At 70.6% G+C, this 55587-nt stretch carries 56 protein-coding genes and 1 tRNA gene (2 of these 57 running past the window's edge); 39 read left to right on the forward strand and 18 right to left on the reverse strand.

The features are described from left to right. Positions 1-301: the end of a TetR/AcrR family transcriptional regulator gene (locus tag AXK60_RS03445; RefSeq protein ID WP_068569549.1), read on the forward strand. Its footprint begins 314 nt before the window's first position; only the last 301 of its 615 coding nucleotides appear in the window; its start codon lies beyond the left edge, outside the window; it ends in the stop codon at positions 299-301. A gap of 3 nt (positions 302-304) precedes the next feature. Here AXK60_RS03445 and AXK60_RS03450 read toward each other — a convergent pair whose 3' ends face one another. Further along, complete coding sequence (locus AXK60_RS03450; protein ID WP_244881004.1) at positions 305-1294, reverse strand: DUF4185 domain-containing protein; 990 nt, start codon at positions 1292-1294, stop codon at positions 305-307. A gap of 136 nt (positions 1295-1430) precedes the next feature. On the opposite strand from AXK60_RS03450, the gene AXK60_RS03455 reads away from it, so the two are divergent. Both AXK60_RS03455 and AXK60_RS03460 read left to right on the forward strand, forming a co-directional pair. Continuing rightward, positions 1431-1676, forward strand: a complete 246-nt coding sequence (locus tag AXK60_RS03455; protein ID WP_068569551.1) for a hypothetical protein — start codon at positions 1431-1433, stop codon at positions 1674-1676. 59 nt (positions 1677-1735) lie between these two features. Next, entirely contained in the window at positions 1736-2350 is a 615-nt protein-coding gene (locus AXK60_RS03460; protein WP_068982472.1) for a helix-turn-helix transcriptional regulator, read from the forward strand. 49 nt (positions 2351-2399) lie between these two features. On the opposite strand, the gene AXK60_RS03465 is transcribed toward AXK60_RS03460, so the two are convergent. Further along, positions 2400-2485, reverse strand: a tRNA-Leu gene (locus AXK60_RS03465). A gap of 107 nt (positions 2486-2592) precedes the next feature. Between AXK60_RS03465 and AXK60_RS03470 the strand changes: the two genes are divergently transcribed. Together AXK60_RS03470 and AXK60_RS03475 are read left to right on the forward strand one after the other, a co-directional pair. Then, positions 2593-3930: a M20/M25/M40 family metallo-hydrolase gene (locus AXK60_RS03470; protein ID WP_175399917.1), complete on the forward strand. Its 1338-nt coding sequence runs from the start codon at positions 2593-2595 to the stop codon at positions 3928-3930. A 43-nt stretch (positions 3931-3973) separates the two neighbouring features. After that, the gene (locus AXK60_RS03475; RefSeq protein WP_068569939.1) at positions 3974-4510 is read left to right on the forward strand and encodes a YbhB/YbcL family Raf kinase inhibitor-like protein; all 537 of its coding nucleotides are present in this window, start codon (positions 3974-3976) and stop codon (positions 4508-4510) included. 77 nt (positions 4511-4587) lie between these two features. On the opposite strand, the gene AXK60_RS03480 is transcribed toward AXK60_RS03475, so the two are convergent. Genes AXK60_RS03480 through AXK60_RS03490 form a run of 3 tightly spaced genes read right to left on the reverse strand, consistent with a single transcriptional unit; the run spans position 4588 to position 6945 of the window. Further along, the gene (locus AXK60_RS03480) at positions 4588-5661 is read right to left on the reverse strand and encodes a quinone-dependent dihydroorotate dehydrogenase (protein ID WP_068569940.1); all 1074 of its coding nucleotides are present in this window, start codon (positions 5659-5661) and stop codon (positions 4588-4590) included. Between the two features lie 14 nt (positions 5662-5675). Next, positions 5676-5915 carry a DUF5703 family protein gene (locus AXK60_RS03485; protein WP_068569553.1) on the reverse strand — a complete coding sequence of 80 codons (240 nt, stop codon included), beginning with the start codon at positions 5913-5915 and terminating at the stop codon, positions 5676-5678. A 10-nt stretch (positions 5916-5925) separates the two neighbouring features. Further along, positions 5926-6945, reverse strand: coding sequence for a YncE family protein (locus AXK60_RS03490; protein ID WP_068569554.1), 1020 nt, complete (start codon positions 6943-6945; stop codon positions 5926-5928). Positions 6946-7008: 63 nt separating this feature from the next. Here AXK60_RS03490 and AXK60_RS03495 point away from each other — a divergent pair, with 63 nt between their 5' ends. After that, positions 7009-7854: an undecaprenyl-diphosphate phosphatase gene (locus tag AXK60_RS03495; RefSeq protein WP_068569555.1), complete on the forward strand. Its 846-nt coding sequence runs from the start codon at positions 7009-7011 to the stop codon at positions 7852-7854. On the opposite strand, the gene AXK60_RS03500 is transcribed toward AXK60_RS03495, so the two are convergent. Next, on the reverse strand, positions 7841-8704 hold the full coding sequence (locus AXK60_RS03500; RefSeq protein WP_068569556.1) for a LysR family transcriptional regulator: 864 nt from the start codon (positions 8702-8704) through the stop codon (positions 7841-7843). The genes AXK60_RS03495 and AXK60_RS03500 overlap by 14 nt on opposite strands. A 71-nt stretch (positions 8705-8775) precedes the next feature. Here AXK60_RS03500 and dapA point away from each other — a divergent pair, with 71 nt between their 5' ends. Then, positions 8776-9672 carry a 4-hydroxy-tetrahydrodipicolinate synthase gene (dapA, locus tag AXK60_RS03505; RefSeq protein WP_068569557.1) on the forward strand — a complete coding sequence of 299 codons (897 nt, stop codon included), beginning with the start codon at positions 8776-8778 and terminating at the stop codon, positions 9670-9672. 66 nt (positions 9673-9738) lie between these two features. Beyond that, a complete protein-coding gene (locus tag AXK60_RS03510; RefSeq protein WP_231855352.1) occupies positions 9739-10806 on the forward strand; it encodes an alpha/beta hydrolase in 1068 nt (355 codons plus the stop codon). Between the two features lie 21 nt (positions 10807-10827). On the opposite strand, the gene AXK60_RS03515 is transcribed toward AXK60_RS03510, so the two are convergent. Further along, complete coding sequence (locus tag AXK60_RS03515) at positions 10828-12435, reverse strand: DUF4153 domain-containing protein (RefSeq protein ID WP_175399918.1); 1608 nt, start codon at positions 12433-12435, stop codon at positions 10828-10830. A 97-nt stretch (positions 12436-12532) separates the two neighbouring features. Here AXK60_RS03515 and AXK60_RS03520 point away from each other — a divergent pair, with 97 nt between their 5' ends. The 3 genes from AXK60_RS03520 to AXK60_RS03530 are packed head-to-tail and all read left to right on the forward strand — an operon-like array spanning position 12533 to position 14565. After that, entirely contained in the window at positions 12533-13192 is a 660-nt protein-coding gene (locus AXK60_RS03520) for an MSMEG_4193 family putative phosphomutase (RefSeq protein WP_068569559.1), read from the forward strand. Continuing rightward, positions 13189-13782 (forward strand): DUF3090 domain-containing protein, encoded by a 594-nt coding sequence (locus tag AXK60_RS03525; protein ID WP_068569560.1) that lies wholly within the window; start codon positions 13189-13191, stop codon positions 13780-13782. Before AXK60_RS03520 ends, AXK60_RS03525 begins: the two co-directional genes overlap by 4 nt. Beyond that, positions 13783-14565, forward strand: coding sequence for an SCO1664 family protein (locus AXK60_RS03530; RefSeq protein WP_231855350.1), 783 nt, complete (start codon positions 13783-13785; stop codon positions 14563-14565). A gap of 10 nt (positions 14566-14575) precedes the next feature. On the opposite strand, the gene AXK60_RS03535 is transcribed toward AXK60_RS03530, so the two are convergent. The 3 genes from AXK60_RS03535 to AXK60_RS03545 are packed head-to-tail and all read right to left on the reverse strand — an operon-like array spanning position 14576 to position 16565. After that, positions 14576-14761 carry an SCO6045 C-terminal-like domain-containing protein gene (locus AXK60_RS03535; RefSeq protein ID WP_068569943.1) on the reverse strand — a complete coding sequence of 62 codons (186 nt, stop codon included), beginning with the start codon at positions 14759-14761 and terminating at the stop codon, positions 14576-14578. Next, the gene (locus tag AXK60_RS03540) at positions 14758-15624 is read right to left on the reverse strand and encodes an MbnB/TglH/ChrH family RiPP precursor modification enzyme (RefSeq protein WP_068569561.1); all 867 of its coding nucleotides are present in this window, start codon (positions 15622-15624) and stop codon (positions 14758-14760) included. The genes AXK60_RS03535 and AXK60_RS03540 overlap by 4 nt, the downstream gene beginning before the upstream one ends. Then, positions 15621-16565 carry a TIGR04222 domain-containing membrane protein gene (locus tag AXK60_RS03545; protein ID WP_139057721.1) on the reverse strand — a complete coding sequence of 315 codons (945 nt, stop codon included), beginning with the start codon at positions 16563-16565 and terminating at the stop codon, positions 15621-15623. The genes AXK60_RS03540 and AXK60_RS03545 overlap by 4 nt, the downstream gene beginning before the upstream one ends. A 418-nt stretch (positions 16566-16983) precedes the next feature. On the opposite strand from AXK60_RS03545, the gene mshC reads away from it, so the two are divergent. Further along, positions 16984-18228: a cysteine--1-D-myo-inosityl 2-amino-2-deoxy-alpha-D-glucopyranoside ligase gene (mshC, locus tag AXK60_RS03550; RefSeq protein ID WP_068569563.1), complete on the forward strand. Its 1245-nt coding sequence runs from the start codon at positions 16984-16986 to the stop codon at positions 18226-18228. A gap of 25 nt (positions 18229-18253) precedes the next feature. Then, positions 18254-18565 carry a hypothetical protein gene (locus AXK60_RS03555; protein ID WP_068569564.1) on the forward strand — a complete coding sequence of 104 codons (312 nt, stop codon included), beginning with the start codon at positions 18254-18256 and terminating at the stop codon, positions 18563-18565. A 25-nt stretch (positions 18566-18590) separates the two neighbouring features. On the opposite strand, the gene AXK60_RS03560 is transcribed toward AXK60_RS03555, so the two are convergent. Next, the gene (locus tag AXK60_RS03560; protein WP_231855342.1) at positions 18591-19445 is read right to left on the reverse strand and encodes a PAC2 family protein; all 855 of its coding nucleotides are present in this window, start codon (positions 19443-19445) and stop codon (positions 18591-18593) included. A 61-nt stretch (positions 19446-19506) separates the two neighbouring features. On the opposite strand from AXK60_RS03560, the gene metH reads away from it, so the two are divergent. Continuing rightward, positions 19507-23112 (forward strand): methionine synthase, encoded by a 3606-nt coding sequence (gene metH, locus AXK60_RS03565; protein ID WP_068569567.1) that lies wholly within the window; start codon positions 19507-19509, stop codon positions 23110-23112. Positions 23113-23123: 11 nt separating this feature from the next. Continuing rightward, the gene (locus AXK60_RS26760) at positions 23124-23300 is read left to right on the forward strand and encodes a hypothetical protein (RefSeq protein ID WP_156485512.1); all 177 of its coding nucleotides are present in this window, start codon (positions 23124-23126) and stop codon (positions 23298-23300) included. On the opposite strand, the gene AXK60_RS03570 is transcribed toward AXK60_RS26760, so the two are convergent. Together AXK60_RS03570 and AXK60_RS03575 are read right to left on the reverse strand one after the other, a co-directional pair. Continuing rightward, the gene (locus AXK60_RS03570) at positions 23294-23833 is read right to left on the reverse strand and encodes a Uma2 family endonuclease (protein ID WP_068743277.1); all 540 of its coding nucleotides are present in this window, start codon (positions 23831-23833) and stop codon (positions 23294-23296) included. The two genes, AXK60_RS26760 and AXK60_RS03570, sit on opposite strands and share 7 nt — an antisense overlap. A gap of 33 nt (positions 23834-23866) precedes the next feature. Then, complete coding sequence (locus tag AXK60_RS03575) at positions 23867-25579, reverse strand: bifunctional metallophosphatase/5'-nucleotidase (RefSeq protein WP_068569571.1); 1713 nt, start codon at positions 25577-25579, stop codon at positions 23867-23869. 84 nt (positions 25580-25663) lie between these two features. Between AXK60_RS03575 and AXK60_RS03580 the strand changes: the two genes are divergently transcribed. Then, positions 25664-26314 (forward strand): HAD family hydrolase, encoded by a 651-nt coding sequence (locus AXK60_RS03580; protein ID WP_068569573.1) that lies wholly within the window; start codon positions 25664-25666, stop codon positions 26312-26314. Positions 26315-26357: 43 nt separating this feature from the next. Further along, positions 26358-27269 (forward strand): glycoside hydrolase family 27 protein, encoded by a 912-nt coding sequence (locus tag AXK60_RS03585; RefSeq protein WP_068569575.1) that lies wholly within the window; start codon positions 26358-26360, stop codon positions 27267-27269. Positions 27270-27271: 2 nt separating this feature from the next. On the opposite strand, the gene AXK60_RS03590 is transcribed toward AXK60_RS03585, so the two are convergent. Beyond that, positions 27272-29056, reverse strand: coding sequence for an alpha/beta hydrolase (locus AXK60_RS03590; protein WP_414929975.1), 1785 nt, complete (start codon positions 29054-29056; stop codon positions 27272-27274). A 138-nt stretch (positions 29057-29194) separates the two neighbouring features. Here AXK60_RS03590 and AXK60_RS03595 point away from each other — a divergent pair, with 138 nt between their 5' ends. Beyond that, the gene (locus AXK60_RS03595) at positions 29195-29458 is read left to right on the forward strand and encodes a phosphoribosyl-ATP diphosphatase (RefSeq protein ID WP_068569578.1); all 264 of its coding nucleotides are present in this window, start codon (positions 29195-29197) and stop codon (positions 29456-29458) included. A gap of 37 nt (positions 29459-29495) precedes the next feature. Further along, a complete protein-coding gene (gene hisG / locus AXK60_RS03600; RefSeq protein WP_068569581.1) occupies positions 29496-30341 on the forward strand; it encodes an ATP phosphoribosyltransferase in 846 nt (281 codons plus the stop codon). A 46-nt stretch (positions 30342-30387) separates the two neighbouring features. Here the strand turns inward: hisG and AXK60_RS03605 are convergent, their stop codons facing one another. Continuing rightward, on the reverse strand, positions 30388-31218 hold the full coding sequence (locus AXK60_RS03605; protein WP_068569582.1) for a thioesterase family protein: 831 nt from the start codon (positions 31216-31218) through the stop codon (positions 30388-30390). Between the two features lie 64 nt (positions 31219-31282). On the opposite strand from AXK60_RS03605, the gene AXK60_RS03610 reads away from it, so the two are divergent. The 8 genes from AXK60_RS03610 (at position 31283) to AXK60_RS03645 (ending at position 41182) form a co-directional block, all read left to right on the forward strand. Further along, positions 31283-32110: a tRNA (adenine-N1)-methyltransferase gene (locus AXK60_RS03610; RefSeq protein WP_068569584.1), complete on the forward strand. Its 828-nt coding sequence runs from the start codon at positions 31283-31285 to the stop codon at positions 32108-32110. A 100-nt stretch (positions 32111-32210) separates the two neighbouring features. Next, positions 32211-33863, forward strand: a complete 1653-nt coding sequence (gene arc, locus AXK60_RS03615; RefSeq protein WP_414929974.1) for a proteasome ATPase — start codon at positions 32211-32213, stop codon at positions 33861-33863. 70 nt (positions 33864-33933) lie between these two features. Further along, positions 33934-36561: an ATP-binding cassette domain-containing protein gene (locus tag AXK60_RS03620; protein WP_175399919.1), complete on the forward strand. Its 2628-nt coding sequence runs from the start codon at positions 33934-33936 to the stop codon at positions 36559-36561. A 33-nt stretch (positions 36562-36594) separates the two neighbouring features. Continuing rightward, on the forward strand, positions 36595-38085 hold the full coding sequence (gene dop, locus AXK60_RS03625) for a depupylase/deamidase Dop (RefSeq protein WP_068569591.1): 1491 nt from the start codon (positions 36595-36597) through the stop codon (positions 38083-38085). A gap of 4 nt (positions 38086-38089) precedes the next feature. Next, the gene (locus tag AXK60_RS03630; protein WP_068569593.1) at positions 38090-38548 is read left to right on the forward strand and encodes a nitroreductase/quinone reductase family protein; all 459 of its coding nucleotides are present in this window, start codon (positions 38090-38092) and stop codon (positions 38546-38548) included. 43 nt (positions 38549-38591) lie between these two features. Then, positions 38592-39284 (forward strand): hypothetical protein, encoded by a 693-nt coding sequence (locus tag AXK60_RS03635; protein ID WP_068569595.1) that lies wholly within the window; start codon positions 38592-38594, stop codon positions 39282-39284. Positions 39285-39956: 672 nt separating this feature from the next. Continuing rightward, positions 39957-40436 (forward strand): hypothetical protein, encoded by a 480-nt coding sequence (locus AXK60_RS03640; protein WP_068569596.1) that lies wholly within the window; start codon positions 39957-39959, stop codon positions 40434-40436. Next, the gene (locus AXK60_RS03645) at positions 40433-41182 is read left to right on the forward strand and encodes a hypothetical protein (RefSeq protein ID WP_139057722.1); all 750 of its coding nucleotides are present in this window, start codon (positions 40433-40435) and stop codon (positions 41180-41182) included. The genes AXK60_RS03640 and AXK60_RS03645 overlap by 4 nt, the downstream gene beginning before the upstream one ends. Before the next feature lie 27 nt (positions 41183-41209). Here the strand turns inward: AXK60_RS03645 and AXK60_RS03650 are convergent, their stop codons facing one another. Then, positions 41210-41596 (reverse strand): hypothetical protein, encoded by a 387-nt coding sequence (locus AXK60_RS03650; protein WP_139057723.1) that lies wholly within the window; start codon positions 41594-41596, stop codon positions 41210-41212. 73 nt (positions 41597-41669) lie between these two features. On the opposite strand from AXK60_RS03650, the gene AXK60_RS03655 reads away from it, so the two are divergent. From AXK60_RS03655 to pafA, 5 genes are all read left to right on the forward strand, one after another. Continuing rightward, a complete protein-coding gene (locus tag AXK60_RS03655) occupies positions 41670-41864 on the forward strand; it encodes a ubiquitin-like protein Pup (protein ID WP_068569600.1) in 195 nt (64 codons plus the stop codon). Beyond that, a complete protein-coding gene (gene prcB / locus AXK60_RS03660) occupies positions 41861-42634 on the forward strand; it encodes a proteasome subunit beta (RefSeq protein ID WP_068569602.1) in 774 nt (257 codons plus the stop codon). Before AXK60_RS03655 ends, prcB begins: the two co-directional genes overlap by 4 nt. Next, positions 42631-43347, forward strand: coding sequence for a proteasome subunit alpha (gene prcA / locus AXK60_RS03665; RefSeq protein WP_068569604.1), 717 nt, complete (start codon positions 42631-42633; stop codon positions 43345-43347). The genes prcB and prcA overlap by 4 nt, the downstream gene beginning before the upstream one ends. 70 nt (positions 43348-43417) lie before the next feature. Continuing rightward, positions 43418-44359 (forward strand): CPBP family glutamic-type intramembrane protease, encoded by a 942-nt coding sequence (locus AXK60_RS03670; RefSeq protein ID WP_068569606.1) that lies wholly within the window; start codon positions 43418-43420, stop codon positions 44357-44359. Further along, on the forward strand, positions 44287-45645 hold the full coding sequence (pafA, locus tag AXK60_RS03675; RefSeq protein WP_197466711.1) for a Pup--protein ligase: 1359 nt from the start codon (positions 44287-44289) through the stop codon (positions 45643-45645). The genes AXK60_RS03670 and pafA overlap by 73 nt, the downstream gene beginning before the upstream one ends. A gap of 24 nt (positions 45646-45669) precedes the next feature. Here pafA and AXK60_RS26130 read toward each other — a convergent pair whose 3' ends face one another. Beyond that, entirely contained in the window at positions 45670-47139 is a 1470-nt protein-coding gene (locus AXK60_RS26130; protein ID WP_068569610.1) for an RCC1 domain-containing protein, read from the reverse strand. A gap of 115 nt (positions 47140-47254) precedes the next feature. Between AXK60_RS26130 and AXK60_RS03685 the strand changes: the two genes are divergently transcribed. The 6 genes from AXK60_RS03685 (at position 47255) to AXK60_RS03710 (ending at position 54047) form a co-directional block, all read left to right on the forward strand. Next, entirely contained in the window at positions 47255-48229 is a 975-nt protein-coding gene (locus tag AXK60_RS03685; RefSeq protein ID WP_068569612.1) for a helix-turn-helix transcriptional regulator, read from the forward strand. After that, on the forward strand, positions 48226-49200 hold the full coding sequence (locus AXK60_RS03690; RefSeq protein ID WP_068569614.1) for a helix-turn-helix transcriptional regulator: 975 nt from the start codon (positions 48226-48228) through the stop codon (positions 49198-49200). The genes AXK60_RS03685 and AXK60_RS03690 overlap by 4 nt, the downstream gene beginning before the upstream one ends. A 96-nt stretch (positions 49201-49296) precedes the next feature. Continuing rightward, positions 49297-49548, forward strand: coding sequence for a Sec-independent protein translocase subunit TatA (gene tatA / locus AXK60_RS03695; RefSeq protein ID WP_068569616.1), 252 nt, complete (start codon positions 49297-49299; stop codon positions 49546-49548). A gap of 6 nt (positions 49549-49554) precedes the next feature. Then, positions 49555-50562 carry a twin-arginine translocase subunit TatC gene (gene tatC / locus AXK60_RS03700; RefSeq protein WP_068569619.1) on the forward strand — a complete coding sequence of 336 codons (1008 nt, stop codon included), beginning with the start codon at positions 49555-49557 and terminating at the stop codon, positions 50560-50562. Further along, entirely contained in the window at positions 50549-53308 is a 2760-nt protein-coding gene (locus AXK60_RS03705) for a DEAD/DEAH box helicase (RefSeq protein ID WP_068569621.1), read from the forward strand. The genes tatC and AXK60_RS03705 overlap by 14 nt, the downstream gene beginning before the upstream one ends. A 70-nt stretch (positions 53309-53378) precedes the next feature. Continuing rightward, positions 53379-54047, forward strand: a complete 669-nt coding sequence (locus tag AXK60_RS03710; RefSeq protein WP_068569623.1) for a DUF4333 domain-containing protein — start codon at positions 53379-53381, stop codon at positions 54045-54047. Positions 54048-54089: 42 nt separating this feature from the next. Here AXK60_RS03710 and AXK60_RS03715 read toward each other — a convergent pair whose 3' ends face one another. After that, positions 54090-55043: a 5'-3' exonuclease gene (locus AXK60_RS03715; RefSeq protein WP_068569624.1), complete on the reverse strand. Its 954-nt coding sequence runs from the start codon at positions 55041-55043 to the stop codon at positions 54090-54092. A gap of 17 nt (positions 55044-55060) precedes the next feature. Between AXK60_RS03715 and AXK60_RS03720 the strand changes: the two genes are divergently transcribed. Further along, positions 55061-55587: the start of a M24 family metallopeptidase gene (locus AXK60_RS03720; RefSeq protein ID WP_068569626.1), read on the forward strand. 598 nt of this gene lie beyond the right edge of the window; the window shows 527 of its 1125 coding nt (coding positions 1-527); the start codon lies at positions 55061-55063; its stop codon lies beyond the right edge, outside the window.

Consider the following 55587-nt stretch of genomic DNA (forward strand, 5'->3'; position numbering starts at 1 on the left):
GGAATCGCTGCACTACGACGCCGACGAGGGCGAGACCCCGCCGTTCAGCGATGCCCGCCGGGAGTTCTACCGGCGCAAGGTCGAACGTCTGCGGGCCGTCACCGGCGGTACGGACGACCTGCGCGCGGCGATCGCGCTCTACGTCGCGATCGGACTGCAGGCCGCGCCCTTCATGATCCCGCAGCTCGGCGCCGTCATCCTCGGTCGTCCGCTCTCCGACGACGACGTGCAGGGGCTGCTCCGGCCTCTCATCGAGCAGACGGTCCGGTTCATCGAGGAGCGCCTCACCGACGAGGGCTGAGCGTCAGGGCCGCCGCAGCGCGCCGGTGAACATCATCGACTTGTAGGGGTGGCCGACGGCGGTGTTCCACTGCGAGACGACGAGGTGCGCGGAACGCAGCGTCGACCCCGGAACCAGGTATCCGCCGTACAGCTGTGCGACGCGGCCCGCGGCGTGGTCCTCGTCCTGCCACGAGCTGCCGTGCAGCACCGTGACCGGATCGGACCACACGCCGTCGATCCGGTCCGCGAACCTGGCTGCGATCCGGTAGCCGGCGGCGTCGAAGTACGTGAGCACCCACACGCCCTCGACCAGGGATAGGGAGAGCTCCCCGTAACCCCGCCCCAGGCTCAGGTCGGTGGGCGGGTTGCCCCACGCCCACCCCGTATCGGCGCGCCAGCCCCACGGCTCCCACTCGACATCGATGCCGTCCCGCAGCGTTCCCAGTGTCTCGGTGCGCATCCGGTGCAGGCGCAGCCCCTTGTCGCGGCTGAGGCCGCCGGTCGAGACGGTGTAGGTGTAGCCGTCGGGTGCGGGGCACATCGCCCACATGCACCAGCAGCCGTCCGCGTGCCCGGCGTTGTACTGCGCGACCTCCCGCCAGGACTGTGCACCGTCGTCGCTGCGGTACAGGCCCGTCCGGACGACCGTGTCCAGGCTCTGCATCCTCATCGTGTGCAGGTACAGCGCACCGTCGACCTCGATGCAGGTGGTCGGCAGGATGGTGGTGAACCGGCCCGTGTCATGGCTGTAGTCGAGCAGTTGCCGGGCGCGCTGCGGATCGGGCCCCGCGGGGCGCCGGACGACACCGGCCCGGTCGCCGAACAGGCCGACGGGGGAGCGCCAGTCGCCGGCGCCGATGCTCAGCCCCTCGAAGGTGTCGCCGAAGACGTAGAGCACCTCGTTCCCGACCCGACAGGGGATTCCGAGGTCGGTGCCACCGACCCCGAATCGCGAGGCGGGTGTGATGTCGCGCAGCTTGCGGAACGGGACGGGTTCGATCGACTGGGGCACGTCCGCCACCCTGCCAGACGGTCCGCCGTCGCGCGGAGTCCGAGGGCGGGGGACAAGATCCGGCGAACTGTTCCGACTGCTCCGGATCGCGCGGGATTCCGTGGCGCGCGTGCGTCATCGGGCGCACCATGGAGAGATGGATACGTTCACAGGACGCGAGCTGTACGAGGCATTCCACGCGGACTACGACGCCGTTACCGAGCGGGACGCGCGGATCTACGACGCGGAGGGGCGGCTGCTCGCGCGCGGCAAGTTGGCGGCACTGCGACTGGACGAGTCCCGCGGCGGGGAGCAGATCGAGTACAGCTTCTCGTCACTGCACGGTGACGTGCCGTGGGATCCGAGCCACAGGATCGAGCTCGCGCCGCAATTGGTGCGGTAGTCGGCCCGGGCGTAGATTAATACAAGGTTTGCTTGTATTAATCGAGAGGATCGCCCGCCATGCCCGAGAAGGTCCTGCGCGAGAAGGTCCTGCGCCACGTGCGCGCCGCGGACGAGGCGCAGACCGTGGCGGAGATCGCCGGGGCGACGGACGTCCCGAGTACGACCGTGCGCTTCCATCTGCACGCCCTCGCCGAGGACGGGCTCGTCGAGGCGGCCGCCGCACCGTCGGACGGCCCGGGCAGGCCCAGCATGCTCTACCGTGCGCGGCCTGCGATGGACCCCTCGGGCCCGCGCGACTTCGCGCTCCTGGCGCACCTGCTCGTGGACGTGCTGGAGTCCGTGCCCGGCGCGACCGAGCGCGCCCGGCGGTCGGGACGCGTGTGGGGGACCGAGCGAGCGCGGTCATCCACCGACGCGGTCGCGGATCTCGTAGGGCTGCTCGATGAAGCGGGATTCGCACCGGAGCGGCGCGCCGAGGGGATCCGCCTGAACCGCTGTCCGTTCCTCGAGGTCGCGCGACGGCGACCCGGCGTGACCTGCGCAGTGCACCGCGGCATGATCGAAGGAGTTCTCGGTGCGCACGACGCGGACCTGGAGCTGGTCGACCTGGAGTCGTTCCTGGCCGGCGATCACTGCCTCGCGACGATCAGGCCGTCACCGCCTGGTCGATGAGCCGCCGTAAAACGCGAAAACCCCGGCCGGAGCCGGGGTTTTCGTTCTGTGCGCGGAGGGGGACTTGAACCCCCACGTCCATTAGTAGGACACTAGCACCTCAAGCTAGCGCGTCTGCCATTCCGCCACCCGCGCTGGGAAGCTCGTTAACCGTAATCCACGGCGCCCCGGGAATCCAAATCGCCACGTCGGGCCACCCGCGAGAGCCACCGTGTCGGCGCCGGACGTGTTAAATACAGGGCGTGGCTACGACTGACGTGAACGCGCTCGACGAGGTCGTCGAGACCGTGAGCTCCCTGATCCGCTTCGACACCTCCAACACGGGTGAGCTCGAGACCACCCGGGGCGAGGAGGAGTGCGCCAGGTGGGTCCAGGCGCGCCTGGAGGAGGTCGGCTACGAGACGGAGTACGTCGAGTCCGGACAGCCCGGCCGCGGCAACGTCTTCGCCACCATCAAGGGCGCCAACCCCAAGCGCGGCACGCTGCTCGTGCACGGCCATCTGGACGTGGTGCCGGCCGAGCCCGCCGACTGGAGCGTGCACCCGTTCTCCGGCGCCGTCGAGGACGGCCACGTCTGGGGCCGCGGCGCCGTCGACATGAAGGACATGTGCGGCATCATGCTCGCGCTGGCCCGGCAGCTGAAGTCCACGGGCACGGTCCCGCCGCGCGACATCACCTTCGCCTTCCTCGCCGACGAGGAGGCGGGCGGCACCTGGGGCTCGCACTGGCTGGTGGAGCACCGTCCGGACCTGTTCGCGGGCGTCACCGAAGCCGTGGGCGAGGTCGGCGGCTTCTCGCTGACGGTCGACACCCCGTCGGGCGACAAGAAGCGCCTGTACCTCGTCGAGACCGCCGAGAAGAGCATGTGCTGGATGCGCCTGACCGCGAAGGCGCGGGCCGGGCACGGCTCGTTCGTGCACGAGGACAACGCGGTGACGCTGCTCTCCGAGGCGGTGGCGCGGCTCGGCCGCCACAAGTTCCCGCTGGTCCTCACCGACACGGTGATCGCCTTCCTGCGCGCCCTCGATCGCGAGTCCACCATCGACATCGACCTCGACGGTCCGGACCTCGAGGGGCAGCTCGCCAAGATCGGCGGCCTGGCCCGCATCGTCGGGGCGACGCTGCGCGACACCGCGAACCTGACCATGCTCCGCGCCGGGTACAAGGCGAACGTCATCCCGCAGACCGCCGAGGCCGTCATCGACTGCCGCGTGCTGCCCGGCCGCCAGGCCGCGTTCGAGCGGGAGCTCGACGAGCTCCTCGGCCCGGACATCGAGCGGGAGTGGATCACCAAGCTCGATTCGTACGAGACCCAGTTCGACGGTGACCTCGTCGACGCCATGAACGACGCGATCCTCGCCTTCGACGCCGAGGGCAAGACGGTCCCGTACATGCTGTCGGGCGGGACCGACGCCAAGGCCTTCGCGAAGCTGGGTATCCGGTGCTTCGGCTTCGCGCCGCTGCAGCTGCCCGAGGAGCTCGACTTCGCGGCCCTGTTCCACGGCGTCGACGAGCGCGTGCCCGTCGAGTCGCTGTTGTTCGGCACCAAGGTGTTCGAGCATTTCCTGATGAACTCGTAGCCTGGAACCGTACCGCGCGAAACCCGACGAGAGGATGCCCACCATGACCGCTGCGTTCGACCCGTACGCCGGCCTGCCCGCCCTGCCGAAGCTCACCGTCACCTCCGAGACCATCACCGACGGTGCCGAGCTGCCCGTTGCGCAGCGCAGCGGGATCATGGGCGCGGGCGGGCAGGACGTCTCGCCGCAGCTGTCCTGGAGCGGCGCGCCCGAGGGCACCAAGTCCTACGCCGTGACCTGTTACGACCCGGACGCGCCCACGGCCTCCGGGTTCTGGCACTGGGCCGTCGCGAACATCCCCGCGTCCGTCACGTCCCTCGCCGCCGGCGCGGGCGACGGTGCGCCGGGCTCCCTTCCCGAGGGCGCGCTCACGCTGAACAACGATGCGAGCCTGCCGCAGTACGTGGGCGCCGCCCCGCCCGCCGGCCACGGCCCGCACCGGTACATCTTCGTGGTGCACGCCCTGAGCGTGGAGAAGCTGGACCTGCCGGCCACCGCGACGCCGGCGTACCTGGGCTTCAACCTGTTCGGCGCCGCCATCGCGCGCGGCTCGATCAGCGCGACCTACGCGCAGCAGTAGCCCGACGACGACAGGCCGCGCCCGGGAGTCCCGGGCGCGGCCTGTCGCGTGGTCGTGGAAGTGCTCGGCGGACCGGGTCAGCGATCGACGCCGACGGCGTCGGAGATCGACGCGAAGCCGTCGGCGCGCAGCCGCGCGGCGAGCTGCTTGTGCACGGACCGGGTCCAGAGCGGGCCGCCGTAGATGAACTGGGTGTAGGCCTGCACCAGCGAGGCACCGGCGCGGATGCGCGCGTAGACGTCGTCCGCGTCCTCGACGCCGCCCACGGAGATCAGCACCAGCCGATCATCCACGCGGGCGGAGAGCCGCCGCAGCACCTCGAGCGAGCGCGCCTTGACGGGGCGGCCCGACAGCCCGCCCGCGCCGATGGCTTCGACCTCGCCGGCCGGCGTGTCCAGGCCGTCGCGGCTGATGGTCGTGTTGGTCGCCACGATCCCGGCCAGGCCCAGCTCGACCGCCAGGTCGGCGACCGCGTCCACGTCCTCGTCGGCGAGGTCGGGGGCGATCTTCACCAGGACGGGCACCGTGACGGTGTCGAGGACGGCCTGCAGCACGGGTCGCAGCGACTCGGTGGCCTGCAGGTCGCGCAGGCCGGGGGTGTTCGGCGAGGAGACGTTGACCACGATGAAGTCGGCGAGCGGGCCGAGGAGCATGGCGCTGATCCGGTAGTCGTCGGCGGCCCCCTCGAGCGGCGTGACCTTCGTCTTGCCGATGTTCGCGCCGATCGGCACCGCGGCCGGCCCCGCGTCGCGCTTGCGCAGCTCGTTCGCGGCGGCGCCCGAGCCGTAGTTGTTGAAGCCCATCCGGTTGATCAGCGCGTGGTCGGCGGGCAGCCGGAACAGGCGCGGCGTGGGGTTGCCGGGCTGCGGGTGCGCGGTGACGGTGCCGATCTCCGCGAAGCCGAAACCGAGGGCGCCCCAACCGTTGACGGCGCGCGCGTTCTTGTCGAAACCCGCGGCGAGGCCGACGGGCGCGGGGAAGCGGACCCCGAACACCGTCTGCTCGAGGATCGGATCGCGGAGCGCGAGGCACCGTCGGATCGCGGCCCGGACGGGCGGAACGGCGGTGGTCCCGCGGATGAGGCCGAACACCAGGTGGTGGATGCGCTCCGGCGAGATCAGGAACATCACCCTCAGCAGAGCGCGGTACATCGCGGACATGGCGTTCACAACCCCTTCGTGGCGTCCGGCGGCAGCATGCCGGACGTTTTCGTGCGTTTGCGGCGCAGCAGCACCCGCCGAGATCCGTCGGTGTACAGCCGGACGCGGGACAGCTCCCACCCGCCGAACTCCGCCTCGATGGCGAGCCGCATCGCCGCGGTCACCCGCGAGACCTCCCGCGGCAATCGCAACGGCAGGAAATCGTACTCGTCCTCGTCGGGGGCGCTCCGGGTGCCGGTGGTCAATGTCCGTTCCCTATCGCGTCGGGATCGCCTGGATGCCGCCGCCGGTGGCCGACTGCACGTACAAGGTCCCCGTCTTCGCGTCGACGGCGATCGCGTTGGGCTGGCGCACCGTCGGGAACAGCTTGCGCTGCTCGGGGATGCCGGTGCCGAGCGCGTACCCGACCACCTGGTTCGTCGCGGTGCGGGTGATCCACATCAGCTTGTCGGTCGCGTCGTAGTCGACGGCCCACGGAGAGCCCGTCTCCGGGTACAGGAAGCGCTCCATCAGCGGCGCGGCCGTGTACCCGATGATCTGGTTCTTCCCCGTGTCCACGGCGAAGACCCGGCCGTCCGGCGTGATCGTCGCGTTGGTGACGCCGCGGCCCACCCGCAGTCCCTTGCCGATCTTCCCGCCCGCCACGTCGACGGTGGTGATGGAGGACTGCAGTCGGTCGACGACCACCACGTCGGAGCCGTCGGCGAGGACTCGGCTCGCCTCGACCGGGCCGGAGATCCGGCGGGGCTGGTCCGATACGCGCAGGACGACGATGTCGCCCTTCGCGGTCCCCGCGAGCCCCCAGACGCTCTCGGCGTCCCCGGACTTGCCGCCGTAGAGGGAGACCGTGAGCGCGCCGCCTTCGATGCGTTGCGTATACCCCTTGTCGCCGGTGATCGTCATGACGCCGTTGTCCGTGGCCACGAGGAAGTCGCCGTAGGGTTGCTCTCCCCAGCTCGGTACGACCTGGTGGGTCCTTGCTCCGGCGTCGATCCGTGCGACCTCCTTGAGCCCGCCGTCGACGGTGTACAGCACCACGTCGTTGCCGACCAGCGTCGCGAGCCGCCGGCTCTTCGCGTCGAAGGCCAGTCCCTCACCGGCGCCGGACGGGGTCACCGTGCCGGCGGGCGGCACCGTCGGCTCCGGCGCGACGGCCGCCTGCGCCGGGACGATCGTGGGGCGGCTCTCCCGCGAGGGGGTCGTCGAGCACCCGGCCAGGGCGACCGCGGCGACGACGGTGAGGGCGGCGATTCGGGACGCGAATGTGCGGGTCATGATCCCTCGAAGCTACCGCGCCCGGCCGATCACCGGTCCGCCCGGTAGCCTGCCCCGGTGGACATGACGTGGTTGCAGGCGATCGTGCTCGGTGTGGTGCAGGGGCTGACGGAGTTCCTCCCCGTCTCGTCCTCGGGGCATTTGCGGATCGTGTCGGGGATCTGGTTCGGCGACGACGCGGGCGCGTCGTTCACCGCGGTCACGCAGCTCGGCACGGAGCTGGCGGTGCTGATCTACTTCGCCCGGGACATCTATCGGATCGTCGTGGCGTGGTTCCGCGGCCTGTTCGACAAAGCGGCGCGCGGCGTCGACTACCGGATCGGCTGGTACGTGATCATCGGCACGATCCCGATCGGCGTGTTGGGCTATCTGCTCAAGGACGAGATCCGGACCGCGGCGCGCAACCTGTACCTGGTGGCGACCATGCTCATCGTGTTCTCGGTGGTCATCTTCGCGGCGGAGTGGGTGAGCTCGAAGTACTTCGCGAACCGGCAGCGGCCGCTGGAGCAGGTCACCGCCCGCGACGGCATCCTCATGGGCCTCGCTCAGTGCCTGGCGCTGATCCCCGGCGTCTCCCGCTCCGGCGCGACGTCGAGCGCGGGCCTGTTCCTCGGGCTCAAGCGCGAGGCGGCCGTGCGGCTGTCGTTCCTGCTCGCGATCCCGGCGGTCACCGCGTCCGGCCTGTTCAGCCTGAAGGACGCCTTCGAGCCCGCCGGGGAGGGGCTGCACGCCTCGGGCCCGCAGTTGCTGGTCGCGACGGTGATCGCCTTCGTCATCGGCTACGCCGCGATCGCCTGGCTGCTCAACTTCGTCGCCAAGCACTCGCTGAACTGGTTCGTCGGCTACCGGATCCTCGTGGGCGTGCTCGTCCTCGGCCTGCTGTGGGGCGGCGTGATCAGCGCGACCTGAGCGCCCGCCGCGCGGCCCCGATGAGCGGGTCGCGCGCCGCGCCGCGCCGGTAGGCGAGCGCGGTGTGCCGGACCACCTCGAGCGGCTCGAGCAGCACGTCCGCGGGGACGTCGACGGCGGCGAGGTCGGGGATCACGGCCACGCCCTGGCCGGCGGCGACGAGCGCGAGGACGGCCGGGAAGTCGTCCGTGCGGTGCCGCACCCGCGGCGTGAACCCGGCGTTCTCACAGGTCCGGACGGTGGCCTCGTCGCACATCGTGCCGACCGTGCCGGAGATCCAACGCTCCTCGGCGCAGTCGGCCAGCGTCCGCGGACGGTCGCGGTGGACGGCCAGGTGGACGGCCTCGTCGAACAGCGGCTCGGTGTCGAGCGAAGGGTCGGTGCGCGCGGGCAGGCAGTCGTAGCGCTGCAGGAGCGCGACGTCGAGCCGTCGTGACCGCAGTTCCTCGGGGGCGGTCGCCGGGTCGATCTCCGTCACGCGCACGCGCAGCAGGGGATGGTCGCGGGACAGGCGCAGGAGTGCGGGCGTCACGACTGTGCGCATCGCCGAGCCGAAGGCGCCGATCCGCAGTTCCCCGGTGACCTCCGTGCTCAGGGCGTCGAGGTCGGCCCGGGCCCGCTCGAGCCGCTCGAGGATCGCGTCGGCGTGCCCGACGAGCACCCGACCCGCCTCGGTGAGCCGGACACTGCGCCCGGTGCGCTCGAGCAGCGGCCGCCCGGCCTCGCGCTCCAGGGTCGCGAGCTGCTGGGACACCGCCGACGGCGTGTAGTCGAGCGCCTGCGCCACCGCGGCGATGGTGCCGCGCTCGGCGAGTTCGCGGAGCAGCCGCAGTCGGTGAACATCGAGCATCAGATCAGCTTACGCTCGACATCGAGTTCTCCCGCTGGACCTACCGCTCGGCATGCCGGAACCTGATAGCCATGCAGCTCACCGGCCTCCACGTCCCCCTTGTCACGCCGTTCGCGGCGGACGGCACCGTCGACCTCGTTTCGCTCGAGCGCCTCGCGCACGACACCCTCGCCGACGGGGCCGACGGCCTCGTCGCCCTCGGCACGACCGGCGAGCCCGCGACGCTCACCGACCTCGAGCGGACGGCCGTCGTCGACCTGATCGGCGGGGTCTGCGCCGAGCACCGCGCCGTCTTCACCGTCGGCGTGGGGACCAACGCCACGGAGGGCACCGTCGAAGCCCTCCACGGCGTCCACCCACGCGCCGACCTCGCGCTGGTCGTCGTGCCCTACTACACGCGGCCGTCCGAGCCGGGCGTCGTCGAGCACTACCGGCGGATCGCGGGGGAGAGCCCCGTGCCCGTGATCGTCTACGACATCCCGCAGCGCACGGGTCGATCGCTCTCGCTGGAGACGCTGCTGAGGCTCGCCGAGCTCGACGGGGTGGCCGGATTCAAGCACGCCGTCGGCGGCGTCACGGACACGACGGTGCGCCTCCTCGCCGAGACCGGAGCGGGGCTGCCCGCCGGCGTGTCGGTGCTGGCGGGCGATGACCCGTTCGTCGGCGCGATCCTCGCGCTGGGCGGGCACGGCGCGATCTCGGCCGGCGCGAATGTCGCGGCGGGGGAGTTCGCCGCACTGGTCGCCGCGTGGCGCGAGCACCGGATCGAGGAGGCCCGGGTCCTCGGCGGCGCGCTCGCCGGCCTCGCGACCGCGCTGTTCGCCGAGCCGAACCCGACCGTGATCAAGGGCGTCCTCGCCGCGCAGGGCCGCATCGCGACGCCCGCCGTGCGCCTGCCGCTGCTGCCCGCGTCCGACGGTGCCGTGGCCGCGGCGGCAGCCCTCGCCCGGGCCGCAGTGACCGCGTAGGCGGCGCGCTCGGCCCCCGCGCGTTCTACGCTGGTGACGATCACAGGTCCGTTGGGGGAGGTAACGATGTTCGGTCGTAGATGCGCGGCGATCGCGGCGGCGACGGTCCTGACCCTCGTCGCGGGGTGCTCGCCGACCGGCGCTCCGGCGACGTCGCCGAGCAGCTCGTCGGCGGCGCAGGCGTGGGTCGACGACGAGGTCACGTTCGACAGCGGCGGCGTGACGATCCACGGCACGCTCCACCGCCCGGCGTCCGGGGCTCCCGTGCCTGCGGCGCTCCTCATCGCCGGCAGCGGCCCGACCGACCGGGACGGCAACTCCCGGCTGCTCCCGGGCGCCGTGAACACCCTGAAGTCGGTGGCGGACAAGCTCTCCGCCGCCGGTACGGCCAGTCTGCGGTACGACAAGCTGGGCTCCGGGGCGACGGGGATCGGGAAGTACGCCGCGGATCCGGCGGCGATCGACGCCGAGGTCTTCTCCACCGAGGCGCGCGACGCCCTCGCCTTCCTCGCGTCCCGGCCGTCCGTCGACCGGGACCGCCTGTCCGCGTACGGCCACAGCGAGGGCGCGCTGTTCGCGCTCCAGCTCGCCACGTCGACGACGGGACCGTCCGTGAAGGCGCTGGGGATGCTGGAGCCGCTCAGCGTCCGCTACCTCGACCTGCTCTCCCGGCAGATCACCGACCAGGTGACCACGGCCGAGAAGGCGGGCCAGGTCCCGCAGGCCGACGGTGACGCGCTGCTCGCCGCCCTGGCCACGACGATCGCGCAGGTCCGCGCCGGCGGGACGGTGCCCGCCGACCTCCCGGCCTCCTTGAAGTCCACGTTCAACGCGAGCACCGCGCAGTTCCTGCAGCAGCTGGACCGCATTGACCCGCCGGAGCTCGCGCGCACCCTGCCCGCCCGTTATCCGGTACTGCTGACCTGCAGCGACGCGGACATCCAGGTCAGCTGCGCCGACGTCGACCACCTGGCCACGGGCCTGACCGCGGCCGACCTCACGTACGTCCACCTCACCGGCGTCTCGCACGTACTCAAGCAGGACCCGAGCCGCGCACCGTCGAACTACGGGGCGGACCTGCCCTTCTCCCCGCAGGCGGGAACCGCGATCACCGAGTTTGCCCGCACGCACTGACCGCGTCCCCGCCCGGTCGGGTCAGCGGGTCTGCCCGTCCCGGTTCGGGTTGCACTCCTGCTGGTAGAGCCTGCTGTCCAGGTGGACGTCGCGGGCGCGGTCGCGCCCGAGGTTCCACTCGATCCACGACGCGTCCCGTGGACCCTGCTGCACCGAGCACTGCGCGACATCGAGCGGGAGCCGCGCGATCGCCGCACGGGCGTCGGGGCCGAGGGTGGCGAGGTACGCGGTGTCGACCTTGCCGGTGTCCTCGAACCGTTGGACGTTGTGCTCGGCGATCCAGGCCTCGGGGTTCATCCAGCCGAGCCCGATCACCACGAACGCGGCCGACGCCAGCGCCGCCCGCGGCAGTTGTCCGACGCGACGCAGGGCCACGCACGCGATCGTGAGCAGCAGGAGCAGCCCCATCCACAGCTCGAACGCGTCGACGACGAGCCGCAGCGTCGTGAAGCCGTAGGCCTGCTGGTAGACGTGCATCCGGTACAGCGCCGACACGACGACGACGAGGGCGAGCGCGCACAACGACCCCAGGGCGCCCGCCAGAGCGGCCAGGTCGGACTTCGACTCCCGCGGCGCGGCCCACCAGACGAACGCGACTGTGAGGAGCGCCAGGAGCGTCGCGACGGTGAGTTGGCCGAAGCCCTTGTGCACCGACTCGGCGTAGGTGACGCCCGCGGTGCGCTGCACGTAATCGTGCCCGGCCCACATCGTGGTGGCTTGGGCTGCGACGAAGCCGGCGAACATCGCGATCACCACGCCCAGCGGGGCGAGCCATTCGAACCGCCGGACGGTCCGCGACGGTCCGGCGGGGATCCCGGGCGCGTGCACGGGGCGCGGCGGGTTGATCGCCGTGTACAGCGTGCCCAGCGCCAGCGCGCCGATCGCCGCCGCGACCAGCACTCGGAGGACGACGGAGCCACCGTCGAACGTGGGTATCAGGGCCTGGACCCAGGACCCGAACACGGCGTCGCCGGTGGCGAACAGTGCTCCGAACACCAGCAGCGCCACCACGCACAGCGCGGCGGTCCGCACCACCGGCCACCCGACGGGCAGGGACCGCACGGTCCCGGCGGTGCGCCGCGCCCACGGCGTCGCGCGCAGGAGCGACAGCGGCCACGTCACCGCGGCCGTGAGCAGGTCGAGGACCGTCCTCCCCGCGGAGAGCGCGGAGAACGCCAGCGGCACGAGCACGAGCAGCATCAGCGCGGTCAGCCAGCCCGCCGCGCGCAGCACCATGAGCGAGACCAGCGCCGTGCCGAGCGCGGCGACCAGCCAGGTGTAGGGCGACGCCCGGTGCCGCGAGATCCCCAGCGGTACCAGGAGCAGGGCGGCCACCACGATGAGTCCCGCCAGCGACACCGCGTAGTGGTACGGCAGGATCACCGCCGCCACGACGCCGATCGCCGCCGCCGCGCCCAGCAGCGCGGGCCGCGGCGTGAGGTCCTTCTCGGGCCAGAATCCGCCGAACATGAAGTCGGTGCCGGACGGCGGAGCGACGGGCGGCCCGTACAGCCGGGGCGCCTCCCCGGGCCGGAGCGGCGGGATGGGTGCCTGCAGGGGACGTTCGACGGGCGTGCGCGACGGTGACCAGGGGCCGTGCGGGCCCGACGGGGACGGGGGAAGTGTCATCGATCCTCCTTCGACGATGCGCATCGCACGGTATGCACGACGGTGCGCGGAACACTTTCAAATAGCGTACGTGGCGGCCGCGCATAGACTCGGGAGCATGACCGTGATCCTGCTCCGCCACGGCCGCTCGACCGCGAACACCTCCGGTGTGCTCGCGGGGCGCGGCGAGGGCGTGGCGCTGGACGAGACGGGCCGCTCGCAGGCCGCCGATCTCGTCGGCCGCCTCGCCGATGTCGACATCGTGGCCGCCGTTCGCTCGCCGCTCCTGCGCTGCGAGCAGACCCTCGCGCCGCTCGCCGCCGCGCACGGCGTCACGCCGGAGGTGGACGGGCGGCTCGTCGAGGTCGATTACGGCGCCTGGACGGGGCGCGCCATCAAGGACCTGCTGCAGGAGCCCCTGTGGAAGACCGTCCAGGAGCAGCCCTCGGCCGCCGTCTTCCCCGACGGGGAGGGCCTCGCCGACGTCCAGGCGCGCGCGGTCGCGGCGGTGCGCGAGGCGGACCGCCGGTACACCGAGCAGTACGGACCGGGCGCCGTGTGGGTGGCGTGCAGCCACGGAGACGTCATCAAGGCGGTCATCGCCGACGCGCTGGGCACGCACCTCGACCAGTTCCAGCGCATCTTCGTCGCACCGGCCTCGGTGTCGATCGTCACCTACGGTCCGAACCGCCCGCTGGTGCAGTGCGTGAACTCGTCCGGTAGCGTCGCGCTGCCGAAACGTCCAGCTGAGGAGGCAACCGTGGGAGGCGAGGCATGAGTCGCTCCGTCCACGTTTTCCGGACGCCCGACCGGTTCGTCGCGGGCACCGTCGGGCAGCCCGGCGACCGCGCGTTCTACCTACAGGCGGTACACGACTCGCGGATCGTCTCGGTACTGCTCGAGAAGCAGCAGGTCGAGGTCCTCGCCGAGCGCATCGCCGCGCTGCTGGACGAGGTCTCGCGCCGTTTCGGCATGGAGATGCCGCCTGCGGGCACGCCCGTCACCGACCTGCAGCCGCTCGTGATGCCCGTCGATCCCGAGTTCCGGGTGGGCACCATGGGGCTGGGCTGGGACTCCGAGGAGCGGGCGGTCGTGATCGAGCTGCTCGCGATCACGGAGCAGGAACTCGACGAGTCCGTGGTGCTCGCGGACGACGCCGAGGAGGGCCCGGACGCGGTCCGGGTGTTCCTCACCCCGAAGGCCGCGCGGGAGTTCGCGAACCGTTCGGAGAAGGTGCTCGGGGCGGGCCGTCCGGCGTGCCCGCTGTGCGGCGAGCCGTTGGACGCCGACGGCCACATGTGCGTGCGCCTCAACGGCTACCGGCGCGGCGCGGCGTTCGGCAGCGGCACCGATGACGAGGACCAGTAGGTGGATCTCACGGTGGACCTCGAGACCGCCGACCTGAAGATCCTGGGCCGCATCACCAGCGCGTCCAACGCCACCCTGTTGTGCGAGCTCGGCGACACGGGTGAGCGCGCCGTGTACAAGCCGGTCCGCGGCGAGGTGCCGCTGTGGGACTTCCCCGACGGCACGCTGGCCGGCCGCGAGGTCGCCTCCTACCGCGTGTCCGAGGCTCTGGGCTGGGGTCTCATCCCCGAGACCGTCCTGCGCGACGGGCCGCTCGGCACGGGGATGGTGCAGCGCTGGGTCGACGAGCCCGACGCGGAGGACGGCCCGGACCTCGTCGACCTGTTCCCACTGGACGGCGTGCCCGAGGGCTACCTGAAGGTGTTCACTGGCTACGTGGAGGACGAGGACGCCCCGGACGGTATCGCGGAGGTGGCGCTGGCCCACGCCGACGATCCGCGCCTGCGCCGGCTCGCGGTCCTGGACGTCATCATCAACAACGCCGACCGCAAGGGCGGCCACGTCCTCCTCGGGCCGGACGGCCGGGTGCAGGGCGTCGACCACGGCATCTGCCTGCACAGCGCTCCCAAGCTGCGCACGGTCCTGTGGGGCTGGGCCGGGCGCCTCGTGCCCGACGAGCTGCTCGCCGACCTCGAGGCCTTCCGCGCCGCGCCTCCCGACCTCGCGGGCCTCATCACCGACGAGGAGCAGGCGGCCCTCGTCGAGCGCGCGGCCGAGCTGATCGATCTGGGCGCCATGCCCCTGCCGACGCCCAGCCGGCCGATTCCCTGGCCCCCGTTCTGACCGGTCCGGGTCAGCGGCGGGGCCTGCGCCACCAGCGCCGACGGTGCGCCGTCTCCGCGTGTCCGGCATGGGCGTCGCGTTTGTGCCGGCACACCGCGCCCGCCGCCGCGACCTCGTCGGGATCGAACCCGTCGGGCACGGGCCCACCGTCGACCAGGGCCCGGACCAGGGCCTCCTGACGCTCCCGCAGGCTCATGACCACACCTTCCTCGCATCGTCGGTGATCGGCGCGCACCCCGCCGCGCCGGCGATGGCATCGAGCTCGTCGAACAGCTCCGCGGCCGGCGGGTACCGTCCGTCCCGCTCGAGCATGAACGGGACCTCGGCGCGCTCCCGCAGCGCCGTGACCAGTTCCAGCACACCGCGATTCACCGGGTCGGTGTGCGTGTCGTGGTACCGGCCGCCGCCCTCGGATCCGCCCGCGACGTGGCTGTACGCGATGCGGTCGACGGGGAGCCGCGCCAGCTCGCCGAGCGGGTCCAGCCCGCGGTTGCGGGCGTTGGCGTAGACGTTCGCGACGTCCAGGACAAGGAGGGCGCCGGTCCGCTCCAGCAACTCCGCGAGGAACTGTCCCTCGGAGTACTCGTCCTCGGGCCAGCGCAGGAACGCCGCGATGTTCTCGACCGCCAGCGGCACCGGCAGCGCGTCCTGCATGCGGGTGATGTTGCGCACCAGCACGTCCAGCGCTTCGCGGGTGCGGGGCACCGGCAGTAGATGACCCGCCTCGATGCCACCCGCGCGGACGAAGGCGATGTGCTCGCTGACGAGGGGAGCGCCGAAGGCCTCCGCGCAGGCGGTCAGCCGGTGCACCCGGTCGGGCTCCAGTTCGTCGACCCCGCCGAGCGAGAGGGCCACGCCGTGCGGCACCAGCGGGACGCCGCGGTCGCGCAGGTCGGTCAGGAGCGGATCGGGGACGGCGCGCGTGCGCCGGATCGGCACCGATTCGGCGATCACCTCGCAGAAACCGGGCCGCAGGTCCGCGATGACGCCGGCGATCTCGCGGCGCCACCCCAGTCCGAGGTCGCCGAGGGCGGGAACGGTGCGTGTCACGGTGCTCATCCTCCGCACCCGCCGCAGCCGCCACAACCCCCGCACCCGCCGCAGCCTCCTCCGCCGCCTTCCCCGCCGCAGGACGCGCCTCCGCACGATCCGCCACCGTCGCCGGAGGCCTCAGCGCTCCCGGCCAGCTCGACCGACCCCGCGAAGGCATCGTCGAGCTGCCAGACCGCGGCGGTGCCGAAGAGCGCCACGGAGAGCCCGACGGCGGCCGCACCGTAGGTCGCGAACGACGGCCGGCGCGACGGCGCCAGGTAGTCGAACCGCTTCCGCTCGTCGGCGACGAGCCGATTCCCCGCACGCGTCTCAGGGGAGACGGTCCACAGGTGCGGCAGGACGAACATCCCGAGGAGCATGGCGGGGACGACGATACCGGGGACCAGCATGGCGTCCTCGATGTCGCCGGAGGCGACCGCCCGGTACACGAGGAACACCCCTGCGGCCACCACGGCGGTGACGGGCGCGGCGCCGACCCGCATGCGCCACCGGACCTCCCCGGTCCGCCACAGCCCGCGCGCGGCGAGCGAGCTCTCCAGAGCCGCACGCTCCTCGTCGGTGTCCACCGTCAGCTCGTTCGCGGTGCGGGTGGGGTCGGCCACCAACCGAGTGAGGACGGCCCGGGTGAACGGGTCGGCGTGCGGGCCCAGCGGTCGCGCCGGGTCCGGTCGGCCGTCCGCGGTCACGTGCCCGCCGGCGCGCAGCATGCCGAGGGCTGCGACCACGGGCGCGCGCACGTCGCGCAGACGCGCCAGCTCGGGAGTCGTCAGGGGCGGACCGTCGACGGGCCGGACGTCCGCGAGCCGTCGCCAGATCACGGCGAGCACGATCCCGCCGGCCAGTAGCAGCTGGTACCAGCGCAGCTCCGCGGGGAAGAGGACGTCGGCGACGTCGCACAGGGTCTCGCCGTTGTCATCGGTGAATCGGATCGGGCAGTCTCCACGCATGGCGAACACCTCCTGGTGCGGATAGGGGATAGCACGCCCTCGCTGCTGAAGGCATGATCGGGAAGAAGGCGGAACGAGGAGAGCGGAGGGTCTCAGGACCGCCGGGCACGGACGGTGGACACCGATTCGGGTCCTCGCTCAAAACAGCTGGGGGACATCGTGTTCACCTCCGCGGGTAAAGGGTTGTTCACGTTCCGGCAAGCATGACCCGCGGTCTCGTCGAAGACCAGCGCTGCGAGGCAAGAGTTTGCTGAGAGTTCCTGTGGCACAGCGTTCGTGCTGCTCCAGCGCGGTGACGCTCCGCTCCGACCGGGTCCACCGACCGGGTGCACCGCTAGCATCGCGCGGCGACTCGGCCTACCGATCACAGGTTCCGGCCCGAAATCCACGTCGACGCACCGACGCATAGGGTGGAGGCATGCGTTCCTGGCCGACCCCCACCGTTCCCAGCGTGCCCGGACCGTCGGTCCCGCTGCGTCTCTACGACACCTCCGACGCGGCGGTGCGCCCGGTCAACCCCGGCGCGGTGGCGGGGATGTACGTGTGCGGCATCACGCCCTACGACGCAACCCACCTGGGTCACGCCGCCACGTACCTGGCGTTCGACCTGGTCAACCGGCTGCTGCGGGACAACGGCCACGACGTGCACTACGTGCAGAACATCACCGATGTGGACGATCCGCTGTTCGAGCGGGCGGATCGTGACGGCATCGACTGGCGCGACCTGGGCGCCCGCGAGATCGACCTGTTCCGGGAGGACATGGAGGCCCTCCGGGTCATCCCGCCGCGCGACTACATCGGCGCGGTGGAGTCGGTCGGCGAGGTCGTCGACTACGTCGGGAAGCTCCTGGACAACGGGTCCGCGTACATCGTGGACGATCCCGAGTTCCCGGACGTCTACTACCGCTCCGGTGCCACCGAGCAGTTCGGCTACGAGTCCGGCTACGACCGCGCCACGATGGAGAAGTTCTTCGCCGAACGCGGCGGCGATCCCGACCGTCCGGGCAAGCACGACAGCATCGACCCGATCCTGTGGCGCGCGGAGCGGCCGGGCGAGCCCTCGTGGCCCTCGCCGCAGGGGCCCGGCCGGCCCGGCTGGCACATCGAGTGCGCCGCGATCGCGGCGAACCGCCTCGGCGCGAGCTTCGACATCCAGGGCGGCGGCAGCGACCTGATCTTCCCGCACCACGAGTACTCGGCCGCGCACGTCGAGGCCGCCACGGGCGAGCGTCGCTTCGCCCGCCACTACGTGCACGCCGCGATGATCGGCCTGGACGGCGAGAAGATGTCCAAGAGCCGCGGGAACCTCGTCTTCGTCTCGAAGCTGCGGCGCGCGGGCGTCGACCCCGCCGCGATTCGGCTCGGTCTGTTCGAGGGGCACTACCGCCAGGACAGGCCGTGGTCCGACGCGGTGCTCGAGCGCGCGCTGGCGCGCTTGGACCTGTGGCGCCGGGCCTTCGCGGCACCGTCGGGCCCCGACGGTGCCGAGCTGATCGCCCGGGTCCGCCGGTACCTGGCGGACGACCTCGACACCCCGCACGCGCTCACCGCCATCGACGCGTGGGCCGAGAAGGCCCTCTCCACGGGCGGTCCGGACGCGGGCGCTCCGGCCGCCGTGGGGGCCGCCGTCGACGCGCTGCTCGGCGTACCTGCCACGGCCTGACGCCCCGACACGCTATATTTCGCCTGTGAGGACCGTCAGCGAGCTGGCCCCGGATCTGACCGAGGGCGTATGGACCGTGCAGACCCGCACGTCGACCTACGTGGTGGATCTGGCAGAGAAGACCCTGATGCGCGCCCCCGGGATCGGCGGCGACTCCGAGGACGAGCAGTGGAGCATCAGCGCGCTCCGGCGCGACTCGGAGGACATCCCGCTGCTCGGCATCAAGAGCTGCCGGGTGGGGGAGTCGGCCCAGTTCTGGGTGCGCGCCGCAGACGACCCGGACGTGCGGACCTGGCGCATCACCACGCCGGTCGTGTCGATCGAACGGATCGGCTAGCGCCGGGACGGATCCGCGGCGCCGATCACGGGCCCGTACCGGGATCGCGGCGCCGCAGGTACTTCTCGAACTCCTCGGCGAGCGCATCGGCGTCGATGTGCTGCTCGACGTCCTGGGCTTCGGCGTCACCCCGCTCCTCGAGCCCGCGGACGTACGCGGCCACGTCCTCGTCGTCCTCGGTCATCTCCGTCACGGAGGACTCCCAGGCCTCGGCCCGTTCGGGCAGGTCGCTCAGCGGCACCGCGAGATCCAGGACCTGCTCGACGCGCTGCAGCAGCGCGACGGTGGCCTTCGGGTTCGGAGGCTGCGAGACGTAGTGCGGCACCGCCGCCCACAGCGAGATCGCCGGGTACCCGGACCGCACGCACGCGTCCTGGAGGACCCCGGTGATCCCGGTGGGGCCCTCGTACCGGTTCTGCTCGAGCCCGAAGCGCTTCGCGGAGTCCGCGTCGTAGCCCGTCCCCGTGACCGGCACCGGACGGGTGTGCGGCGTGTCCGCGAGGAGGGAGCCGAGGATCACCACGCTGTCGATGTGCAGGTCCGCGAAGATCGTCAGCAGCTGCTCGCAGAACGCGCGCCAGCGGAAGTTCGGCTCGATGCCGCGGAGGAGGACCACGTCGCGGTCGGCCTTCGGCGGACGGCACACCGACAGCGTCGTCGACGGCCAGTCCACGGCCCGGGTCACCCCGTCGACCTGCTTGATGGTCGGCCGATTGACCTGGAAGTCGTAGAAGTCGTCGGAATCGACCTCGGTCAGCAGCGTCGCGTCCCAGGTCAACTCGAGATGCTCGACGGCGCCCGACGCGGCGTCGCCCGCGTCGTTCCAGCCCTCGAACGCCGCGATGAGCACCGGGCGGTCGAGGTTCGGTGGATAGATCACCGGGTCAGCGTACGCGCAGGCCCTGAAGATTCGATTTGCCCGCACCCACTACCCTGGGACTATGACCCGTACGCATCAGCAGCCGCTGCAGTCGAAGTTCCTGGAGGCGGCGGAACGCCGTGTTCTCATAGGCGACGGTGCGATGGGCACGATGCTGCAGGCGGCCGAGCTGACCCTGGACGATTTCCTGGGGCTCGAGGGCTGCAACGAGATCCTCAACGACACTCGCCCGGACGTGCTCGAGGGCATCCACCGCGCGTACTTCGCCGCCGGCGCGGACGCGGTGGAGACGAACACCTTCGGCTGCAACCTGAGCAACCTCGGCGACTACGACATCGCCGACCGGATCCGGGAGCTGTCGTACAAGGGCGTCGCGATCGCCCGGAAGGTCGCGGACGAGTTCGCGGTCGACGGTGAGCCGCGGTTCGTGCTCGGTTCGATCGGCCCGGGCACCAAGCTGCCCACGCTGGGCCACACCTCGTTCGAGGTGATCCGGGACGCGTACGCGGAGGCCGCGCGGGGGATGCTCGACGGTGGCGCGGACGCCTTCCTCATCGAGACCTGCCAGGACATCCTGCAGTCCAAGGCCTCGGTGCTGGGCTGCCAGATCGCGATGACCGAGCTGGAGCGCCGTATTCCGATCATCGTGCACGTGACGGTGGAGACCACCGGCACCATGCTGCTCGGCTCCGAGATCGGGGCCGCGCTCACGGCGCTGGAGCCGCTGGGCATCGACATGATCGGCCTCAACTGCGCGACCGGCCCGGCCGAGATGAGCGAGCACCTGCGGTACCTGTCGCGGCATTCGAGCATCCCCGTGTCGGTCATGCCGAACGCCGGCCTGCCGGTGCTGGGCAAGAACGGCGCGGAGTACCCGCTGACACCGGAGGAGCTGGCGGAGGCGCTGTCGGGCTTCGTCGGCGAGTACGGCCTCGCGTTCGTGGGCGGCTGCTGCGGCACCACCCCCGAGCACATCCGGCAGGTCGCCGAGGCGGTGCGCACCACCGAGCAGGCCCGGCGGGCCCCGGAGTCGGAGAGTTCGATCAGCTCGCTGTACACGACGGTGCCGTTCGCGCAGGACAGCTCGATCCTGATGATCGCCGAGCGCACGAACTCCAACGGCTCCAAGGCCTTCCGTGATGCGATGCTCGCGGGCGATCACGACAAGTGCGTCGACATCGCCAAGGACCAGATCCGCGACGGCTCGCACATGCTGGACCTGAACGTGGACTACGTGGGCCGCGACGGTGCGCTGGACATGGCGGCGCTGGCCGCCCGCCTCGCGACGGCGTCCACGCTGCCGATCATGATCGACTCCACCGAGCCCGAGGTGATCAAGGCCGGCCTCGAGCACCTCGGCGGCCGGTGCGCCGTGAACTCGGTGAACTACGAGGACGGCGACGGTCCCGAGTCGCGGTTCACCAAGATCATGGAGCTGGTCAAGGCGCACGGTGCGGCCGTCGTGGCGCTGACCATCGACGAGGAGGGCCAGGCCCGCACCGCCGAGTGGAAGGTGCGGATCGCCGAGCGCCTCATCGCCGATCTCACCGACAACTGGGGCCTGGCGCTCGACGACATCATCATCGATCCGCTGGTGTTCCCCATCTCGACCGGCCAGGAGGAGGTCCGTCGGGACGCCCTCGAGACCATCGAGGCCGTGCGCATCCTGCACGCGAAGTACCCGACGCTGCACTTCACCGTCGGCCTGTCCAACGTGAGCTTCGGCCTGAATCCGGCGGCCCGGCAGGTCCTGAACTCGGTGTTCCTGCACGAGCTGACCGAGGCGGGGCTCGACTCGGCCATCCTGCACGCCTCGAAGATCCTGCCGATGAGCAAGATCGAGGACGTGCAGCGCGAGACCGCCCTCGACCTGGTCTACGACCGGCGGGGTCTCGACGGCGTGCAGTCCGAGGGTGACCCGGACTACCTGCCGCTGACCAAGCTGATGGCGCTGTACGAGGGCGTCTCCGCCGCGGGTGCGCGGGAATCCCGCGCGCAGGAACTGGCGAAGCTCCCACTGTTCGATCGTCTGGAGCGGCGCATCGTCGACGGTGAGCGCGAGGGCCTCGATGCGGACCTCGACGAAGCGCTGCTGACCAAGCCCGCGCTGTCGATCATCAACGACACCCTGCTGTCCGGCATGAAGACCGTGGGCGAGCTGTTCGGCTCCGGCCAGATGCAGCTGCCCTTCGTGCTGCAGTCCGCCGAGGTGATGAAGGCGGCCGTCGCGTACCTCGAGCCGCACATGGAGAAGGCCGATGACGACGCGGGCAAGGGCCGGATCGTGCTCGCCACCGTCAAGGGCGATGTGCACGACATCGGCAAGAACCTCGTCGACATCATCCTGAGCAACAACGGCTACGAGGTCGTCAACATCGGCATCAAGCAGCCGATCGCCGCCATCGTCGAGGCCGCGGAGGACAAGCACGCCGACGTCATCGGCATGTCCGGCCTGCTCGTGAAGTCCACCGTGGTGATGAAGGAGAACCTGCAGGAGCTCAACGCCCGCGGCCTGGGGGAGAAGTACCCCGTGCTGCTCGGTGGCGCGGCGCTCACGCGCGCCTACGTCGAGACGGACCTCGCGGAGGTCTACGACGGCGAGGTCAGCTACGCCCGCGACGCTTTCGAGGGGCTGCGGCTGATGGACGACATCATGTCGCTCAAGCGCGGCGAGGGCCCGGACCCGAACAGCCCCGAGGCGCTCGCCGCCGCGGAGAAGGTCCGCGAGCGCAAGGAGCGGCACGCCCGGAGCAAACGGATCGCGGAGAAGCGCAAAGCAGAAGCCGCGCCGGTCGTGGTGCCGGATCGCTCCGACGTGCCGCTCGACTTCGAGGTCGCGACCCCGCCGTTCTGGGGCACCCGCGTCGTCCGCGGCATCGCGGTGAGCGAGTTCGCGCCGCTGCTCGACGAGCGCGCCCTGTTCTTCGGGCAGTGGGGCCTGCGCGGCGCCCGCAAGGGTGAGGGCCCGTCGTACGAGGAACTGGTGGAGACCGAGGGCCGGCCCCGGCTGCGGTACTGGCTCGACAAGCTCAAGTCCGAGCACATCCTCGACCATGCCGCCGTGGTCTACGGCTACTTCCCGGCCGTGAGCCACGGCAACACCATCGACGTGCTCGAATCGCCGGATCCCGATGCGCCCGTGCGCTACTCGTTCGAGTTCCCGCGGCAGCAGCGCGGGCGGTTCCTCGCGATCTCGGACTTCATCCGCGACCGCGACACGGCCCGCGAGCGCGGCGAGGTCGACGTACTGCCCTTCCAACTGGTCACGATGGGGCAGCCGATCGCCGATGCGGCGAACGAGCTGTTCGCGGCGAACAGCTACCGGGACTACCTGGAGCTGCACGGCATCGGTGTGCAGCTCACGGAGGCGCTTGCGGAGCGGTGGCACCAGCGCGTGCGGCAGGAGCTGATCCTGCCCGGCGGCCGGAAGGTCTCCGACACCGATCCCAACGCGGTCACGGACTTCTTCGACCTCAAGTACCTCGGTGCGCGGTACAGCTTCGGCTACGGTGCCTGCCCGGAACTCGAGGACCGGCGCAAGATGGTCGAGCTGCTCCAGCCCGAACGGATCGGCGTCGAGCTCTCCGAGGAACTGCAGCTGCACCCCGAGCAGTCCACCGACGCCTTCGTCCTCACCCACCCCGAGGCGAAGTACTTCAACACGTAGGCCTGCCGGGTATGGACGACTACAGGCTGCACCTGCAGGCCGGGGAGCCCGGCGAGCCCGCCTGGTTCTGGCGGCTCGACGATGCCGCCGGCCTGCAGATCGCGGCGGCGACGGCGGGGTCGCTCGACGGTGCCCTCGACGCGGTGAAGGCCGTGGTCTCCGCGCTGGGCCTGGACCTGCGTCAGTAGGTGAGGGCGGTGAGGTCGACGTCCAGGGCTGCGGGTACGTCGACGGCGATCCGGCCGGTCACCGTCGAGCCCTTGAATCTCCCGTCGACCAGCGCGAGCACCTCAGCGCTCTGTTCGTCGACGTCGACGATCCAGTAATGCGGGATCCCCGCGCGTGCGTACTCGTCTCGCTTGGTCACGCGGTCAACGCGGTGTGAGCTGGGCGAAAGGATCTCGATCACCAGGACCACGTCGGCGGCGGTGAGCGTGCCCGTCGACCCCGAATGACGCACGAGAACGTCGGGTTGCCGCACGGTCGGTGGTGCCGTGGCATCGAGGATCACGTCGATCTCGGTGGCAACGCGATACTCAGCCGGCAATTGGGCCTTCAGGACGTTCCGCAGTTCATGAACTGCGTCCGAATGTTCTTCCCTCGGACTCGGCGACACTTCCAGTAGCCCCCGGCACAGTTCCGCACGCCGCAGCGATTCGTCCTCCCCCAAGGCGAACCAGTCCTCCAGCGTGAGCAACGCGGGATTCGGTGCAGCGGTCATGGTGCCGATGTTACTGCGAAGCCCTGACAGCGACTACTGCTTGCGGACCCGGCTGGTCGGGGTCGGCAGGTTCGGGGTGGCCTGCAGGTACTTCTCCAGCGCGTCGAGGTCGATCCCGCCCACGGTGAGGTCCGTCGACTGGGTGAAGACGCTGAACCCGTCGCCGCCGGCGGCGAGGAAGTTGTTCGTGGTCACGCGGTACTTCGCAACGGTGTTGATCGGCTGATCACCGATCTTGACGCTGTCCCGCACCACCTTCCGGTTCGGGGCGCCGTTCGGGTCGTAGCTGTAGGTGATGCCCGACGGTGCCAGCACAGTCGCCTTGGCGGGGTTGCGCCACTGCTGCTCCAGGAGATCGATGATCTGCTGGCCGCTCAGGGAGACGGTCACGACCTGGTTGCCGAAGGGCTGCACGGTGTACGCGGCGCCGTAGGTGACATCGCCCCCCTTGAGGTCGGCGCGGACGCCGCCGGGATTCATCAGGGCGATCTGCCCGGCCGCCTCGTTCGGCGGCCGCGTGGTGAACAGCATCGCGTCGGCGATGACATCGCCGAGCGGCGAGTCTCCGCCGGGGAACGGATCGCGTTTGAGATCGGTGGGGATCGTCCCGATCACCCGGTCCGCGCGCGGCTTGGCCTCCTTCTCGTAGAACTCGACGAGGCGCTGGGTGGCGGCGTCGGCGGGGATGTCACGCCCGACGACGCGGTTGACCGCGGTGGCCTTCGCCGCGGGACCGTTGAAGTCGAGGGTGATGTCGGTGATCAGCCGGCCGTAGGACGCCGCCTGCGTGACGGTGCGGCCGTCGATCGTGCAGTTGTAGGCCTGGTGCGAGTGCGCCGTGACGATCGATGTGACGGCCGGGTCGATCGCCTTCGCGAGCTCGGGGACGGGGGAGGAGACGTCCTTGCACGCGTTCGGGTCCGCCTCGCCGGTGCCCTTCTGTGCGCCGCCGTCGTGCATCGTCGCGATGATCGCCTGTGCGCCCGCAGCCTCGATCTCGGGCACGTACTTGTTGATGGCCTCGGCCTCGTCGCCGAAGGTGTAGCCGCGCACGCCCTCCGGCGCGACGATGGTCGCGGTCTCGGGCGTCACGGTGCCGATCACGCCGATCTTCTTGCCCGCGACCTCGAACATCTTCCACGGGACGGTCCCGGGCGGCAGCTGGCCCTGCGTGTTGGTGACGTTCGCAGCGAGGTACTGGTACGCCGCGCCGGTGAACGGATCGCCGGGCTCGCAGCCCTGCGGCGCGCAGCCGCCCTTCTGCAGGCGCTCGAGCTCGATGGTGCCGTGATCGAACTCGTGGTTGCCCACTGACGACGCCTGCAGACCGACGGAGTTGAGGAACTTGATGGTCGGTTCGTCGCGGAACAACGCCGAGACCAACGGGCTGGCGCTGACCAGGTCGCCCGCGGCCACGGTGAGGTTGTCGGGGTACTGCTTCTTGAGGCGTTGCAGCGCGGTCGCGAAGTAGACGGCGCCGCCGGCGTCCTTGCCGCCGATCTTCCCGGTCGATCCGCTCGGCGGCTGCAGGTTGCCGTGGAAGTCGTTGAACGCCAGCAGGTGCACCTGTCCGGGCTTGGCCGCCGGCAGGTCGTCGGTGCCGGGCACCGTGAAACTCGCCTTCGCGCCGGACGACGCGGCAGCGGAGGACGACGGTGCCGCCTCGTTCCCCGACGTGCCGCAACTCGCGACCAGTGCGGCCGACGCGGTCAGGGCCAGGGCGGTGAGCAGCGTGCGATTGCGCATGCATCGCACTCAAACACAGAGATCCGTCGTTCGGGTGACGAATGAATTAACACCTCGGATGACCAGGCGCATAGGGTGCACGCCATGACCACCTCCTCCCTGCCGTCCGCGGTCCTGTTCGACATGGACGGCACCCTGCTCGATTCCGAGAAGCTGTGGGACATCGCGGTCGCGGAGTTCACCCGCACGCTGGGGTACGAGGTCACCCCGGAGCAGCGCGAGAGCACACTCGGCAACGCGACCGGCGACGCCCTGCGCAAGCTGTTCGACATCGCCGACGTCCCGGAGGCCGACCGCGACTACGCCGGCGCCGAGCGGTGGGTGTCGAACCGGGTGGTCGAACTGTTCGACGGTGGCATCCCGTGGCAGCCGGGCGCGCGCGAGGCGCTCGACCTGCTCGGCGCAGCGGAGGTCCCCCTCGTCCTCGTCACGAACACGATCCGCGAGGTCACCGAGCACGCCCTGGGCACCCTGGGCCGCGACCGGTTCGTGGCCACCGTCTGCGGCGACGAGATCCCGGCCCCCAAGCCCGCACCCGACCCCTACCTGCGCGGCGCCGAGCTGGCGGGTTTCGCATCGTCGGACTGCGTGGCGGTCGAGGACTCGCCGACCGGCGCACGGTCCGCCCTCGCGGCGGGCTGCAGGGTCCTGACCGTGGGGCCCGAGCCCGTCGCCGACGGTGCCGTGCACTTGGGCACGTTGGCCGGTGCGTCCCGCGAGACCTTCCGGCTGTAGTCCTGCCAGCCCGCGCGCAGCTTCGGCGGGTATCACTGCGAGTGTGAAGCGAACCCTCGCAGTACTGCTCCTTCTGGTCGCGGGCTGCGGCGCGCGACCAGCCCCACCGCGGCCGGCCTTCCCGCCGACCCTCGGCTGGGACAGCTGGAACCTCTACGGCTGCGCGGTCACCGAGGCCGAGGTCGAACACCAGGCGGACGCGCTCATCAGCAGCGGGCTCGCGGCCGCCGGCTACCGCACCGTCATCGTCGACGACTGCTGGTTCGCCCCGGACCGCACCCGGGACGGCTCACTCACGGCGAACCCGACGACCTTTCCGCACGGCATCGCAGCGCTCGCCGACAGGCTGCACGCGGAGGGCCTCACGCTCGGGATCTACGAATCCCCCGGGGACCGGACCTGCGCGCAGCAGTCCGGTGCTTACCCCGGCTCGACCGGCAGCGCCGGCCACGAGGCGCAGGATGCGCGGACCTTCGCCGCCTGGGGCGTCGACTACCTCAAATACGACTGGTGCGGCCCGGGCGTACCTGCCGAGATGCAGCGCGCCGCCTTCCGCCGGATGCGCGACGCGCTCGTAGCGACGGGGCGCCCCGTCACGTACGCGATCAACCCGAACAGCGGCGTCGCCGGGTCCGTGCCCGGTGCCACCGGAACCTGGGCGGGTATCGCCGACGCGGTCCGCGTCACCAACGACGTCGTCCCGACGTGGCGGACCGGCGCGCCCGCCACCGAGGACCAGGGCATCGCGGACGTCCTCGACCGCGTGCCGCCGGCCCCGGGCACCGTCCGGGACCTCGACATGCTGGTCGCGGGCCTTCCCGGCGTCACCGATGAACAGGGCCGCACCCAGATCGCCCGGTGGGCCGCACTGGGGTCGCCGCTCGTCCTCACCGCGGACGTCAGCGGCCTGTCGCCGGACCTGCTCGCTGCGCTGAAGGACGCCGCCCGCCGCTGAAGCTACTTCTCGGCACCGTCGATCGCGGCGCTGGCCATGACGGCCATCCGGACCCGCTCGGTGTCGGCCGGCGTCCACCCCGCGGGCGGGAGGACCGCGGCGAACGCGTCCACCACGGCGGTGCCGTAGTTGTGGCCGTGTCCGTCGGGAACCCCCGCGGCGTTCGCGAGGTCGGCCGATACCTGCCAGAACGTGACGAACGGGTACCACGCCATCGCCGAGCTGCGGTCCTTGCCCGGTGCCTCCTTGAGCCAATCCGGCTGGCGCAGCATGAGTTCCGGGGACCACCAGACCACCGGGTCGGACGGGTGCTGCACGTACACGACGTGCGGGGCCAGCCATTCCGCGCCACCGCTCCCCGCGAGCGACCGCCTGCCGTCGGTGAACCGGACGATCAGCCCGTCGGTGTAGGTGGGGAGTACCTCCGGGGTGCCGAGGTCACGCCGGTCGGAGATCGCGGAGTGGATCGGGTTGGCGCGCGGCGGCCCGATCCAGACGACACCGTCGACCTTGTCCCGGATGTCGGCGAGCCCGTTGAACGCGCCCTCGCCGGCGCGGGTACCGAGGCTCTCGCCCATGACCAGGACCTTGGGCCGCGCGGCCACGGGGCGAGCGCGCACGTCCGTGAGCACGGCGTCGATCAGCGCCTTACCGGACTGCAGCGAGGCCTCGCCGTCGGTGAGGAACGAGATCCAGCTGGGCAGGTACGAGTACTGCATGGCGACGAGAGCGACGTCGCCGTCGTACATGAGCTCCAGCGCCCGCGCCGCGGTCGGGTTGACCCACCCGGATCCGGTGGTGGGGATGATCACGACGTGGCCCTTGTCGAGGGCACCGGTCCGCGCGAGCTCCTGGTGCAGCATCGCGATGCGACGCTCCGGCGTCGGGGCGTTCTCGAGTCCGACGTAGACGCGGACCGGCTCGCTCACGGGCCGCGTGGTGAAGCGTCTCAGCGTTTCCGCACGCAGACCCCCGGTCGCGAACTTGCGGCCCTCGTTGCCGAGGCCGGACCACTGCGCGAGCGAACCCGGAGAGCCGGATCGCTGCGGGATCGTCGGCTGCGGGAAGCCTGCGACCTCCTCGTTGTTGGTGGTGGACGCGACGCGGTTGGCGACGGCCGTGAAGGCGCGGAAGCCGACGTCGTCGACCAGCAGGAAGGCCAGGAAGGCGATCCAGACGAAGCCGAACACCCGGGCGGCGGGCAGCGGGATGCGGAGGAAGCGGTTGGCTCGGCGACCGACCAGCAGCGCGAGGTCGCGCAGCACCCGGAAGATCGAGATCAGCAGCGCTGCAACGACGAAGGCCACGATCGGGGTGAGCAGGTACCAGAGGTTCGATCCGGGCGGCATGCCCATCAGGGCCCGCACGTCGTCCTGCCAGCGTTTCGCGGCGATCATCATCCACAGCCCACCGGCCAGGACGCCGAGCACGATCAGCGCCCGCCACACCGGCACCCAGCGCGCCCGCTTCGGATCGTCGCGGATCGGGTGCGAGCGCACCAGCAGGTCCACGACGACCCACTTGAGGAACACGCCGATCGCATAGCCGATCACGGCGTTGATGCCCGACACGATGCCCTGGAAGAACCAGGAACGGGGGAGCAGCGACACCGTCAAGCTGCTCATCAGGAACAGTCCGCCGACGAAGAGCCCGGCGAAGTCGAGGTGCAGCAGGCTCCATGCCCACGCAAGGAGCGGGTGCCGTCGGGCGAGATCGTCGTAGTTCTCGCGGAGGAACCGGTCCGGGTCGCGCGCGGCGCGGACGAGGCGCAGACGAGCGCGGATCAACGCGCGGGCGTAGCGGTACTGCGCGGAGCCCTTCGCCGGGGCGTCGGGACCATCCGTTCGGGGTGCCGACGGTGCCCCCTCCGCGGTCGCGCTGCCCTCCACACGGACCACTCTAGTTCGCGTGGGACAATGAGTCGTGTGAAGACCATGGAGACGTTGTTCGCGGAGTTGGCCGAGAAGGCCGAGGCGCGGCCCGCTGGGAGCGGGACCGTCGAGGCGCTGGACCGCGGCATCCATTTCCTGGGTAAGAAGGTGCTGGAAGAGGCGGGCGAGGTGTGGATCGCCGCCGAGCATCAGAGCGACGCGGACCTCGCCGAGGAGGCCTCGCAGCTGATGTACTGGCTGCAGGTGCTGCTCATCAAGCGCGGCCTGACGCTCGACGACGTCTACTCGTACCTCTGATCCCCCACCCCTGATCCTCCCGAAGGAATCCACACACATGTTGCGGGTCGCCGTACCGAACAAGGGCGCGCTCTCCGAGGCCGCCGCCGCCATCCTGAGCGAGGCGGGCTACCGCCGCCGCTCGGACGCCAAGGACCTCACGGTCATCGACAACGCCAACGAGGTGGAGTTCTTCTTCCTCCGTCCCAAGGACATCGCGCTCTACGTCGGCTCGGGCGAGCTGGACATGGGCATCACGGGGCGCGACCTCGCGCTCGATTCGGGCGCTGAGTTCACCGAGCGCCTCGCGCTGGGCTTCGGCCGGTCCACCTTCCGTTACGCCGGCCCGGCGGGCCAGGACTGGTCCGTCGGCGATCTCGACGGCAAGCGGGTCGCCACCTCGTACCCGAACCTGGTGCGGCGCGACCTCGCCGCGCGCGGCATGACCGCCGAGGTCATCCGGCTCGACGGTGCCGTGGAGATCTCCATCCAGCTGGGCGTCGCCGACCTCATCGCCGATGTCGTGGAGTCGGGCCGGTCGCTGCGGCAGAACAACCTCATCGCCTTCGGCGATTCCCTGTGCGATTCGGAGGGTGTGCTCATCGAGCGCGTCGGCGCCGAGTCGAGCCGGGCCCGCGATCAGATCACCGCGCGGCTCAAGGGCGTCGTCTTCGGGCGGCAGTACGTGATGCTCGACTACGACTGCCCGCGCACGCTGCTCGACGGTGCCATCGCCGTCACGCCCGGCCTGGAGTCGCCGACGGTCGCCCCCATGGCCGACGACGCCTGGGTCGCGGTGCGCGCCATGGTCCTTCGCAAGGACGCCAACGGGGTCATGGACGACCTCGCCGACCTCGGCGCCAAGGCGATCCTGATGACCGACATCCGCAGCTGCCGCTTCTGACCGGCGAGTGACCGCGCCCCGGGAAGGTTCCCGGGGCGCCGTCGTCTCACCGCGCGGCGACGAGGAGCGTCTGCGCGCCGACGGCGAAGGCCCCGGCACCGTCGTACATCCGGGACACGGTGGTGCCGATGCCCTCGCCCCCGACGAGTTGATCGCCGAACAGACCGACCCAGCCGTCCACGGGCTGCGGCGAGCGGTGGAAGTGCACCGTCATGTCCATGTTCATCCAGGTCACCGCAGTCGGATCGAGGTAGGCCGAGATGCCGTTGGCGGCATCGACGACCGAGAAGACCTGAACCAGCGGCGAGGGCGCTTCACCGGCGACCAGCGGCATCTTCGGCCGGATCCAGCACTGCTTGGGGCCGTCCGGCGCGCCGGGATCGGTCACGAAACGCCATTCACAGGCGGAGAGGAAGCCCTGGTCCTGCAGGTGGGCGAAGAAGCCGGGCACGGGGCCGGGTACTGCGTCCAGCGGAGCGATGGCGGGGGAGAGGTCGCGGGCGATCGCCGTCGTGTCGGACGCCGCGAGCGCCCACGCCTGCGCCCGCGCGACGGTGCGGTACTCGCCGGAGCCATCCACGCAGTCCATCTCCGCGGCTATCAGTGAGATAGTCCGACCCGGCCGGGACACCCACGCCCGCACCCGCGTCCGGGTGATCGGCACCACGCCCAGCAGGTCGATCGTCACCCGGGAGACCCGCGCGCCGTCGCCGACCAGCTTCTCCATGGCGCGCACCATGATCGCCGCGGGCGGGGCACCGTGCTGCATGGTGTCCGCCCACACGCTCGCACTCGCCCGGGTCGGATCGAACACCTCGTACTCGAACCCGTCGGCGTCGAGGGTCCCGACGGGATGGAAGAACGCGTCATCGGCCATGAACAACACTTACCGACAGCCCTGATTCGCCGGAACGGCGGGGTCGCTGGGACAATCTGCACCCATGGCGAACAGTGGACCCTTCGTAGTGGGCGACCGAGTGCAACTGACGGACGCGAAGGGCCGGAAGTTCACCGTCCACCTGGAGGCGGGCAAGGAGTTCCACACCCACAAGGGTGGGATCCGGCACGACGAGCTCATCGGCGCGCCCGAGGGCAGCGTCGTCAAGGCCGTCAACGGCACCCCGTACCTCGCGCTGCGGCCGCTGCTCACCGACTACGTGCTGTCCATGCCGCGCGGCGCGCAGGTCATCTACCCGAAGGACGCGGCGCAGATCGTCGCCGAGGGCGACATCTTCCCGGGCGCGCGGGTACTCGAGGCGGGGGCCGGCTCCGGCGCACTCACGTGCTCGCTGCTGCGCGCCGTCGGCCACGAGGGCTCGGTGACCAGCTGGGAGGTCCGCGAGGACCACGCCGAGTACGCCGCCAAGAACGTCGAGGAGTTCTTCGGCGGGCGTCCCGACAACTGGAACCTGCACCTCGGCGACCTCGCCGAGTACGACGGCCCACAGGTCGATCGCGTCGTCCTCGACATGCTGGCGCCGTGGGACGTGCTCGACGCCGTCGGGAAGGCGCTGGTCCCCGGCGGCGTGCTCACGGTCTACGTCGCGACCACCACCCAGTTGTCCAAGGTCGTCGAGGCGATGCGGGAGCAGGGCATCTGGACCGAGCCCCGGTCGTGGGAGGCGCTCGTGCGCGAGTGGCACGTCGTCGGTCTCGCCGTGCGACCGTCGCACCGCATGCAGGGCCACACGGCCTTCCTGATCACGTGCCGGCGGCTGGCCGACGGCACCGTCGCGCCTCGTCCCCAGCGTCGATCGAACAAGGGGTAGCGTTGAAGGTCCCCACTGGAAGGGAGCTGTTGTGACCGAGCCGGATCCGACCCGCCCGTCGAGCACGACGCCGGGAACCTCGCAGGCCACCTCCGCGGCCGTGCTGCGCGAGCGCGTCGACGCGCTCACCACCCGCAACACGAAGCTGCTCGAGACGCTGCGGGACGCCCGCAATCAGCTGCTCACGCTCCGCGAGGAGGTCGAGCGGCTGGGGCAGCCCCCATCGGGCTACGGCGTGCTCCTGGGCACCTACGAGGACGACACGGTGGACGTCTTCACCTCCGGGCGCAAGATGCGGCTCACCTGCTCCCCGAACCTGGACGTCGTCAGCTTCCGCACGGGCCAGACGGTGCGCCTCAACGAGGCGCTCACCGTGGTCGAGGCGGGCGAGTACGAGACCGTGGGCGAGATCTCCACCCTCCGCGAGATCCTCGACGACGGTGCCCGTGCCCTCGTCGTCGGCCACGCGGACGAGGAGCGCGTCGTGCGCCTGGCCGCGCCGCTCGCGCTGCAGGCCTCCGAGGATCCGGGCCTCGACGAGTTCGGGCTGCCGCGCCGCAAGCTGCGCGTGGGCGACTCGTTGCTGGTCGACACCAAGGCGGGCTACGCCTTCGAGCGCATCCCCAAGGCCGAGGTCGAGGACCTGGTGCTGGAGGAGGTGCCGGACGTCGACTACTCCGACATCGGCGGCCTGGGTCGGCAGATCGAGCTGATCCGCGACGCGGTCGAGCTGCCCTTCCTGCACAAGGACCTGTTCAAGGACTACTCGCTGCGGCCGCCGAAGGGCGTGCTGCTCTACGGCCCGCCCGGCAACGGCAAGACGCTCATCGCCAAGGCCGTGGCCAACTCGCTGGCGAAGAAGATCGCCGAGGTCCGGGGCGACGACTCGCGCGAGGTGAAGTCGTACTTCCTCAACATCAAGGGCCCCGAGCTGCTCAACAAGTTCGTGGGTGAGACGGAGCGGCACATCCGCCTGATCTTCCAGCGCGCGCGGGAGAAGGCGTCCGAGGGCACGCCCGTCATCGTCTTCTTCGACGAGATGGACTCGATCTTCCGCACCCGCGGCTCGGGCGTGAGCTCGGACGTGGAGACCACCGTGGTCCCGCAGCTGCTCAGCGAGATCGACGGTGTCGAGGGCCTGGAGAACGTCATCGTCATCGGCGCGTCGAACCGCGAGGACATGATCGACCCCGCGATCCTGCGGCCCGGACGCCTCGACGTGAAGATCAAGATCGAGCGGCCCGACGCAGAGGGCGCGATCGACATCTTCTCCAAGTACCTGACCGCGGCGCTACCGATCCACGAGGAGGATCTCGCCGAGTTCGGCGGCGATCGCGAGGCGTGCGTCACGGCGATGATCGAGCGGGTCGTCGAGCGGATGTACGCCGAGACGGATGACAACCGGTTCCTGGAGGTGACCTACGCCAACGGCGACAAGGAGGTCATGTACTTCAAGGACTTCAACTCGGGCGCGATGATCCAGAACGTGGTGGACCGGGCGAAGAAGCACGCCATCAAGGCCTTCCTCGACACCGGCCAGCCCGGCCTGCGGATCACCCACCTGCTGGAGTCGATCGTCGACGAGTTCGCCGAGAACGAGGACCTGCCCAACACCACGAACCCGGACGACTGGGCGCGGATCTCGGGCAAGAAGGGCGAGCGGATCGTGTACATCCGCACGCTGGTGACGGGCAAGAACTCCAGCGCGTCCCGGGCGATCGACACGGAGAACAACACCGGGCAGTACCTGTAGGTCGCCGGGCGGCGGCGCACAAGCGCCGCATAAGCCCAGGGCAAGTCGCGTCTGCATAGAATGCTGCGTGATGAGTACGGAAACTTCAGTTCTCACCGTCACGGTGGACGGGCAGACGCTGACCTTCGCCCCGGGTAAGACGGTGACCTTCGGGCGCACGCTCGAGTCGGACGTGACGATCAACCACCCGTTGGTGTCTCGGACGCACGCCGTCGCGACCGCGGGTCCGACGGGGTGGATCCTCACCGACCGCAGCACCAACGGTGTGTTCGTCGGCGGCGTCCGACGGCCGACCATCGCGTTGAACGGCACGCAGCAGCTGATGTTCGGCGACCCCCGCACGGGCGCCCAGGTCGTGTTCTCGGCGGCGCCCCGCTCGAACACGCCGCCCCCGCCCCCGGCCCGGACTCCGCCGCCGCCCTCGTCGCAGCAGCCCGTGCAGCAGATTCCCGCCGCGCAGCGGGCACCGTCGAATCCCGTTCCGCGCACGCCGACGCCCCCGCCGGGTCCGAGCGCACCGCAGTCGGCGCGGATCCCCGTGCCCCCGGCCACCGGGCAGAACCCCGCGCCGCCGTCACGACCGATGCAGCTGCCGCGACAGCAGGCACCGTCGGCGCCGATCCCGGCCCAGCGGGCCGAGCCCACACTGTTGCAGGGCCCCGGCGGCGAGGTCGCGCCGCACCTGCGCGCGATGGCGGGGAACACCGGCCTGTACCAGGTCGCGAAGATGCCGCAGCGCCCCATGGGCTCCGCGTCCGGCCAGATGACCATCGGCCGCACCCCCGACAACGACATCGCCCTCGGCGACATGCTGGTCTCGCGCCGCCACGCACGGCTGCTGACGGGCCCGCAGGGCCTCGTCATCGAGGACCTCGGCTCGGCCAACGGCACCCAGGTCAACGGCCGGCGCATCGCGGGACCGACCGCGCTGCGCGAGGGCGACCTGGTCACCATCGGCAACTCGGACCTCATCGTCGAGCAGGGCCGCCTGGAACGCCCCAAGGCGCAGCAGTTCGCGGGCGCCGGCCTCGCGGTCCAGGGCATCACCCTGACCGTCGACGGCAACAAGACGCTCCTGCACGGGATCGACTTCCGCGCCGCCCCGGGCACGCTGACGGCCGTGATCGGCCCCTCGGGCGCCGGCAAGTCGACGGTGTCCCGGGTCGTCTCCGGCGCCGTCACCCCGACCGCCGGCCGGGTCGAGTTCGAGGGCCGGGACGTGCACCGCGACTTCGACGCGCTCCGCTCCCGTATCGGCATGGTGCCGCAGGACGACGTGCTGCACCGGCAGCTGACCCTGCAGCAGGCGCTGCGGTTCGCCGCCGAGCTGCGCCTGCCGCCGGACATGTCGAAGGCCGACCGCGACCAGGTGATCGACGGCGTGCTCGCGGAGCTGCAGCTGACCGAGCACAAGCAGACGCGGGTGGACAAGCTCTCCGGCGGCCAGCGCAAGCGCGCGTCCGTCGCGATGGAACTGCTCACCGGCCCGTCGCTGCTGATCCTGGACGAGCCGACCTCCGGCCTGGACCCGGCGCTCGACCGTCAGGTGATGCAGACCCTGCGCCGCCTGGCCGACGCGGGCCGCGTGGTCATCGTCGTGACCCACTCGCTCACCCACATCGACATGTGCGACCAGGTGCTCCTGCTGGCGCCCGGCGGCAAGACCGCGTACTGCGGCTCGCCGAAGGGCGTCAAGGCCGCGATGGGCACGAGCGACTGGGCGGAGATCTTCGACTTCGCCGCCAAGCAACCCGATGTCGCGTGGCAGCGGTACCGCTCGGCGAACCCCGCCCCGCCGCCGCCGGCCCCGACCGGAGCCCCGCCGACCCCCACGAAGGCGCCACGGACCTCGACGCGCAAGCAGCTGTCGGTGATCGCGCGGCGGCAGCTGCGGCTGATCCTCGCCGACCGGGCGTACCTGATCTTCCTGGTCCTCATGCCGATCGTCCTCGGCGCGGTCACGCTGTTGGTGCCCGCGGAGAAGGGGCTCGCGGGTGTCGTCGACAAGGAGGTCGCGGCGCCGAAGATGATCCTCGTACTGCTGGTGATCGGCGCGTGCTTCATGGGTGCCGCGCTGACGGCCCGCGATCTGGTCGGCGAGCGCGCCATCTTCCAGCGCGAACGCGCGGTCGGTCTCCGGCCCGGCGCGTACCTGTCGGCGAAGACGGTGGTCTTCTTCGCCGCCGCCACCCTGCAGGCGGCGATCATGGTCGGCATCATGCTGATCGGCACGGCCACACCGGACCAGGGTGCGATCCTCGCGAACGTCCCCATCGAGCTGATCGCCGACATCGCGGTCCTGGCGTGCGTGTCCACCCTGGTGGGCCTACTGATCTCGGCGATCGCCAGGTCCGCCGAGCAGGTGATGCCGCTCCTCGTGGTCGTCGTCATCTCCCAGCTCGTGATGAGCGGCGGCCTGTTCGGGCTGCACGACCGGCCGGGCCTCGAGCAGGTGTCCTGGCTGTTCCCGTCCCGATGGGGCTTCGCCGCGTCCGCCTCGACGATCGACCTGCAGAAGGTGACCTCGGTGACCGCGACCGACCCGGTGTCCGGGCGGCTCGTCACGACCCGATCGAGCGTCGATCCGCTGTGGGACTCCACGCCGATGCAGTGGGGAATCGCGATCGGCGTGCTCGCGCTCATGGCGGTCCTGCTGTGGGCGGTCACCCGGTTCCGGATCGCGCGGCAGGCGGCCTGACCCGGCCCGATCGGCACCGATAGGCTGGGGCGCATGCAGCGCATCATCGGTACCGAAGTGGAATACGGGATCTCCGCGCCGAAGGACCCCACGGCGAACCCGATTCTCACCTCGACGCAGGCGGTGCTCGCGTACGCGGCGGCCGCGGCCGTCCCGCGCGCCAAGCGCACCCGCTGGGACTACGACCTCGAGTCGCCCCTGCGCGACGCCCGCGGCTTCGACCTCGGACGCGGCGGGCCGGCGCCGATCATCGACGCCGACGAGATCGGCGCCGCGAACATGATCCTCACCAACGGCGCACGCCTGTACGTCGACCACGCGCACCCCGAGTACTCGGCGCCAGAGGTCACAGACCCGCTCGACGCGGTGATCTGGGACAAGGCGGGCGAGCGCGTCATGGACGCCGCGGCCCGCTACGCGTCGACGGTGCCCGGTGCCCCGGCCCTGCAGCTCTACAAGAACAACATCGACGGCAAGGGCGCCTCCTACGGCACGCACGAGAACTACCTGTGCCGGCGGGACACCCCGTTCGCCGCGATCGTCGGCGGGCTGACCCCGTTCTTCGTGACGCGGCAGGTGTTCTGCGGCAGCGGCCGCGTGGGGATCGGCGCCAGCGGCGACGAGGCGGGCTTCCAGCTCTCGCAGCGCGCGGACTACATCGAGGTCGAGGTGGGCCTCGAGACCACGCTCAAGCGCGGCATCATCAACACCCGCGACGAGCCGCACGCCGACCCGGACAAGTACCGCCGACTCCACGTCATCATCGGTGACGCGAACCTCGCCGAGACCTCCACGTACCTCAAGGTCGGCACGTCGTCGCTGGTGCTCGACCTCATCGAGGCCGGCGTCGACCTGTCGGACCTGCAGCTGGCGGCGCCCGTCTCCGCGGTGCATCAGGTCTCGCGCGACCTGTCGCTGACCGGCGTCCTCGAGCTCGCCGACGGCCGGCACATGACGGCGCTGGACATCCAGCGCGCCTACGCGGACCGGGTGGGATCCTTCCTCGAGGGCTCCGACGATGCCCGTGCCCTCGACGTGCACGCCACCTGGGTCCGAGTGCTCGACACCCTCGCCGACGATCCGCTGCGGCTCGCCGACGAGCTGGACTGGCCGGCCAAGCTGCGGTTGCTCGAGGGCATCCGTCAGCGCGAGGGCTTGTCGTGGGGAGCGTCGAAGCTGCAGCTCGTCGACCTGCAGTACTCCGACGTGCGGCTCGACAAGGGGCTCTACAACCGGCTCGTCGCCCGCGGTTCGATGAAGCGCCTGGTCACCGAGCAGCAGGTGATGGACGCCGTGACGACGCCGCCCGAGTCCACCCGCGCCTACTTCCGCGGCGAATGCATGCGCCGCTTCGGTACCGAGATCGCCGCGGCCAGCTGGGACTCGGTGATCTTCGACGTCGGCGCCGACTCGCTGGTCCGCATCCCCACCCTGGAGCCGTTGCGCGGCACCAAGGAGCACGTCGGTGCCCTGCTCGACGGCGCCTCCTCCGCCCGCGAGCTCGTCGATTCCCTGCGAGGATAGGCGCATGGACATCGGTCGCGAGGTGGGCAAGCTCTACGCGAGGGCGTTCCCGGAGGTGCTCAAGGCGCACGGCGAGCTGTACGTGCGTTCCGGTGGCCGCATCGGCCACAAGCTGCTCTTCGGCGTGCCCAGCCTCATCGTCCGCACCGTCGGTGCGAAGTCGGGGGAGCCGCGCACGACCGTCCTGACCTACGTCGCCGACGGTGCCGACTACGTCGTCGTCGCGTCCAAGGGCGGAGCGCCGCGGAACCCGGCGTGGTTCCACAACATGGTCGCCGCCGGCACCGTCGACGTGCAGGTCGGGACGAAGCGGTTCCCGGCCGGCGTCGAGACCCTGCGGCCCGGCGACGCCGACTACCAGCGGCTCTGGGATCTCGCGGATCGCAACAACGGCGGCCGCTACGCGGCGTACCAGCGCAAGACCACCCGCCCGATCCCGGTCGTCCGTCTCCGTCCCATCTGACGTGGTGCGGCATGCGCGGTCAGCGCCGCGCAGGTTCGGCCCGATGGTCCTCGCGCTGTTCGGATCGACGCTGCTGCTCGGTCTGCACGCCTGTCTGAGCGTCGGACTGTGGCTCTCTGCCGACCGCAAGATCGACTGGTGGATCGAGGTCATCGGTGCGCTGCTCTTCGCGCTCGCCGCGGGAGTGATCGGTCGTGAAGCGTCGCACGTTCCGGTGGCGACACGCAGCGCCCTCGCGATTCGTGACGCGGTCGAGGTCCGCGGGCGCCTCACCCTGCTCTTCTTCCTCTCCGCGGCGGGGGCGATCATCCTCACATTCGTCACTGCGGTACTTCTCGGTGGTGCCGCCCTGTCGGCCTTTGCCGTCGGTACCCGGGACGGTGCGATGAGCGCACTACTGATCGGGGGCTTCGTTCTACTCTTCAACGCGGTGCTGGCGGGATACGCCGTCGGCGTCCTTCGCGCTTCCAGGATCGTGTTGATCGCGCTGTCTCCTGAGGGGGTGAGCATCGCGACATCCGGACAAGCTCCGACGTTCACGCCATGGAACGAGATCGAATGGTTCAGCCGAGCCGTCGAGTCGATGTACTTCCCGATCGGTCCGAGCGACGTCGACCATCACTTCACCTGGAGATTCGGCGATGTGTCCGTGCGCACGCCCGTCGACCTGCGCCCCGGAGTAGTCGAGATCGATCGCGAGCTGCGGCGCCTGGCACCCCATCTCCTGGACCGCTGACCGCCACTCACTCCTTCGCGATGCGGATCAGACCGATACACTCTTCTTGATGTTGAATAGTTGTCCAATCCGCCAACACTCACAGGTCGAGACGGTCCTCGGATGGTGACGCCGGCCGGCTCGAACGTCTTGGTGCGCGGCGGCATCGGAGGTGTCGGTTGGCTCGCAGTCGGAGTACTCCTGGGCAGCGCGTTCTTCACCTGGCGTCTGATAGCGGATGTCGTGGCGAACGGATTCACGCTCCCCGGCGGCGCATCGCTGCTGTTCGTGGTGGGAGCCGGCGCGCGAGGCGTGCTGTACCTTCGTGCGGTACTCCGTGGCGGAGTCCGGTGGCGAATGGCGGTCACCGATCAAAGTCTCGAGTATCGGCGAGGCGACAACCCGACGAGAGCTGCCTGGCGCGAGATAGAGGCCGTGGAGTACGGATATGAGGACGTCGGCGGGTTCCCGCTGTGGCATGTGTGGACGATTCGGCGCACCACTGGAGACGTGGACGAGGTCCGGTATCCGGCGGGGGTGCGGCGTGGACCCACGCACGTGCGCGCGAGCATCAGACGTGCGGCCCCGCATGTGAGGATGGCCGGTACCTGGCAGGATCCATTTCCTGCGTCGGGCCACGGTCCAACGGTCGAGAGCTCCGGTCGAGCCCCCGAGCCGCCGCAGTTTCCGACGGTGGTGCGTGGCAGGTACGGCATCGTCCTCGTCATCGGCGTGCTGGCTGCCGTCGCCTTCGGACTACTCGCGGTGATCTGCCTCGGACTCTCGATCGCACCGCCGGAGGAGGAACCAGCCCTGTGGCCGGGCGTTTTCGTCCTCGGAGTGACGGGTGCCGTGCTCTGTGCCGCGCTCCCGCTGCGGATCATCCGGAGCGGCCGCAGTGTTCACCTCTGGGCGACGCTCGACGAGATCGGCTTTCGCACCACCGATACCGACCGGCCAGGCCGAAGCACGTGGGACCACGTGGTCGCGGTGGAGTACGACAAGGACGATGCTCGCGGCCTCGTCTACACCCACCGGTGGACTATCTCGTTCGACGATCGTCCTCCCGTCACCGTCCGATATCCCGCCGGAGCATCAGTGCGACCGATGCGATTCCGCGGCCTCGTGCGGAACGTCGCCCCCGGTGTCCGCGTCAGCGGCGGTTGGTGGTGAGCGCGCGCCACAGGGCGGACCGGCCGGAGCAGTCGTTCGGGTACGTGCCACCGGCACCGCGAATCGATGGACGGAAGTTCGTTCGGTTCTGGTTCTTCCGTATCGGTGCCGCGCTGCTGGTGCTCGGTGGCGGAATCCTCATCGCAGAGGCGAACACCGTCGACGGCTGGGAGCTCGGACGGGTAGCCTTCGGCATCGCCAGCGGGATCGCCGGCGCCGCCGTCTGGTTCGCGGCAGCGGACATCGTGGTTCCGATCGATGCGCCCAGTGTTCCGCCGGAACCGCCGCCGACAGCGTTGGCCGTCCGCGGGCGGATCGGGATTCCTTTCTTCGTCGCAGCCGCTGCGCTCGCTCTTCTCGATGCCGGTGTCGCGTTCGTGGTGATCTCCGCGGCCTTCCTGCCGGTGGAGGTGGGGTCGCCAGGGATGGTGGTCATGGCAGCCGGCTTCGCCGCGGTCGTGACGGCGTTCTTCGGTCCGATCCCGATCGCGATGTGGAAGTCCGCCGGGAGGGTGATCTGGTGGATCGACGAGTCGGGAGTGGGCATCGGGGGAGCGTCCGAACCGATTCCGATCGAACGGCTCGCGTCGATCACGCACACGACGATCAATGCGGAGGCGATCATCGTTGAGCACCACTGGGTCATCCGTCTCGACGATCGCACCCTCATCGAGGTCGTCTGTCCCGTCGGCAGCACGCCCCGCCCACGGCGCATCCGGCGTACCGTCGCCCGCATCCTTCAGTAGCGGCCGAACTCCGGCGGACCGTCGGGGCTACATGCCGATGCTGAGGTTCCGGGCGTAGTTGACGCGCCCGAACACGTCCTGCACGGCGAAGGGCGAGTACACCGGGACGCTGGTCGTGAACGAACGGCCCTCCGGGCCGAACACGCTGACCTGCACGAATCCCTGAGTTTGGTCCTCCTTCGCGAGCAGGAAGAAGAGCGAGAACAGGCAGACGACGAACGCGCCGACGATCGCGAGGACGATCGCCCAGGTGGGCGTGGTGCGGGTGTGCACACTGTGGTCGGTCACGGTCCACTGCGCGCCCGTGATCGGAAAGGTTCCCGCGGGCGTGATGACCTGGGTGCGGGTGCAATGAATGTCGCCGATGCTGACGAGCACCGGTTCGGGCATGCCGGGCGGCGTGTACGGATCCACGGGAGCAGTGTAGGCCGGTAGGGTTGGAACATCGGGTCATGCGGCCCGGGATGGTCGCTAAGGAGGCAGCGAGATGGCGCAGGAGCAGGTCAAGCGTGGCGGCGGCGGAGACGACGAGGACCTCGCGGGTGCACCGTCGGGAGCCGGCCAGGAGCGCATCGAGAAGCTGACCGACGAGACCGACGATCTCCTCGACGAGATCGACGACGTGCTCGAGGAGAACGCCGAGGACTTCGTGCGCGCGTACGTCCAGAAGGGCGGCCAGTGACGCCGCTGAGCGGCGCGCGATCCTCCTTCGTCCAGCATCTGGCCGAGGTGGCCCCGGAGGCGTTGGCCTTCCGCATCTCCGAGGGCCCCGCGGACGTGCCGCACGGCACCACGATCGTGGCGGTCGCCTTCGACGGCGGCGTGCTGCTCGCAGGTGATCGCCGTGCCACGATGGGCAACCTCATCGCGCAGCGCGACATCGTCAAGACCTTCGTCACCGACGAGCTGACCGCGGTCGGCATCGCCGGCACCGCGGGCATCGCGAAGCAGATCGTCAAACTGTTCACGGTGGAGCTCGAGCACTACGAGAAGATCGAGGGCGTCCCGCTCACCTTCGAGGGCAAGGCGAATCGGCTCGCGGGCATGGTGCGCAGCAACTTCGGTGCGGCTCTCCAGGGCCTGGCGGCCGTGCCACTGCTCGTCGGATTCGACGAGGCGGAGGCACGCGGTCGGATCGTCTCCTACGACGTGACGGGCGACTGGCACGACGAGGTGGGCTACCACTCCATCGGCTCGGGTTCGGCCTGGGCGAAGTCGTCCATCAAGAAGCGTTTCCGGCAGGGTCTCGACGCCGACGGTGCGCTCGACGTGGCCGCGGAGGCCCTCTTCGACGCCGCCGACGACGACACCGCCACCGGCGGTCCGGACGTACTCCGCAAGCTGTACCCGACGTCCGTCGTCATCACCTCCGACGGTGCCGTCGAGGTCGCCGAGGCGGACGTGGCAGCCGCGACGGACCGCGTCATCGCGGCGAGAGGGGCGCAGGCATGACCTTCCCGTACTACGCGTCCGCCGAGCAGATCATGCGCGATCGCTCGGAGCTGGCCCGCAAGGGCATCGCCCGCGGCCGGAGCGTCGTCGTGCTCAAGTACGCGGACGGCGTGCTGTTCGTGGCCGACAATCCGAGCTCGCTCAACAAGATCAGCGAGATCTACGACCGCATCGGCTTCGCCGCGGTGGGCAAGTACAACGAGTTCGAGTCCCTGCGGCGCGCGGGCATCCAGTTCGCCGACACCCGCGGGTACCAGTACTCGCGGCGCGATGTCACCGGGTGGTCGCTGACCAACGCGTACGCGTCCACGTTGGGCACGGTCTTCACCGAACAGGCCAAGCCCTACGAGGTGGAGCTGTGCGTGGCCGAGGTCGGCACGCCGGACAACGCCGCGTCGCGGCTCTACCGCGTGGGTTACGACGGTTCCGTCGGCGATGAGAAGCAGTTCGTGGTCATGGGCGGCCAGACGGAGTCGATCACGCCTGTCCTCACCGAGGGCTACCAGGACGGCCTGGACCTCGCCGCAGCGTTCGGCCTCGCGGCGAAGGCGCTCGGCGCCCCGGCACCGTCGAACGGCTCGTCCGCCTCATCGACCGCGGAACCGAAGACCTTCGAGGCGGGGGAGCTGGAGGTCGCGATCCTCGACCACACCCGACCCCGTCGTGCGTTCAAGCGCCTGTCCGACGAGCGGGTCGCGCAGCTGCTGGGGTAGTGCCGGCACCACCGCGAGGTCGGGCTCCCGGGCCCGTGACCGCGGACCGTCGTTCGGGTGGACTGGAGGCATGAACGAAACCTCCGTGCACCGGCGCGGCATCCCGTGGTTCCTGGCCCTGACCTTCCTGCCCTCGTGGGGTCTGTGGGTGATCGCCTACGCACTCGGGCATCCGCTCAACGACCCGGTGATCCAGCTGATCACCGCCGCGTTCCTGCCCGCTCTCGCGGCGTTCGTGGTGCGGGTGTGGATCACCCGGCAGGGCTTCGCCGACGCGGGGCTGCGGCCGCGCCTACGGGAGCGGTGGCGCTGGTACCTCCTCGCGCTGGCGGTCCCGTTCGTGCTGTTCGCCGTCGCCCTGCCGGTCGGCTTCGCGACGGGCGTCATCTCGGTCCCGCCCGACGGTGCCGGGCCCCACCTGGAGCAGCTCCTGCTCGGGCCTCTCGTGATGGTGGTGTTCGCGCCCGTCTTCTTCGGCGAGGAGTTCGGCTGGACCGCGTATCTGCGCGGCGCGCTCGCCGACCTGCGGGTGTTCCGGAACCGGCCGACGGCCGCTGCGGCGACGACCGGCGCGATCTGGGGAGCGTGGCACTGGCCGCTGGCGTCGGTGGGCTACTTCGGGTTCGACGTGCCCCTGCGCGAGACCCTCCTGCTCATCCCGATGTGGATCGTGATGTCGGTGTTGCTCGAGATCATCTGGAGCACACTGTGGTACGGCTCGGGAACGATCTGGACGACGTCGATCGCACACACCGGATTCAACCTCGTCTTCTCCGCGACACTGGGTGCGTTCGTCGCCGCGACGGACGTGCTGACGACCTTCGTCCTGGCGGCGGTCGCCCTCGCGCCGATCGTCGTCGCCGTGATGGCGCGGGAACGTCGGCACCCCGATCAGGACGGGGCGGACTACGAAGGTGGAGCTGAGGGTATGTTCGAACCGTGCAGCGCCGAATCATGGGAATCGAGACCGAGTTCGGTGTCACGTGTACCTTCCACGGACACCGTCGCCTGAGCCCCGACGAGATCGCCCGGTACCTGTTCCGGCGCGTCGTCTCCTGGGGGCGCAGTTCGAACGTCTTCCTGCAGAACGGCTCGCGCCTCTACCTCGATGTGGGCAGCCACCCCGAGTACGCGACCGCCGAGTGCGATTCGGTACTCCAGCTGGTCACCCACGACAAGGCGGGGGAGCGGGTCCTGGAGGACCTGCTGCTCGACGCCGAGCAGCGGCTGCAGGACGAGGGCATCGGCGGCGACATCTACCTGTTCAAGAACAACACCGATTCGGCGGGCAACTCCTACGGCTGCCACGAGAACTTCCTGGTGAGCCGCGTGGGCGAGTTCTCCCGTATCTCGGACGTGCTGCTGCCCTTCCTGGTGACGCGGCAGCTGATCTGCGGTGCCGGCAAGGTGCTGCTCACGCCGAAGAACGCGACGTACTGCCTGAGTCAGCGGGCCGAGCACATCTGGGAGGGCGTCTCCAGCGCCACCACCCGCAGTCGGCCCATCATCAACACCCGCGACGAGCCGCACGCCGACGCCGAGAAGTACCGCCGCCTGCACGTGATCGTCGGCGACTCGAACATGTCCGAGACGACCACGATGCTCAAGGTGGGCACGGCGCACCTGGTGCTGGAGATGATCGAGGCCGGCGTGCAGTTCCGCGACTTCTCGCTGGACAACCCGATCCGCGCGATCCGCGAGGTCAGCCACGACACCACCGGCCGCCACGAGGTGCGCCTCGCCGGTGGACGGCAGGCCGGCGCGCTGGACATCCAGCGCGAGTACTACGGGAAGGCTGTCGAGTACCTCGCCACGCGCGAGCCCGACGAGCAGCTCGCGCAGGTCGTGGACCTGTGGGGCCGCACGCTCGACGCGGTGGAGTCGCAGGACTTCTCCGGCGTGGACACCGAGATCGACTGGGTGATCAAGCGCAAGCTGTTCCAGCGCTACCTGGACAAGTACTCGATGGAGCTGTCCGACCCCAAGATCGCGCAGCTCGACCTCGCGTACCACGACATCAAGCGGGGCCGCGGCGTGTTCGACGTGCTGCAGCGCCGCGGCATGGCCGCCCGCGTCACCACGGACGAGGCGATCGATGCCGCAGTCAAGACCCCGCCCCAGACCACGCGCGCCAAGCTGCGCGGCGAGTTCATCACCGCGGCCCAGGCCGCCGGCCGCGACTTCACCGTCGACTGGGTGCACCTCAAGCTCAACGACCAGGCCCAGCGCACGGTGCTGTGCAAGGACCCGTTCCGCAGCGTTGACGAGCGGGTCGAGCGGCTCATCGCGTCGATGTAGCGTTCAGGCGACCCGATTGCGCCGCTACGGCGCAAGGTCGATGCGCACTGGCGCCGACTTCGGCGCGTTCGCCGCAGAGTCAGCGCCGGTGCGCCATGAGAGATCGCCCCAGCAGTACAGGTATCCGTCGGCGACGGCGCATGTCGCGGTCTTGGTGGTCACGGCGGTCGCGTGGTCGAGGCGGTCCACACGTTGCGGCGCCTCGTCCAGCTTCGTGGTGCAGTACACCGAGCCGCCACTGACGACGCACTTGTCCCGGTAGACCCGGTCTACGGCGACGTCCGCCACGTCGGCGAGTCCGCCCGGCAAGACGCGTCCGAGGATCGGGCCGGCGTCCGATTGCTCCCAGCAGTAGGCGCGGTCATCGGCGACACCGCAAACGCCGCTGACCGAGAGCCTCGTCACTGGCGGTAGCCCGGTCACGGTCTGAGGTGCCTTCCCGACCATGTCGAAGTTCGTGCCGCCGCTCCAGCAACTGACCGCTCCGCCGGTGGCCAGCATGCATGCGTCGGCGCTGTACTCGTAGAAGTTCATCTCGATCGCCCGCACTTCGCCCGGGCCGCGCACCTTTGTGAGCGTGTATCCGCCGGTTCCGAAGCCCCAGCAATAGGTGCCCGAGCTGGTGACCGCGCAGGCGCCGGAGCCGAGTCGGTAGGAGCGGCTTGCCGTCACGGTCGTCGCTCGCGACAGGCCCGGGACCTTGACGGGCGCGGACAGGGCCCTTCCAAACGATGTCGTATCGCCGGTCAGCGCCGCGGCATCGCTGCCCCAGCAGTAGACCTCCCCACCCGCGACCGCACAGACGACGCCCACCCCCATGGACACCGATGTCACGTCGTCCAGGCCGGGAACCACGGTCGGCATCGGGGAGAACGTGGCGTTGTGGGCGGACGACTCGCCGAGAGTCCTGCCGAGGCAGTACAGCTCGCGGTCCGCGATCACGCAGACGGTGCCGCCGCCACCCGCAATGGCGGTCACGGGCCCAGCCGGCCCGGAACTCCCGCTCCGCATCACCGTCACCCCGACCACCGCACCGACCAGTACCAGCACCGCGACGACCGCGGCCGCGATCACCGGCCACCGCCGCCACGCCCGTCGCGCCGGAGCAGGGGCCGGGCGTGCGGGAACCGATGCCGGGCCCGTCGCGGACGCGCGAGCGGCATCGAGCGCCGCGAAGGCACGACCGACGATGGCAGCGACCGGGACGTCGGACACCGGAACGTCGGCGAGGTCCCGGCCGGACGGATCGGGGGAGACGAACCAGGCGACACCGTCGTCGAACCCGTACGCGAGGACGGGCGCGGCGCCGGGGCCGCTCGGTCGCGCGGCGACGGCGGCGTCCCGGAGGAAGGCGGCACCGTCGGCCACGGGAAGCACCGTGAGCACCTGGCGTCCGTCGGGGCCGTCGACGAGACTGCTGGTACCGGTGGCGTGCCGGCCCAGCGGCGCGACGACGGTGTACCGCCCGAACAGCGGATCGGAATGGGGTTGCACGGCGGGCCTCCTCGCGACGATGCGTGGAGCATAGGGGAGTGCGACCCCTGTCCTCCGAACGGACGACACCGCGTCGATCCGCGCGGATCGGACACGTAGAACGTAAGATCGACACGTGGCAACTTCGCGGATCGAGCGTCTCACCAACCTGGTGATATGCCTTCTGTACACGCAACGCCCGCTCGATCGGGACTACATCCGGGCGAACGTCTTCGGGTACGACCCGGACGCCGACGACGAGGCCTTCGAGCGGATGTTCGAGCGTGACAAGGCGGACCTGCGGGAACTCGGCGTCCCCATCGAGGTGGCACCGGTGTCCCGGATCAATTCGGCCACCGGCTACCGGATCGCGTTCGACGAGTACGCCCTCGGCGAGATCGACCTCGATCCCGAGGAGGCCACCGCCGTGGCCGTCGCCGCAGCGGTCTGGCAGTCGCCGGAGCTGTCCTCAGCGGCGCAGTCCGCGGTGCAGAAGCTGCGCGCCGGCGGCATGGACGTCAGCGGGCCCGGCGCGGGCGTGGGCCCGGGTATCGCCCCCGACCGGGGTGCCGAGGGCGCGTTGCTGGCGATGCTCGAGGGCATCGACCGGCGGCGCCAGGTCACCTTCGAGCACCGCGCCAATCCCGCGCAGCCCTATGTCGACCGCACGCTGCACCCGTGGGGCGTGGTCACGTTCCGCGGCAGCGCGTACGCGGTCGGGCACGACGTGGCGCGCGACGCCGTGCGCACGTTCAAGCTCAGCCGGGTCCGGGGCGGCTCCGTCACGGGGGCCGCGGCCACCGTGCGGCCGCCCGAGGGCTTCGACCTGCACGCGCACGTGGTGGCCACCGTCGCCGAGCGCGACCCGGTCGGGACGGCCCGGCTGTGGGTCGCGCGGGGGCGGGGCGACGGGCTCCGTCGGCTCGCGGCCACGCAGGCCGACGGTGACTTCCGCGGCCGGTCCGGCACCGAGATCACCGTCGAGATGCGCTCGGTCGACGCCGTTGCCCGGGAGGTGTCCGGGCTCGGGCCCGACGCGGTGGTCTTCGAACCGCAGGAGCTGCGCGACGCCGTCGTGGACCGGCTCACGGCCTTGGCGGCGGCGCGATGAGCACACCGTCCAAGCAGCCGACGAAGCAGATGCAGCGCCTCGCGCGTTGGCTCAACGTGATCCCGTACTTCCGCACGCACCCCGACGCGGACCTGGAGCGCGCCGCGGCCGACCTCGGTGTCACGGTCGCCCAGCTGCGCAAGGACCTGACCGGGCTCACGATGTGCGGGCTGCCCGGCATGTTCCCGGGCGATCTCATCGAGATCGACTACGACGAGTCCGGGGTCGACATCGGCTTCAGCGCCAAGATCGACCGCCCGCTCAAGCTGACCGGCCCCGAGGCGGCGTCGCTGCTGCTCGCGCTGCGCGGGCTGGCGGATTCGCCCGGTGTCGCCGATCCGGCCGCGGTCCTGCGAGCCATCGCCAAACTCGAGGCGGCGGTCGCTGGCGCGGGGCGGGACACCGTCGCCTCGATCGACGGCGCCCAGCCCGACAGCCCGGTGGCGGGCGTCGCCGCCACCGTGCGCGGGGCCCTGCGTGACGGTCGCGCACTGCACCTGCGCTACTACTCGGCCACCCGCGACAGCACCACGGAGCGCGATGTCGACCCCATCGCCCTCGACACCTTCGGCGGCCACAGCTACCTACAGGCCTGGTGCCGTACCAGCGAGGGCCTGCGGATGTTCCGCCTCGACCGGATCGACGAGGTGCACGAGCTCGACGAACCCGCCTCGGTGCCGCAGCACGTGGAACCGGCGGCCGGGCTGTTCGACGGTGCCGCGGCCGACGAGCTGACCACGGCCACCGTCGAGGTCGGCCCCGGCGCCGCCTGGGCGCTCGAGTACCACCCGTTCACCGTGCTGAGCGAGGACGCGGGCGGTCCGGTCGCCGCGACGATGCAGTACGCGACGGAGGACTGGATGGTGCGGTTCGTGCTCAGCTTCGGCGGGGAGCTGACGGTGCGCGGCCCCGAGTCGCTGGCGACCGCCGTCGCGCTACGCGCGGCCGCGGGGCTCGCCAACTATTCATGAACCGGACACATCGCCCGCAGCGTTCGCACAGGAACACCGGGCCGCGGGTCCGGTAGTCTGGGCAGTGGAGTTCGTCGTGATCGAGGGAGTGGAACCATGGGGCTGACCCATTCAATCTGGCCGTGGATCATCATCGCGGTGGTCCTGCTCGTCCTGTTCGGCGGGAAGAAGCTTCCGGACGCCGCGCGAGGCCTGGGGCGTTCGATGCGCATCTTCAAGAGCGAGATGGATGAGATGAAGACCGAGGGTGCCGCGAAGGCGGCCACGGAGAAGCCGCAGGCGCAGGTGACCGACCAGCCGATCGATGTACAGACCGTCGATCCCCAGGGCGAGCACAAGTCGGCCTAGCCCGCGTTGAAGATCCCGTTCGATCCGCGACGCCGTCGTGCCGTCGTCAATCCCGACGGCACCATGTCGATCGTGGAGCACCTCTACGAGCTGCGCACCCGGCTGCTGTGGTCGCTGTTCGCGATCGTCGCCGCGGCGTTCATCGGCTTCTACTGGTACAGCCACGGTCCCTTCGGTCTGCCGTCCACCGGCACCCTGCTGACCGGACCGTACTGCGAGCTACCGGACACCTCGCGCGCGGCGATCACCCGGGGCGACGAATGTCGACTCCTCGCCACGGGCGTCTTCGACCAGTTCAACCTTCGTGTCAAAGTCGCCTTCGCCACCGGCGTGCTGCTCGCCTGCCCGGTCTGGCTCTATCAGATCTGGGCGTTCATCGTCCCCGCGTTGCACCGCAACGAGAAGCGGTACACCGCATCGTTCGTCGCAGTCGGTGGCGTGCTGTTCGTGTCGGGCGCGGTGCTCGGCTACTTCATGATCGCGAGTGCGTTCCGGTTCTTCCTCACCGTGGGCAACGAGACTCAGGTGACGGCACTGCAGGGCTCGGAGTACTTCAACTTCGTGATCAGCGTGATGGCGATATTCGGCGTCAGTTTCGAACTGCCGCTGTTCATCGTGGCGCTCAACCTGGTGGGCGTGCTGAGCTACCAGAAGTTGAAGAAGTGGCGGCGCGGCATGCTCATGTCGATGTTCATCTTCTCGGCGGTGATCACCCCGTCGGGTGATCCGCTGACGATGCTGGCCCTCGGGATGGCACTGGCCGTGCTGCTCGAGATCTCCATCCAGTTCGCACGGGTTCACGATCGACTCAAGGCGAAGCGCACAGGCGGCTCGGACGTCTTCGACGGTGAGCTGGACGACGAGGCGGCATCGCCGGCACCGTCGGCCCCGCAGCCGATCGGGGCGAGCGCCGGGCCGTCGTCGGGCACCGTCGGGAACACCGCCCCGATCGGGCGGCCGGAGAAAGTGACGCGCACGTCGATCCCGCGTTCGGGGTTCGATGACGTCCTCTGAATTCGACAGCTTCACCGCAGCGCTCGACTTCACCCTCGACCCGTTCCAGGTCCGCGGCTGCCGGGCGCTCGAGGAGGGCCGCGGGGTGCTCGTCTGCGCTCCGACGGGGGCCGGTAAGACGGTGGTCGGCGAGTTCGCCGTGCACCTGGCCCTGGCCGGCGGTACGAAGTGCTTCTACACCACGCCGATCAAGGCGCTGTCGAACCAGAAGCACGCCGAGCTGACGGCCCGCTACGGCGCGCACAACGTGGGCCTGCTGACGGGCGACACGTCGATCAACTCGTCCGCGCCCGTGGTCGTCATGACCACCGAGGTGCTGCGCAACATGCTCTACGCGGACTCGCCCACCCTCGACGCGCTGAGCCACGTGGTCATGGACGAGGTGCACTACCTGGCCGACCGGTTCCGCGGTGCGGTGTGGGAGGAGGTGATCCTGCACCTCCCGCAGGACGTGCGCCTGGTCAGCCTGTCTGCGACGGTGTCGAACGCCGAGGAGTTCGGCGCCTGGATCGCCGAGGTCCGCGGGCACACCGAGGTGATCGTCGACGAACACCGGCCCGTCCCGCTGTGGCAGCACATGCTGGTCGGCCGCAAGCTGTTCGACCTCTTCGACACGAGGGCTCTGCGTGCCGCACAGGACGAGGGCCAGAAGAACCTGGTCCTGGACGCGGACCTGGTCCGCTACGTCAAGCAGCGCGAGGCGCTGGACCGCAGCTTCGAGCCGGGGATCAACAGCCGCACAGGTCGTCGGACCGGCTCCGGGAACAGGCAGGGTCGCGGCCAGCAGGTCCGCCGCCCCATCCCGCGGCCCGACGTGATCGCGCTGCTCGACGCCGAGGGCCTGCTCCCGGCGATCACCTTCGTGTTCTCGCGCTCCGGCTGCGAGCAGGCGCTGACCCAGTGCCTGCGGTCCCCGGTCGTGCTCACCACCGCCGAGCAGGCCGACGAGATCGGCCGCATCGTCGACAAGCACGTCGCCGAGTTCTCGCCCGCCGACCTGGACCTGCTCGGCTACGAGGAATGGCGGGCGGCGCTGCTGCGTGGTTTCGCAGCGCATCACGCGGGCATGCTCCCGGCGTTCCGGCACGCAGTGGAGGAGTTGTTCGTCAAGGGCCTCGTGCGAGCCGTGTTCGCCACGGAGACGCTCGCCCTGGGCATCAACATGCCCGCGCGCACCGTCGTCCTCGAACGCCTGGTCAAGTACAACGGCGAGTCGCACGTCGAGCTCACGCCCGGCGAGTACACGCAGCTCACGGGCCGCGCGGGCCGCCGCGGCATCGACATCGAGGGTCATGCCGTGGTCCTGTGGCAGACCGGTGTCCGGCCGCAGGAGGTCGCGGGCCTCGCGGGCGCACGTACCTTCCCGCTGGTGAGCTCGTTCTCGCCCGGTTACAACATGTCGATCAACCTGCTCGACCGGTTGGGTCGCGAGGGTGCGGAACGGCTGCTCGAGGCCAGCTTCGCGCAGTTCCAGGCCGACCGCTCGGTCGTGGGACTGGCCAAGCGGGTCGTGCGCGGCGAGAAGGAGCTGATCGCCCTCGGCGCGGAGATCACCGAGGCGGCGGGCGGCGCGGACTACCTCGAGTACGTCCGGCTGCGCGAGGCCGTCCGGGCACGGGAGCGTTCGCTGCGCCGCGCGGACCTCGCCGACCGCCGCGACGGCGCCGCCACGGCACTCGCGGAACTGCGGCGGGGCGATGTCATCGCCGTCACGGGCGGCCGCCGACGGGGCCTGGCCCTCGTCGTGGAGCCCTCCGGCGACCGGCGCGACCCGAAGCCCGTCGTGGTCACCGAGGGCAGTTGGTCGGGACGCGTCGGCGCGTCGGACTTCGTGGGCGAGATCCAGGTGCTCGGCACGCTGCGGGTGCCCAAGAACGCCGACTACCGCTCCGGGCGCGGGAAGCGCGACCTGGCATCGACGCTGCGCAACAGCACCATCTCGGCGCCCCGGCAGCAGGCGAAGGCGCACCGTCCGGCGGCGTCGGACACGCAGCTCGCCGACCTGCGCGCCCGGATGCGAACCCACCCCGCGCACACCGGCCAGCGCGCCCCGGAGCTGGACCGGCTCGCCGAGCGGTACGCCCGCCTGGAGCGCGAGGTCACCTCGTCGGCGGCGACGGTGCGGGCCACCACCTCGTCGCTGGCCGTCACCTTCGAGCGGATCGTGGCGCTGCTGTCGGACCGCGGGTACATCGCGGAGGTCGACGGTGCGCCGGAGCTCACGGAGGCCGGGCACCGTCTGGCCCGGGTGTACAGCGAGTCCGACCTACTGGTGTGCGAGTGCATCGAGGACGGGGTGTTCGACGGGCTCGACCCGGCCGGGCTCGCCGCGGTCGTGTCCGCGCTGGTCTTCGAGTCCCGCGGCGAGCGCGGCGGCATGCTCCTGACCGGCGAGAAGGTGCCGGGCGCCGTCCGGTCCGCTCTCCGCGACATCGCCGATCGGTGGACCGACATCGTCGCCGCCGAGGCCGCGCACCGGTTGGAGCCGAGCCGCGAACCCGACATCGGCTTCGTGACGCCGATGTACCAGTGGGCCGCCGGCGGCACCCTCGCCGCGGTCCTGCTCGCCGCGGGGGAGCGCGGACGACCGCTTCCGGCGGGCGATTTCGTCCGCTGGTGCAGGCAGGTCATCGATCTGCTCGATCAGATCAAGCAGACCTCGTTCGAAACCCGGCCGGGGTTGGCCACGGTCGCGACGGCCGCGATCGCCGCGGTGCGGCGTGGCGTGGTCGCCGAATCGGGTTGACGATCGGGTATCTTGAGCCCATAGGCGTTCGTCGTCGGCCTTCGGCCTGCGACAGGGGAGGAGTTGGACGATGAGCAATCCGCAGGATCCGAATCAGTGGGCGCAGCAGGGCTGGCAGCAGCCCGGCCAGCCCCAGCAGGACCAGACCCAGATCTCGCCGCAGTACGGCGGCCCGCAGCAGCAGCCCTACGGCGCGCCCGCGGGTGATCAGACCCAGATCGCGCCGCAGTACCAGGGCCAGTGGCCCGGTCAGCAGCAGCCGCAGCAGGGCCAGCAGTTCGGGGGATACCAGCAGCCCAACCCGCAGCAGCCGCAGTTCGGCCAGGACCAGTTCGGCCAGCCGGCGCAGTTCGCCGGCCAACAGTTCGGGCAGCAGTTCGGTCAGCCGGGGCAGCCCGTGCCGGGCGGCCCCAAGAAGTCGAAGACCGGCCTGATCATCGGCATCGCCGCCGCGGCGATCATCGTGATCGTGGCCCTCGTGCTGCTCATCGGCTGGCTCACCGGCGCCTTCTTCGGGAAGAGCTTCGACAACGCCAAGGTCAACGAGGGCGTGACGAAGGTCCTCAAGGAGAACTACAACGAGTCCGACACCACCGATGTCTCGTGCAAGACCGACGGTGTGAAGGTCAAGGACGGCGAGTCCTTCGACTGCACCGCCACCATCGGCGGTAAGCAGAAGACGGTCAAGGTCACCGTCAAGGACAGCGACGGCAAGTACCAGGTCGGCGCGCCCAGCTGATCGGGTCGCGCGACGCCGCTGGCGTCGCGCGCCGATCCGGGCTCAGCCCGCCAGCGCGGCGAGCAGGCGCTCCACCTGTGCTCCGATCCGCAGCTCCTCGGCCAACTCGGCCAGGCGCTGCGGATCGTGTGCTTCACGGGGCATCTCGTCCGATCCCGACAGCGCGACGTCCGCATCGCGCTGTACCCACACCACGTCCCATGCGGCGTCGAGGTAGTCCGCCGAGGCGTTGATCGACGCTGCGGCCCGCACCGCGAGCGGCGACGGGGTCGACGCCGCGGCCTCGCGGATCGCGGCGAGGGAGCCGTACTGCAGCAACAGCTTCGAGGCGGTCTTCTCGCCGATGCCGGGCACACCGGGCAGGCCGTCGGACGGGTCGCCGCGCAGCAGCGCCAGCTCCGCGTAGGCCTCACCCGCCCGGTCCAGCGGCACGCCGTACTTCTCCGCGACCTCCGCCTGCCCGAACATCTCGGCCTTGGCGATGCCGCGCCCGATGTAGAGGCACTTCACGCCGGGAGCGGCGTCGTCGGCGACCTGCAGCAGGTCCCGGTCCCCGGAGACCACGATCACCGGGTCCGCCTTCTCCCTGGCGGCGAGGGTACCGAGCACGTCGTCCGCCTCCAGGCCGACGGCGCCGCCGGTCGCGATGCCGACCGCCTCGAGCACCTCGAGGATCATGTCCACCTGCGGGGACAGCGTGTCCGGCACCTCCTCGGCGCTGCCGTCCCCGCCCTCGGCGACGCGATGCGTCTTGTACGTCGGCAACAGCTCCACCCGGAAGGCGGGCCGCCAGTCCAGGTCGAGGCAGGCCACCAGCCGGCCCGGGCGGTGCGTGGCGATGAGCTGCGAGGTCATGTCGAGGAAGCCGCGCAGAGCGTTCACGGACCGCCCGTCCGCCGCCTTCACCTTGTCCGGGATGGCGTAGTAGGCACGGAACCAGAGCCCGGCGGAGTCGAGCAGCATGAGCGGGCGCGCGTCGTTCGTCACGGGAATCATCGTGTCACAATCGGACCATGAGCAACCCCCACACGTTCCCGGCACAGGTGTACGCGACCCGTCTCCTCAAGGCCCAGCACCTCGCGACCGCAGCGGGAACTCCGCTCGTCATCACCCCGGGCCCCGATCTGGCCTACTTGACCGGCATCGTCAGCGAGTCCTTCGAGCGCCTGACCGCGCTCGTCGTCACGGATTCCTCCTTCGGACTGGTCGTCCCGCGCCTGGAGCTCGCCATTGTCAAGGACTCCGCGGTGCCGGGCCTCGGCGCGGAGGGCGTCGAGCTCACCGTCCTCGACTGGGTCGACGGCGACGACCCGTACGCCCTCGTCCTCGGCCTGTTGTCCGGAGCCTCGACGGTGGCCGTCGCGGACGCCGTGCCGGCGCTGCACCTCGTGCCGCTGCTGGACCGCGGCCTGGGCGTGCGGCTGGCCACGGACGTGCTGCGCCGGCTTCGGATGGTCAAGGACGCCGCGGAACTCGACGAGCTGCGCGCCGCGGGCGCCGCGATCGACCGGGTGCACGCCCGGGTCCCGGAGATCCTCCG

The sequence above is a fragment of the Tsukamurella pseudospumae genome (assembly GCF_001575195.1).
Taxonomy (GTDB): domain Bacteria; phylum Actinomycetota; class Actinomycetes; order Mycobacteriales; family Mycobacteriaceae; genus Tsukamurella; species Tsukamurella pseudospumae.

Bases quoted from the DNA above. Each gene is read 5' to 3' on its own strand.
- AXK60_RS03475 (WP_068569939.1), top strand. From the start codon at position 3,974: ATGACCGCTGCGTTCGACCCGTACGCCGGCCTGCCCGCCCTGCCGAAG.
- AXK60_RS03545 (WP_139057721.1), bottom strand. From the start codon at position 16,565: ATGCGTGGAGACTGCCCGATCCGATTCACCGATGACAACGGCGAGACC.
- AXK60_RS03500 (WP_068569556.1), bottom strand. From the start codon at position 8,704: ATGCTCGATGTTCACCGACTGCGGCTGCTCCGCGAACTCGCCGAGCGC.
- AXK60_RS03705 (WP_068569621.1), top strand. From the start codon at position 50,549: ATGACGTCCTCTGAATTCGACAGCTTCACCGCAGCGCTCGACTTCACC.
- AXK60_RS03605 (WP_068569582.1), bottom strand. From the start codon at position 31,218: ATGGCCGATGACGCGTTCTTCCATCCCGTCGGGACCCTCGACGCCGAC.
- AXK60_RS26760 (WP_156485512.1), top strand. From the start codon at position 23,124: ATGGACGACTACAGGCTGCACCTGCAGGCCGGGGAGCCCGGCGAGCCC.
- AXK60_RS03630 (WP_068569593.1), top strand. From the start codon at position 38,090: ATGGACATCGGTCGCGAGGTGGGCAAGCTCTACGCGAGGGCGTTCCCG.
- AXK60_RS03570 (WP_068743277.1), bottom strand. From the start codon at position 23,833: ATGACCGCTGCACCGAATCCCGCGTTGCTCACGCTGGAGGACTGGTTC.
- AXK60_RS03540 (WP_068569561.1), bottom strand. From the start codon at position 15,624: ATGAGCACCGTGACACGCACCGTTCCCGCCCTCGGCGACCTCGGACTG.
- AXK60_RS03490 (WP_068569554.1), bottom strand. From the start codon at position 6,945: ATGACCCGCACATTCGCGTCCCGAATCGCCGCCCTCACCGTCGTCGCC.
- AXK60_RS03535 (WP_068569943.1), bottom strand. From the start codon at position 14,761: ATGAGCCTGCGGGAGCGTCAGGAGGCCCTGGTCCGGGCCCTGGTCGAC.
- AXK60_RS03715 (WP_068569624.1), bottom strand. From the start codon at position 55,043: ATGATTCCCGTGACGAACGACGCGCGCCCGCTCATGCTGCTCGACTCC.
- AXK60_RS03480 (WP_068569940.1), bottom strand. From the start codon at position 5,661: ATGTACCGCGCTCTGCTGAGGGTGATGTTCCTGATCTCGCCGGAGCGC.
- hisG (WP_068569581.1), top strand. From the start codon at position 29,496: ATGTTGCGGGTCGCCGTACCGAACAAGGGCGCGCTCTCCGAGGCCGCC.
- AXK60_RS03670 (WP_068569606.1), top strand. From the start codon at position 43,418: ATGAACGAAACCTCCGTGCACCGGCGCGGCATCCCGTGGTTCCTGGCC.
- AXK60_RS03620 (WP_175399919.1), top strand. From the start codon at position 33,934: ATGAGTACGGAAACTTCAGTTCTCACCGTCACGGTGGACGGGCAGACG.
- AXK60_RS03690 (WP_068569614.1), top strand. From the start codon at position 48,226: ATGAGCACACCGTCCAAGCAGCCGACGAAGCAGATGCAGCGCCTCGCG.
- AXK60_RS03510 (WP_231855352.1), top strand. From the start codon at position 9,739: ATGTTCGGTCGTAGATGCGCGGCGATCGCGGCGGCGACGGTCCTGACC.
- AXK60_RS03455 (WP_068569551.1), top strand. From the start codon at position 1,431: ATGGATACGTTCACAGGACGCGAGCTGTACGAGGCATTCCACGCGGAC.
- dop (WP_068569591.1), top strand. From the start codon at position 36,595: ATGCAGCGCATCATCGGTACCGAAGTGGAATACGGGATCTCCGCGCCG.
- prcA (WP_068569604.1), top strand. From the start codon at position 42,631: ATGACCTTCCCGTACTACGCGTCCGCCGAGCAGATCATGCGCGATCGC.
- AXK60_RS03610 (WP_068569584.1), top strand. From the start codon at position 31,283: ATGGCGAACAGTGGACCCTTCGTAGTGGGCGACCGAGTGCAACTGACG.
- AXK60_RS03580 (WP_068569573.1), top strand. From the start codon at position 25,664: ATGACCACCTCCTCCCTGCCGTCCGCGGTCCTGTTCGACATGGACGGC.
- tatA (WP_068569616.1), top strand. From the start codon at position 49,297: ATGGGGCTGACCCATTCAATCTGGCCGTGGATCATCATCGCGGTGGTC.
- AXK60_RS03525 (WP_068569560.1), top strand. From the start codon at position 13,189: ATGAGTCGCTCCGTCCACGTTTTCCGGACGCCCGACCGGTTCGTCGCG.
- AXK60_RS03575 (WP_068569571.1), bottom strand. From the start codon at position 25,579: ATGCGCAATCGCACGCTGCTCACCGCCCTGGCCCTGACCGCGTCGGCC.
- AXK60_RS03710 (WP_068569623.1), top strand. From the start codon at position 53,379: ATGAGCAATCCGCAGGATCCGAATCAGTGGGCGCAGCAGGGCTGGCAG.
- AXK60_RS03515 (WP_175399918.1), bottom strand. From the start codon at position 12,435: ATGACACTTCCCCCGTCCCCGTCGGGCCCGCACGGCCCCTGGTCACCG.
- mshC (WP_068569563.1), top strand. From the start codon at position 16,984: ATGCGTTCCTGGCCGACCCCCACCGTTCCCAGCGTGCCCGGACCGTCG.
- AXK60_RS03495 (WP_068569555.1), top strand. From the start codon at position 7,009: ATGACGTGGTTGCAGGCGATCGTGCTCGGTGTGGTGCAGGGGCTGACG.
- AXK60_RS03655 (WP_068569600.1), top strand. From the start codon at position 41,670: ATGGCGCAGGAGCAGGTCAAGCGTGGCGGCGGCGGAGACGACGAGGAC.
- AXK60_RS03520 (WP_068569559.1), top strand. From the start codon at position 12,533: ATGACCGTGATCCTGCTCCGCCACGGCCGCTCGACCGCGAACACCTCC.
- dapA (WP_068569557.1), top strand. From the start codon at position 8,776: ATGCAGCTCACCGGCCTCCACGTCCCCCTTGTCACGCCGTTCGCGGCG.
- metH (WP_068569567.1), top strand. From the start codon at position 19,507: ATGACCCGTACGCATCAGCAGCCGCTGCAGTCGAAGTTCCTGGAGGCG.
- AXK60_RS03460 (WP_068982472.1), top strand. From the start codon at position 1,736: ATGCCCGAGAAGGTCCTGCGCGAGAAGGTCCTGCGCCACGTGCGCGCC.
- AXK60_RS03635 (WP_068569595.1), top strand. From the start codon at position 38,592: ATGGTCCTCGCGCTGTTCGGATCGACGCTGCTGCTCGGTCTGCACGCC.